Source organism: Laceyella tengchongensis (assembly GCF_900182735.1).
GTDB classification, from domain to species: Bacteria; Bacillota; Bacilli; order Thermoactinomycetales; family Thermoactinomycetaceae; genus Laceyella; species Laceyella tengchongensis.
On the sequence record NZ_FXTU01000013.1, the window covers coordinates 1 to 49,295 of the forward strand.

Below are 49,295 nucleotides of genomic sequence, written 5' to 3' on the forward strand. Positions count from 1 at the left end.
GTCTTTAAGCTTCTGTTCTCCAACCGCATAAACTGTTCCGCCAACTGTGTCGGTAAGAAACTGATCGTGATCCCCTGTTCCTCCATGTAACGGTTTAATCCCGCCACATCCAGTCGCAGTTCTTCCGGAATCACATGCAGGGTAGCCCCGGCCAGCAGGTATGGATACACTTCCCACACCGATGCATCAAAACCAAAGCCCGCGTATTTCGTTGCCCGATCCGCTTCTGTCACCCCGAATTCGCGGATGTGCCACGTGGCCAAGTTGAGTACCGCGCGGTGTTCCACCATCACCCCTTTGGGTTGACCGGTCGAACCGGAAGTGTAGATCACATAAGCGAGATCATCGGGTCGCCCTTCCTCCGACAACGCACTTCGGTCTCCTGCCTCCCAATCGATCTGATCTAGCCACAATACCCGGTCAGCCCATTCCTCTGGCACATTCACGCCACGCTCGGCTAACAACAGCTTCGCTTGCGCGTCCGCCAGCATATAGCGTATCCGCTCTTCCGGGTACTCAGCATCGATCGGCAGATAAGCCGCTCCTGCCTTTAACACCCCGAGCGTCCCGACCACCATCGCGAATGATGGGCGCACCATGATACCGATAATCTCTTCCCGCTTCGCCCCCCGGTTTCGAAGCAAGCGGGCCAGTCGATTGGCACGCGCATCCAATTCGCCGTAGGTCAGCGTCTCCTCCCGGTACACCACCGCCGTCCGTTCGGGGGTGCGCGCCGCTTGTTCCGCAATACACTCGTGCAGGGTCCGGTCTCGTGGATACTCCGCTTCCGTCGCGTTAAACGCGTTCAGCAATCGATCCACTTCCGTTTCATCCATCAATGTAAATGCTTGAAGTTCCTTTTCTGTCCCTGAAACTACCTGCTCCAACAACCGTACATAATAGCCAATCCACCGCTCGACCGTCGCCCGGTTAAACAAAGAGGTGTTGTATTCCACGGCGAAATGAAGGGTTTCCTGTTCCTCCGCTTCCCATGTCATGTCAAACATGGACTGCTTCCATTTCCACTCCGTAAACGGCTTCACATCGATCCCCGGCAACGCGAATGGTTCTTTGTCGACATTTTGCAATACAAACACCGTGTCGAACAACGGATTGCGACTGCCGTCTTTTGCGCTGGGGAGTGTTGCTAGCTCTTCCAATGGGTATTCTCCATGCCCATACGCGGACAGGACGTTTTGTTTCACCTCTGCAAGGTATTGGTGGAAGGTACGCTCCGGTGTCGGTTGCGACCTGAGCGGCAACGTATTAACAAACATGCCGAAAATCTGCTCCGCTTCCGCCTGAATGCGGCCGGCAATGGGAAAGCCTACCGCCAGATCGGTTTGCCCCGACAATTTGGCCAGCATCACCTTATATGCCGCAAGCAAAACCATAAACAGCGTGGCCCCTTCTCGTTCACTCACACGTTTCAGTTGATGAGTCAATTGCGCGTCCAAACGGAACCGAACCTTTTCTCCTACAAACTGTTGGAGCTTCGGACGCGGCCGATCAGTCGGCAGTTCCAGAACAGGCCATTCCTCATTAAACTGTTGCGCCCAGTAATCCCGTTGTTTTTGGCAAGCGGGGGTTCGCTTCCATTCCTCTTGCCACACCGCTACATCTTTGTAATGCAGAATGAGCGGAGGTAACGTTTCCCCACGGTACAGCTTGCTCAGCTCGCGGCGCAAAATCCGCTCGATAGAAAAGCCGTCGGAAACAATGTGATGAATGTCAACCACCAACACATGCCGCTCTCTGCCCAAATGGATCAGGCCCGCTCGCAATAGAGGTGCTTGCCGCAAATCAAAGGGGCGGATAAACTGCTCGATCCACGTTGCTGCCTCTGCATCATCCTTTGCCTCACATTGTTCCCAAGGCACTGGCACCGCCGGCTCCACTTTTTGCATCACCTCATCCTCAACCAAATGGAAGGAGGTGCGCAACGATTCATGCCTGTCCACCACAGCCTGTAAGCTTTGGCGCAACCGTTCTACATCCAGCTGGCCCAACAGTTCCAGTACCACGGGGTTATGGTAGGTTACCCCGATATTGCCTCGTTGCTCCATCGCGTACAAACGGCGTTGCACCGAAGTCACTGGATAATACTCCCGCTCCACCACGGGTTGGAGCGAAGCGGTGGTATCGTGATCCGCTTCCCGCACCATTGCCGCCATTTCGCTTAGCGTAGAGCATTCAAAGAGGCGGTATATATGAACATCCATCCCAAATTCGACACGAATGCGTGCTGCCAGCATCATCAGGTGCAATGAATGCCCACCCAACGCGAAAAACTGATCATTTAGTCCAACCCGATCTGCTTGCAACACTTCTTGCCACAGCCCGGCCAGCTTCACCTCGACCGGATCTGACGGCGCTACATACCGACTCTCCGGCGCTTTGTTCGCCACTGGCTCCGGCAACGCTTTCCGGTCCACCTTGCCATTGGGGGTAAGCGGCAACCGCTTTAAACGGACAATATGGGCGGGGATCATGTATTCAGGCAATTCCTGCACCAGATGCTCTCGCAACTCGCCGTCACCCACCGGCTCAGTCTCAACCACATATGCACACAGAACAGACTGGCCTGAGGAATCTGCGCGCGCCACCACAACACCGTCTTCAATGGCGGGGTGCCGCAACAGCACATTGGTGATTTCCCCGGGTTCGATCCGGTATCCGCGGATTTTCACCTGGTCGTCGATCCGCCCTAAGAACTCCAAATTCCCATCGGGCAACCACCGAACCAAATCCCCCGTTTTATACATGCGTTCTCCCGGAGCAAACGGATGGGGGACGAATTTGCTCGAAGTAAGATCGTCGCGCCCCAAATAACCCCGGGCTAAACTGTCTCCGGCTAGGCAAAGTTCTCCCGGCACACCAATGGGTTGTAACTGTCCTTCCTCACTCAGCACAAACGCTTGGTTATTGGCAATCGGCCTACCGATCAAAATCGGCCCCTCCGGCTTCACTTCATAGCAAGTGGCGACAACCGTGTTTTCTGTCGGACCGTAGTTGTTAAACAGCCGGTACGGTTGCCGACGCACCTGCCGCAACCGGTCTCCACCTGTCAAGAGCCTGGTCAAGGTGCGGTTCTCCAAACGCATAAACTGTTCCGCCACCGGTGTCGGCAGAAAGCTGATGCTCACCTTCTCCGCTTCCATGTATCGGTTCAACGCCTCCACATCTAAACGGAGCTCTTCAGGGATGACAATCAGCGTCGCCCCTGCGATCAAATAGGGGAAAATCTCCCATACCGAAGCGTCAAATCCAAATCCGGCGTATTTCGTGGCCCGATCCTGCGCCGTCACCGCAAACCGTCTCACATGCCAACTGGCCAAATTTACTAGTGCTCGGTGTTCAACCATGACTCCTTTCGGCTTGCCAGTCGACCCCGATGTATAAATCACATAAGCCAACTGATCAGGACGCCCCGGTGCATCAGCATCGAAGAGGCTCCCTTCTTCCCAAGCAATGCGATCCAAGAATAGTTTGCGCTCCTTCCAGCCAACAGGAAGGGGGAGACCGGTCTGCGTAAGCAACAGGGAAGCGCCGCTGTCCTGCAACATGTAATCAATTCGCTCCAACGGATAGTGAGGGTCAATGGGCAAAAAGGCGGCCCCTGCTTTCAACACCCCCAAAATGCCAACGATCATCTCCAGTGAAGGCTTTACCAAAACCCCCACGATCCCTTCCCGCTCCACGCCCCGGTCGCGCAAGGCACAAGCCAGTTGGCTCGCCCGCTCGTTCAATTGCCGGTAAGTCAATTTTTCCTCTTTGAATACCACCGCCACTTGATCTGGCGTGCGCTCCGCCTGCCGTTCAAACAAGGCATGGATAGTCTGGTCGTGGGAATAAGGCATCGACGTGTCATTAAAGGTGCGCAACAAAGCCTCTTTTTCGGCATCAGTCAGCAAATCGATCGCATACAATGCCTGCTCGGGATGATAGACAAAGGCTTGAATCACCCGCGCGAAATGATGACCAATGCGCCCAATCCATTCTGAGTCAAAACATCTTCGGTCAAATGCAAAACGCAAAGTTAACGAGTGGCTAATCCAAACCTGAACATGCAATTTAAAAATAGAATCATTAGATATAAGTAAATGTTTATTGTATTCGGAAAATATATTTTGCTGATTATCCATATCATCCACGTCAGACTCAATCACCCACAAAAGATGCTGCATAGTATCCAGAGCGATCCCTGTCCGCTCCTCCAATTCCGACAACAAGACGGCCTCAACCTCTGGATGCCCCATGTTCTTAGCGACCACATCGTAAACCGTCTCCCCTTTGGTGCATTGCACCCGGCGCAATTGGACAGCTAGCTCATCACCACTTTCTTTTCCGCCCAAAGGGGAAACCGAAGCAAACACCACATCATCCGCACGATTGTATTTCTGCAACAAGACTCCCCACATCAAACTGATCAATGTGGGAACCGAGACATTCATTTTATCTGCCAAAGCGCTGATTTCTTTCGTCAACAGGGAATCCAACTGCAAGAAGCCCACACCGTTATGGTCGCCGACCTCATGCCATGGACCTTCCGCGATCCGTTCTGGTACGATCGGAATGCTATCATTATACCCACGCAAATATTCTTTGTAATATGTCCGATCTTTCCGCTCTGGTTGAACCAATTCATTATAGGACATAATTACCCTCCGACATCGGTTTGATGGTAAATTTATATTATTTTCAAATTGCACCTACGAGTTTATCGGAATTTTCAATCCATGTCAACGTTTGATGGATTTATTCGCCGCAACAACAAATGTCCAGATTTAATTTTAAAAAAAGAATAAATGCATTAACTAACAACAAAATAAACTAAGCATTCCGTAAAAGTATTTATACTTATTGCAAATCGAATCATTTGCACCCCTCTTCTCTGAACCACCTCTTTTCTTTTAAAAAAAACATCCCCCACCCGGCCTGATTTTCTATATTTTTCCTATTTTATAATTCTATCTCATCCTTATCCCCCCTCCTAGTAAAATAAAATAGCAAGAGATCGCCGTGATTTGCGAAGCGATCTCTTGTCAATGTCTTTCAAACCATATTGTCACCATGCAAAAAGAAGCGACCCTTGCCACCAGCAAGAGCCGCTCCGTCCGTTCATACCCAGTTTCCATTGCGAAACAGCGGCACCACCCGTCCCTCTACCGTTACAGCATCGATGTCAAGTTCTGCTGTGCCGACCATGAAGTCCACATGAATGACACTTTCATTCAACCCATTGCCCGCTCTTTCTTCCTTGGACATCGTTACACCATCCTCAATGCAAAACGGATAAGCCGCTCCGAGGGCAAAATGGCATGAGGCATTTTCGTCAAACAAGGTGTTTCGGAATACCACGCCCAACTTGGACAGGACCGAATCATGAGGCACCAAGGCGACCTCCCCCAAATGAGCGGCTCCAGCATCCATCTGAAGCAACGCCTGAAGTGAGGCATTCCCCGTCTCCGCTTCTGCCTGCACGACCTGCCCGTTTTCAAAAGTCAGCGTGAAACCGTCGATTACCTGGCCATTGTACACCAACGGCTTACTGTTCCGTACCCGCCCGTTTACTCCGTTACGCACTGGCGCGGTGAACACTTCCTCCGTCGGGATATTGGGAAGAAAGTAGACGCCTTGACTGTTCTTTAACCCCCCGCCCAACCAGCGGTGGTTTTTAGGCAATTCCACTGTGAGCTCTGTTCCAGGCCCCCAGTATTGCAACCGCGTGAATTGTTGATCATTTAACCAAGCCGTGCGCTCTTCCAATCGGTTAGCGTACGCTTGCCAATAAGCTAATGGGTCGCCATGATCCAAACGCGTTGCCAATTTGATACTCTCCCACAGTTTGGCCAGGGCCGCTTCTTCCCCCAACTCCGGAAATACCACATTAGCCCATTCCGCGGTGGGCACCACTCCGATCGTCCAGCTTATTTCCCCACCTTGCGCCAGTTCTTGATATTTTTTCATCGCTTTGCCCATCGCCTTCGTCACGGTGGCGATACGCGACGTTTCCACATCTTTCAACAATTCTGGTTTGGGGGTCAAAATAGAAATGACCGCCGCCCCTCCCTCAATCATCCGGATGAAGTCCTCCACCTTGCCTTCAGGCACGAAAGCAAGCGTTTCCTCCGGCGCCATGCGCAACCGGATACGGTTGATCTCATCATCAGACCAGTCAACCAATACATGCGGCGCGCCGGATTCATAAGCCACCTCAACCAGTTTGCGCACCAGTGGCGCGGCATCGGTTGACGCCCGAATGGCCAGGTTTTGACCCGGTTGCAAGTTGACACCCAGTTGGATCAACAACCTGGCGTAAATGGTCAATTCTTTTGCTTTCAACATTTGTCTCTACCTCATTCCGCCCCCATATATTACGTATCGCAGGGAATAGTGAGCTCATCTGATGGTTTATTTTTAGTTTGTATTATAAAGCGTGACTGCGAGGGCTCACAAGCCAGTGCGCCATGCACCTCCTCTTTGTCACCCGCGCGTTAGCGCCAGATGGCTGGTAGCGCTTGGCAAGGAGGGCGGAAATCGAACCCCTTGGGCAGCTTAGACTACAGATCGCCGAATCCCATCCACTCATCAAACACGACTCAGTTTGTGCGGGATTTTACATGTTCCCGCTGGTAATAACGCATCAATTCCGGTGTCAACGATTGGTTAATCAGACGATTAGCCTCCGCTTCACCCTGCGCTTCAATCAGAGCCACCTTACGGCTCGTTTCCGCTTCAGACAGACGCTGGCGGGCCAATTGCTCTTTATTGGCCGTCTCGCGCAATATGTATTGATGTTCAATATCAGACTCGACAAGCTTCTGCAAACGTTGCCGCATCCGCTCATCAACGCGCAAATCAGTCAAGGCTAATCCTTCCAAACCAATTCCGTCTTTCGCCAATTCCCGTCTCACCTCGGCTTCGATCTCACGGCAGACAGCCTCTCTTTGTGTGGCAAACAGACTGACCACCGAATGCCGAAGCGCCACTGTCTGCATGGCAGCTTGCAACCGACCCCGCAAAATTTGCTGCCGTGCATCTTCCCAATCCTCCTGGTGCAAACGTTGCATCAACCCGGGCAAGTGGGCGGGTTGCAAGTGATAGCTCATGAACACATCGATTTGCACCCGTTGTCCGTCCTTGCTTACCACGGATACGGCTTGCCCCTTTGCAAACGTTGCCATTTCGGTAGAAACGGGATAGGCCGTCACCGATTCCCACGGCCAATGGAGATGCAACCCATCTTCCAGCACTTGCGGCTGAACGCCACTGAAGAAGTTGAATACCACGCCTTGGTAACCAGCATCTACCATTGACAGGCAGCTCCCCAGCAACAAAACAATCAGTATGTAGCAAACCAACACTGCAGCAAATCCGATCCACTGCTTCTTGCGCTTTTTATGTGATTTGACTGGCATCCTTGCGTTTGGTCCCCCCTTTTTTCCGCGGAATCTTCTTTTTTTCAATCGATTCGCACTTCATCAGCAAGTAATTGCCCATCCGCTCATACCACGGATACAAACCGACCAACAATAACCCTCCTAAAAATAGGACCAGAAGTATGGCCACCGTTCTCCCCTTTTCTTTAAAAATATAAAATCCTCACACCATAAAAAAAACAATAAGGACAATGCTCTTTTATTATAAGGGAAACAAGCGTCAGGTCAAATCCCTCTAATAAAAAACTGAAAAAATTTCTGCATCTGTTTCATATTACAAAAAAATGACCTAAACACCAATGAACGAGAATTTTGATAATATATATATTTTATTTCACAAAAAGCTATCTATTACATTTTCAGGGATACTCCCTCGGCCAGAGTCTCCCCATCGTTGGGTCTCATATTTTTCCCTGCACGAACCACACTACCTGTAAACGGACAGCCAAAGGAGGGTCATCAGTGCCGTTGATCGAAGCGAATGGAACAAGGTTGCATTATCATCTGGCGGGGCAAGGTCCCACTCTGGTTTTCATCCATCCTCCCCTCATCACCAGCGCGGTATTTCGCTATCAGATAGCTGAACTCACCACGTCCTTCCGCGTCCTGACATTTGACATTCGGGGCCACGGAGCTAGCACCCCGTCCCCCACTCCGCTAACATATCCATTGATCGTAGAAGATATCAGGCAACTGCTTAACAAACTCGGCATTGAAGAAGCTTATTTATGCGGGTATTCCACCGGTGGAAGCATTGTGCTAGAAGCATTGCTCTCCTATCCGGATCGCTTTGCGGGAGGCATTCTAATCAGCGCCATGTCGGAAGCAAGCACACTGTATCTCAGAGCGGCGATTGGAGCGGCGACCCACTTATGCACACCCATCTGTTTCCGATCCTTGGCCACCATCTTGTCCTGGAGCAATGCCGATACGCCATTGACATTTGCCAATCTCCACCGCGCCGCGCGCCAAGGCGATCCAGAAAACATCCAGCAATATTTCACATTTAGCCAACAGTACAATTGCACCAAGCGACTGATGGAAATTAAGCACCCGATATTACTTCTTTATGGAAGCAAAGATCGTAGATTTCACAAATACACCAAGTTGCTTCAAGACCGGTTGCCTCAAGTGACTACCCAAGAAATCAAGGGCAAACGCCACTAACTTCCCACCAAAGCATGGCGGCAATGCAATCAACTCATCACCGACTGGCTCACAGCAATCACCACAAATACAGCCCCCGCCACCACGGTCTGATGAATCACTCTCATGTCAGCCTTCTTTCGAACATGTGGGCAAGGGGATGACTGGTTCCTTCTTCCAGTACCGCATGTTTTTCCTGGTTTCGAACGATACTATCATCGGATGATGTTTTTAAGGAGGCGTTGTGATGATCTTATCGCTTGAAGAGATGAACATCCTGTCTGAGCGTTTGGAAAAAGAAGAAGCCCGGTTGCACGAAGCCAATATGCGCGAACCAGGCCGCAAAGAAGCGGATCACAGCTTGAATTTGATCAGTAGCTTGCAACACAAGCTGCGTGATGTGGATGCCGACCTGACCGAACAGGAACGCGCCTATATCATTGACTTGTTGCGAGAAGAAGCATTCCATATACACGGATCAGGAACCGGGGTTTATCACTCCATCATCAATAAAATGGAACTCTGAGCTTGGTGCGAGCTTTTTTCAATTCAAACGGAAAGCCCATATCCTTTCGCACAAACATATCCCCCTCCAAAGTGAATGTGGGTCATCAAATGGCGATGCCCGTGCGCCAATCGATTGTGGTGCACGGGCATCCGGTTTTGGGTCACTTAAACCGCAACCTCGTCGCGGCGTGTTCATGTCTCTCTATACGAATCCCTTATCCAAAAGCTTTGTGTTCGGGGCCGTCCATGAACAGATGAAGTACCAAACGTAAAATTTACGTTCTCACATGGTCATCACAGTTGAGGAAATGCACAAACCGGCCCCGTTCATTGTATTCAATCAAATGAATCCCCGCCTCACTGGTGTGAAAATAGTAGTCGTGGTGAACTGGCAAACCTAAAAAACTTTCCAATATCCGCGAAATCATACCTTCATGGGAGACAATCGCAATACGACGATAAGGTTTACTATAATGCTTAATATATGAAAACACATGCTCGGCTCGCGCACGAAATTCAATGCCTGATTCTCCTGTTTCACCCAATTTCACATGCGGGGGGAGGTTCCTGGGAACCGGTGTGTCCGCCTGCAAACGGCCAGCAAGCTTTCCGTTGTTATGCTCTTCCAATTCCGGCAGATAGTTAATTGGACAACCAATCGTCCTGGCCAAAATGGATGCTGTTTCACTCGCTCTTTTTAATGTGCTCCCCCAAATATATTCGGGCGGAAACGCTTCCCTCACCCGCTCGGCCATCTTGTGCGCCTGTTCCACACCTGCCGGGGTCAACGGAAAGTCGCTCCTGCCCTCGTACACCTCCAATGCATCCGCTTCGGATTGTCCATGCCGGATCAACAAAATTTGCATTGCTTCTTCCTCCTTCTAAAGCAGGCACTGTCGCCACGTAACCGGTTTCGTTCCGGCAGTTTGTAGCTCATGCTCTGTTGTCGGTTTCCCCTTGATGTAAATATCCTTTCATCGTTCCCGCGCCTGAAGATGTTACGGCATTAAGCAAGATGGACTAAAGTGAAACTTATGTCACACCATCGGGTCGGTTCACTTGACTTCCATGTGATTCGCCACGGGTTGTCGTGTTTTTAGAACACTACCTCAGTTCATTATAATAAGAACAATCCCACACCATGTCTTTTGATTTCTTTTTCTCAAATGCAGCCACACTCCCCCCGATCGTTCCACACCTTTTGACTAAGATTGGGTCTGATGAAAAATCAGCTTGATTCACCGGACATTCCCAGATCGCCTTTCCAGTGTCATTTTACACTAACATAACCAGTTTAAACTACTTTCTCCCAGGATCCTCTATCAAACGTATTAAAAAGAGAGCAGAACCTCGCTGCTCTCCAAGTTTGCTTCTCTCGCCCTAAGCCATTTACAACGCATTAAGGGTGCTTTGCCTCTTTTGTTATGCTCTTTGCTCATCCAAATCGTGAACGGGGAGAATCTTCACTTCTTGCGGATTGGATTCACTATGGACGCGCACCTTTTCTGCACTTTCATCCACCATCTCAATCCATACCGGCTCGCCACGGTAGGTCACGGCAATTTTCTCCGGCGACTGCAAAATCTCCTTTGCCCGATCGATTTGCATCACGTCACCTCCCTAAAAGAGAATCAATCTCAGATCATTGGTTTGCTCAGTAAAACAATCATCGCTAACTTCGCTCTTAGGTTGTGTCAAAGATGGAGAGTTATGCACAGATGAAACCGGCCGAGACGATGATCCAAAACAAAACGCTCTGAGTGGATGGGCCCTGCACCTTTCTTTATTAAATAAAAAAAATCATTTTTTCGAAAATACCAGTTGTACTATAACAGCTTCTGTGTTAGCATAGAAAACGAAAAGGAAAACTGTTATATAACATAATGGCACCCAGGAGGGGATCCGGTTTGTTGCGAAAAGTATCATGCCCGGAAAGAGTTGAGATCATAGGCCCAGTCACTGATTCCTATGCCGAAGTGCTCACCTTCTCAGCCTTGCAATTCATCGCTGATCTTACACGACGCTTCCGCGATCAACGCGATCGCCTGTTGCATAACAGAAAAGAACGGTCGGTAAAACTAAAGACTGAACTGCCCGATTTTCTGGATGAGACAAGAGCCATTCGGGAAGGAAATTGGTCCATCGCCCCCTTGCCCCAGGATTTGCTTGACCGGCGGGTGGAGATCACCGGTCCTGCTGGCGACCGCAAAATGGTAATCAATGCTCTCAACTCCGGAGCCCAGGGTTTCATGGCCGATTTTGAAGATGCCAACTCACCCACTTGGCACAACACCGTGCAAGGGCAAATTAACTTGCGTGACGCAATTCGAGGGACACTCACCTACATGAGTCCCCAAGGAAAATGGTATAAAGTAAACCCTGATCCTGCTGTGCTTCATGTACGGCCGCGCGGATGGCATCTGGATGAAAAACACGTCCTTGTTGACGGAAAACCGGTTCCGGCCAGCCTGTTTGATTTCGGACTTTATTTCTACCACAATGCAAAGGCCTTGGTGGCCAAAGGATCAGGCCCTTATTTTTACCTCCCAAAAATGGAAAGCCATTTGGAAGCACGTTTGTGGAATGACGTATTTGTTTATGCCCAACAAGTGAAAGGGATTGAACAAGGCACCATCAAAGCGACCGTGTTAATCGAAACGATCTTGGCCGCGTTTGAAATGGATGAAATATTGTACGAATTAAGAGAACATTCAGCCGGATTAAACTGCGGCCGCTGGGATTATATCTTCAGTTACATGAAACACTTGCAGAACCATCGTGCCATTCTGTTGCCTGACCGCTCGCTGGTCACGATGACAACCCCCTTCATGAAAGCTTATACTCAATTGGCAATCCAAACATGCCACAAGCGCAATGCCCCTTGCATTGGCGGAATGGCCGCCCACATTCCGAGCAGGAAAAACCCCGAGGCGACTCAACGGGCATTTGAATTAGTGCGCGCCGATAAAGAGAGGGAAGCCCAAGCCGGGCATGATGGCACATGGGTAGCTCATCCCGGCCTCGTCCAACTGGCCCGGGAAGTGTTTGATCACTGGATGCCAGAACCCAATCAAATCAGCCGAAAGCAAGAAGAAGTGACCATCACGCAAGCCGACTTGTTGCGGGTGCCCACCGGCCCGATTACCGAAAACGGACTGCGAACCAACATCCGTGTCGGCATCCACTATATCGCCGCTTGGTTAAGCGGTTCAGGGGCTGTGGCTATCGACAACCTGATGGAAGATGCAGCCACCGCTGAAATTTCTCGTGCGCAGGTTTGGCAATGGTTGCGCCATCCGGACGCCTCACTGGAGGACGGACGGCCGATCACCAAAGAGTTATATCAGCAATTGTTGCAAGAAGAAGCGACCCGTCTGCGTGAACAGCTGGGATCTTCCCATCGTTTAGACATGGCGATCCCCCTGTTTTCCGAATTGGTGTTGAGTGATGAATTCACAGAGTTTCTGACATTACCCGGCTATGCGTTATTAGATTAACATGATCAGAGAGGATGAATGATGATGAACCATCAACAGGAAATTGCCGCTTTGGAAAAAGATTGGTCCACCAACCCCCGGTGGAAGGGGATCAAACGCCCATACTCCGCCGCGGATGTACTGAAACTTCGCGGTTCTCTTACCATCGAATACACGCTTGCGTCGCGCGGTGCCCGCAAACTGTGGGAAATGCTTCATACGGAGCCCCATATCAAAGCATTGGGGGCACTCACTGGCAACCAAGCAATGCAACAAGTGAAAGCCGGCTTGAAAGCAATCTATTTGAGCGGTTGGCAAGTGGCTGCCGACGCCAACCTAGCTGGACAAATGTACCCCGACCAAAGCTTGTACCCCGCCAACAGCGTGCCCCAAGTGGTCAAACGGATCAATCAGGCACTGCAACGCGCTGATCAGATCGAATGGTCCGAAGAGAAAACCCAGCGGGATTGGTTTGCGCCCATTGTCGCCGATGCGGAAGCGGGTTTCGGAGGGCCGCTGAATGTGTTTGAGTTGATGAAAGCGATGATTGAAGCAGGAGCCTCCGGCGTACATTTTGAAGACCAATTAGCCTCAGAGAAAAAATGCGGCCATCTGGGCGGCAAAGTGCTGATTCCCACTTCGCATGCGATCCGCAATCTCATCTCGGCTCGCCTCGCCGCAGATGTGATGGGCGTGCCTACCATCCTGATCGCCCGCACCGATGCCAACGCCGCAGAGCTGTTGACCAGTGACATTGATCACGCTGACCATCCCTTCCTCACGGGTGATCGAACCCCCGAGGGATTCTTCCGGATTCGCCCTGGGCTAGATACAGCGATTGCCCGCGGATTGGCCTACGCACCTTACGCTGATCTTATCTGGTGTGAGACATCAGAACCTGATCTCGAGGAAGCGCGCCGTTTCGCCGAAGCAATCCACGCCAAATTTCCCGGAAAATTGTTGGCGTACAATTGCTCCCCCTCTTTCAACTGGAAAAAGAAGCTGGATGACAAGACCATCGCCAAGTTCCAAGATGAGCTCGGAAACATGGGCTACAAATTCCAATTCATCACCTTGGCGGGCTTCCACTCTCTCAATTACAGCATGTTCCAACTGGCCAATGAATACGCCTCTCACGGCATGACGGCATATTCTAAACTGCAACAGGCCGAATTTGCCCTTGAAGCGGAAGGATACACCGCCACGCGCCATCAACGTGAAGTGGGAACAGGCTACTTTGATCAAGTCTCCCTCATCATCACCGGTGGCACCTCATCCACCACGGCGTTGAAAAATTCTACCGAACATCAACAGTTCATGTCCTAATGGTCACATAAATCAAGCACCCTTTCGGCATAGCCGGATGGGTGCTTCTCCATTTTTCTTTTGATCAGTTGGCCTGGACACATCCTTCCAACAGCATCAACGTCCCTTCGCCAGCATCCAAGTAGGCTTGAATGCCGATGGGCAATGCCAGGTTCGGCTTGGTGTGTCCAGCTTGAAAGCCAAAATAAGCGGGAACACCTAGTGGCCGGACAATCTCCTCCAACACTTCGCGCAAAGTTAAGCTTCGCTCCGGGTTCGCCGCGTTGCAATCATGAAAGTCGGTGAACAAAATGCCAGCGGCTTGTTCCAACTTTCCAGCCAAACGCAATTGCGTCAACATGCGGTCAATGCGATAGGGCTCTTCTCCCACCTCTTCAATGAACAAAATCTTGCCAGTAGTGTCCAGCTCATAAGGGGTTCCCATCGAAGCCGCCAAAAGGCAAAGATTTCCCCCGACCAGCCTACCTGTCGCCCTTCCTGGCGTGATCGTAAAACAGAGCGTCCGCCCGGTGTCTGGATATTCCCCCAGCGGTTGAGGATCGGAAAGTTGGCGAAACAAAACCGCCCAAGCCATCTCCTCTTCCTCTGAGACATGTTCCAACTCTCCTACCATAGGCCCGTGGAAAGTGATCAGTCCTGCCTTTTTCCAAAGCGCCAAGTGCAGGGACGTAATATCACTGTAACCCACAAAAATTTTCGGATTCTTCCTGATCATGGCATAATCGATCCGGTCAAGGAGGCGCTGTGAGCCATAGCCACCCCTGATGCACATGATCGCCCTCACTTCCGGATCAGCAAACATCTCATTCACATCCCGCGCCCGCACTTCATCTGTTCCCGAAAAATAGCCATGCTGTTCCTGCACGGAGGCTCCTACTTTTACCCGATAACCAAATCTGCGCAATGTTTGTAATGCACGTTCCCGTCTCTCTTCAGGAACCGGGCTGGCAGGAGCGATGACCCCGATCAGATCACCCGGTTTTAATGCTGGTGGTTTCATTGCTTTCCTCCCTATCATCGTCTGGAATAGGACAGCTTAAAACGGCTTCAATCATTCTTCAACAATGTATTCTTGCCACAAGTACACATTCCTCTTGGGCTGGCTGTTAAACCCCTTTCCAGCAGTCTCCCACAGAACACAAGCTAATAGATCAGCTAAGGCTACCTGCAATCTAAACTATCATTGATTTGTGATTTTCCTATGATTGAATGAGTTGCCAAGAAAGGGTTACGATAGGTGTACGCCAATACCATTTCATTGTAAAGGGATGGAGTGCACCAATTCACCGGTTCCTCCATTTCCTTTCCCTTTTTCCCCTCGACCATCCTCATCCCCCATCCAGCTCCCAGCCAGTTCCCCTGACAACACACCTTTCCCTACATATCATTATAGGACAATCCATGCCCCACCCCACCCATGTCCCGGAATGATTCTGGCGTTTTGGGACTTTCCTGCCAGCCGATGGCCGGCTTTTTTCACTGCGATTATAAACTGAATATTAAAACCATTTTAGTGCGGACTTTGACTTGAAGAACTTATACCATCACAAATATGGATCTATACCCTGTTTTTACTAGAGTTTTTTAAAAACAAGGCAGGCACACAAGCAACTTCACTCAATGATCCATATGCTATTCCATATCAACTGATCACATCACAAAGGGGGTTTCTTCATGTCTCGCAGAAGGTCCGCTAAATGCCGTGCTATCAGAAACTTAAAACGTGCCATCAGAGAGTTGAATCGCTCCATCGACGCAATCAGAGATGAGCGCTTTGAAACGGCAGAAAACCGCATTGCAGACGCACTTGTGTTTCAAGGTCGCGCTCTCCGGCAGATCAATCGCGCCGAGAGATTCGACTACTGCTAATCGGTTTTTGCCTGCTTAATGGCAAAGTAACTCCGCCGATGACGCATGAATCGGCGCTCTTTGTCGAGCGCAAAAACAAAGAACCCCGTTACTTCGGGGTTCTTCGTCCGCTTTTTCACGATATCTCATGCATTGAATGATCGGCCGCTATAATCACGGGTTGGCGTTCCAACCGACGAAACATCGCCATGTATATGATACCGCCCAGCCAGGCAAGGAAAGCTAGCACAACAAACATCCATCCATACCCAATCCACGCTGCCAGAGGGATGGCAAAAGGCGCCAATGTTTTGCCAATCGTAAACCGCAAGCTGGCAGCAGCGAAATATTGCCCGCGAATGTGTTCTGGAGCCAATTTGGAGACAAAGCTCTCTTGTAATCCGACTACCAACAGCTCTCCGACTGTAAACAGCACCATGGCCGCCAATGCCACCCACATATTTGTGCTGCTGCCAAAAACCAACATGGAAACCCCGTACAAAAACGCGGAAGAGAGGAAAACCCTTTTCTCCCGCATCCGACTGACCCATCGGCTGACCCAAACAGTAAACAGGGCGATCAATAAACCATTCTCCGCCACCAGCCATCCAAAAAACGTCGTTCCGCCCGCTTCAAGCGACCACTCACCAACATGGAATAAGGTTTGTTTCGGGAATTTCTCCGTCACATAAATGCTCAGCGCCAAATCGAGTTGCATAAACGTTTGGGCCACCAAAATCCCCGCCAAAATAAACAGCATGAAGGTGCGGTCGGACAAAATGACTCGATAATCCTGCAAATGACTGTGCACAAATTGCCGCCAACCGCGTGCGGTGAATCGATTTCCTTTGTGGACCACCGCTCGCCCCGGAATCGTTTCCCTCACATAACGCCGAATGAGCAACGACAACACAAAGGCGGTCAACGCCGCAACCAACAACAAACCAAACCGATAGTGAAAGAAAAAGATGCTTCCCAATAACGGACCAATCACCACAGATAAGTTAATTGCCGTATAAAAAATGGCGAACACTTGGTTGCGATCCTCCTCTTTTACCAAGTCCGCTACCATCGCATGGCTCGCCGGCCAGTAAAGGGAGCCGCAAATCCCGAGCGCCGCAAAACTGATGTAAGTCAAAATGGGGGAAGTATACCATGGAGAATTGGCAAAGGCAAACACCAAGAACGAGATGCCTTGAGCAAGCGCAGATAGCTCCATCATCCGTTTCCTCCCAAATCGGTCGGCGCAATAACCGCCGATCAGATTGGCGATCACCCCCAACAATTGGGAAAAAACCAGCATTCCCCCCGCCCATTCCTTTCCGAACGCTTGCGAGAAATAGACGGACATAAACGGAAAAAACATCCAAAACAACACATTGGTAATCCCTTCGCCAAATAAGCGAATCTTCAAATTCAAATCCCAATCTTTCAAAAACATACCGTAGCCTCCAATGAAATTCAAAGCTGATTCATTTATCAAACAACAACAAAAAACACTGGTAAATATCTTTTACCAGTGTGTGCGCTCTCCATTTCAATTGGACCAGAACAGAATATGATCCATCCTAGCGTAAAGAATTGATGAGGGGATTGTAACACCGCACGCGGTAAAAAATAAAGCCTTCATTATGCTGATATTGGAATTGATCGATTACCATTCCTCGCTTCATCATCACGGTGCATCCCCTTTCTCACTTATTTTTGAAAGCATTTGTTGTTTTATTGGGTCACTATCCGTCCAGATAGAATCCACGTTCGTTTTCATTGTACGAAATTCACAATCAATTGTCAAATCAGTAAGCAGATATCAAATTGTCAACATTCTGCATAAAAAATATAACCTCCCTCCCCCTCTGATTCACTGCTTTATGTATTGTTTTAGAAGGATATGAATAGTCATTGATCATCACTTTCTGTTTTCTTGCCTTTGGTTTATAAATTTTAACCTGGAATATATCCATTCTCTCTTTTGCTTCGTAAACCGGCGGCTGAAATATTCTTCAGTCACGCCGAGATACTTCGCCAATTTTTCGGCCATTTCAGAAGGGGTGGTTTTTCTTTTGCTATTTTCACGCCCCATTGATCCAACACTCCTTTGCCTATGCCAGCTATAAACATCCTACATTTGTTAATTTATACAAATCCTGTTCATACTCCTTTTCACCTAATGAAAAAGACCCGTTCCCTTGTTAAGCGTGATTGGATATTTCCACTGTCACTAGGATGTGTCTAATAAATAGTCCAGCGGCTCCAAAACCATTTTCCCATTCGCTTCACGCGTGACGAGGCGCTCATCGAGAAAAGGTTTTTCCGCCGCTTCTTCCCCACCAACTTGATTTACCAGACACGCCCTAGTAAATGACAGAGCGATTTTGGACAAACTAACAATGGGCCTCGTCTGCTTGCGCCGCTTCTCTCCCACTCACTTCCTTTCAGTCGCCAACACGAGCGGGAAAGCAGCTTGCAACAGCTTGTTCCCCCTCTTCATGCCCATAACCCAAACAAAAGAGAGGTGCAAAACCGTGGAATCCTTTATCACCTATCTCCCTTTCTTCCTTTTCGGCTCCATCTATCTCATGTTGGGATGGCTGGCAATGAAAGGCTGACCCCTTCCCCAAGTCCCTTCTTCCTTGTATATCATTTGCCGTAAATCACTGTTTATCTCTGCAAACAGACCCCACAACAGTAAGCATATTAAAAAGCCACAGTCCCTGGACACCCAAGGGGTTGTGGCTTTTTGCAGTTTTGCTATGCTTTCTTATTCCATATCTCCCTAAATTTTAGGCCTCCCACTACTTACAAATCGCTTTACTTCCGATTTCTCTTCATCTAATCCATCTATAATGTTGGTTAAATTGTAAGCATAGTAATCTTCATTTTCGATTGTTACAGTTAAAAACTCACCCAGAGGTCTCAGCAATTCATAAAAACATGCCTTTGCTTTTTGGCTAAACACTGGGACATATAATCGCCTACATATTTTTTGGACTCAATCAGAGAAATGTTTTAAAAAGAAACGATGCCAGCATGTTACCTGCTCACCTACTGTTCATTACTCCAAACTTCCTTAAACGCTAATCCCGATAATCCATTATTTTTGTAAATCGAAACAAACCAATCCGAAACAAAAATACTACCAGGATCTTCGGGTATTTTAAAAATAATCTCATCTCTAACCAATTCTTCTGCAAATACATATTTTTTAATATCCATGATTCTTCCATTGGTAAACCTTATAACTTCAGAGTTGATTTCATCCAATGCCCTCAAAGTATTCAATGTATTAAATAAAAAACATTTATCCCCTCCCTCTACATCAAGCTCTAAAAATTCACCGTATTGCTCCAATAGATCTTGAAAAATCTCTTTTGCTTTTGGACCAAAAACAGGGGCATTTGGTAGGAAGCCTGGGAAATCACTAGGTGGTCTATCTTTTCTGCTTGCGGGAACATACACCTCCAGTTTTCCCCATCCATTTTTCAACGGGCATCCCAATCGCTTCAAAATATCTAAATCACTCACATTTTTAGTCATGAGAATCTGATATCTAAAGTCGTTATTCAATTGATATATTTTCAATTGTTATACCTCCTTATTATAATGGAAAATTATTCTGTTGTAATTCCCGCTTTATTCTTTGAAGAACTTGGATTAAATCCTCCTGAGTCTGTACACGCTGTAGACGCCGTAACAACTCATTATAGTATTGATCAGTATGGATTTTTGGATGATATGCCTCATTACCAATACCTCTTCTTTGTGGTAACCATACTCCATTTACAGCTGAGTTAATGGGATCATCAAGGTGAGAATAATTTCTGTTTGGGTCTAACATGAACTGATCAAAAATCTGTCGTGCCATGACCGCCGCTGGATTTTCAGATTCATTCCCAGGCACAATATGGTGTGCCGCATACCATGATCTTGGCTTCGCTTCCCCCGCTTGTTTCAATCTGGTGGCAAGTACGCTAGATTGCCCCCGCAAAATTGCTCCGGTATTTGGATCACGGACGAGCCTGTAAACATAATCTTCTATTGCATTCACCATTTTCTTCCCTATCTTTACTTCAGGAATGCGTTCAAGTCCTGCTCCAACTGCATAAGCTAAGGCCTCTTGTCCTCCTAACCGTGAAAGTCCCTGTAACCATGCTCTCGGATTTCTCAGAAAAGCTCTAAACTCTCCCGCCATTCCCAACAAATCACCCGCGGTCAATGCCAGGGCTAAGGCGCTCCATCCCCCAGTAAACAAAGTGCTGAGCGCGAATACCGAACCCATGATCATCAACTGCTCAAACGTGCTTAAACCATCCCACCAATCTCCTATATCTTCAAACACACATGCGATGCAAGTCGGTTCTGAACCAACTTTAGCAAATGAATAAGCGGTACTAACCAATGGAACACACAAGATAAACAAGATTAGCAAAAAAGCGGCCAATTGTTTTTTAACCGCATTGGTACGAATTTTTAATTTTTCGATTTCCGTATAGTCTTGTTTATCTTGCTCAACCAACAAGCGAAAGCCCAGCTCCCGCCGATCACGGTAAAACACCAAAGAATACCAAAACCGCTTCCGCTCACCGATTAAGCTGAAGAATAATACAATAAACTCCATGATTGGTTCGATAATGACTTCTTTTTGCAACAGTGGCAAATGCCGGCGTATGCGGTTTAATTGCACATAATCATAGACAATCGCACCGATGAGCAACAACAGAAAGACGGATTTCGTTTGAAAACCGCTACCTATTGCTTCATGGACTGTATAGACCCAGTCATCAAATTCACCATCAGAGTTCCAAGCAGCGTGATCAAGAAAAACCCACAAAAAACCAATTACAGGGATTACAAGGCTATACGAGCCGAGCTTCTGTTTTAAACGAATACCTAATCCGATCGTGAGCGCAACCAAAGCCGTAGCAACCGCATGGCTGGTCGTCATACGCTCTGATGAAAACTCTTCTGCAAAATATCCTGGGAATAAACTGAAAAAATCCCAATGAAGGTACTGACCTCCACCAAACAAACCGAACAGACCGGAACTGTAGCCGTAATCGTCACCATGAAGCAACCTTCTCATCGCTTCTTCCACAAATTGAAATCCCGCTCCCGTGGCTGCTCCAATTAACGCATAGTCCGTCAGACTAATTGATAAGGATCGCTTAAACAACAATAGGAAAAAAAGTAGCGGCAAGAGTTTGAATACCTCTTCGACGATCGGAGTTGCGACAGCCTCGCTCCACAGATCGTCATTCGAAGCACCTGTTAACATATTTAATCCAGTGATGAACAGGATAGTCAATGGGCTAATCACCCACGCACCTACAAGAAAAAAGCGTGTGTAAGTCTTCCATTGAAACGTTTTGCTCCGCGCTAAAATAAAAAACTGCCACAGGACGTAATAACTCCATAAAAATTGAACAAATATCGGTCTGGCTTCCTCTATAAAAATAAAAGTAAAAATCATCATGAAAAGGGACAACCAGATCCATATTTTGTAGACCGCCTTTAACATCGGATATTTACTCGGCAACTCTGCTAATTGAGCAATCCATTGTTGTAAATTCTTTAGCATAGCTCCTCCTAATGCTATACAATCTTTTACAATTACAATATTAAACGATAATACACTATTATGAAAAAAGAAAATTAAAGTAATAATATCAATAAACCTCTTGTGAATTGTCCGCCATTCTATCAACGAGTCATTTTGTGGCATACTTCAATCCCTACTTTTTTCAACAGGAGGGATTTTATTTACTTCGATTCGAGTGGACTGGCAGTTAATCATATAACAGCAAGGGGATTCAAAGCGCGGATATAAAGCCAAACATCTTTAATCTGTCACTAAAAATAGACAACTTTATATGGGATATTTCTTAGCCAAAAAATAAAAAAACCACAACCCCTGACGTCTCAGGGGCTATGGCTTATGTGCGGTTACGTTCTGACTATACTTCCATGATAATTGGAAGAATCATGGGGCGGCGGCGTGTCCGCTCAAACAAGAATTTGCTAAGTGCATCGCGAATGCTTGTTTTGAGGGAAGCCCACTCGCTCACTTGGTCTTTCATGCATTTTTCCATGGTCATGCTTACAATCCGATTTGCTTCATCCAAGAGCTGTTCAGACTCCCGGACGTACACGAAGCCACGGGAGATAATGTCTGGTCCGGAAAGGATGGCTCCGTTTGTCTTGCTAAGGGTGACAACAACGACTAAGATACCATCTTGCGATAAGAGTTTGCGGTCTCTAAGTACAATGTTTCCAACGTCGCCAACTCCTAAACCATCGATGAGCACTTTTCCTGTTGTAATTTTTGGACCGTATCTTGCTTTACCGCCGGAGATCTCGACCGTATCCCCGTTGTCGCAGATAAAGATGTTTTCGGGACGAACGCCTACTGATTCGGCGAGTTGGGCGTGAGCCCGCAACATGCGGTACTCACCATGAATCGGAATAAAGTATTTGGGTTTGATCAAGCTCAACATCAATTTGAGATCTTCCTGAGAACCATGTCCGGAGACATGCACGTGGGAGGTGGTGCTGTAAACGACGTCGGCACCAATGCGGAACAACTGATCCACTGTGCGTCCAATCAGTTTTTCATTACCGGGAATCGGCGTTGCGGCGATAATCACTGTGTCACCGGGCAAGATTTCAACCTTGCGGTGGGAAGCGTTGGCCATGCGGGTCAGTGCCGACATGGATTCCCCTTGGCTTCCTGTTGAGATCACGGCTACGCGGTTGGCCGGCAAACGGTTGATCTCGTCCGGTTCAATGAGCAGGTCTGATGGGATATGTAGATAACCCAATTCGGATGCGATGTTCACCACGTTCACCATGCTGCGGCCCACGACAGCCAGCTTTCTTCCATAAAGCTGGCAAGCATCCACAACTTGTTGAATCCGGTGAATATTGGATGCGAAAGTTGCCACGATAACCCGTTGTTTCGCCTTCCGAAACACTTCGTTGATGCCTTCTCCAACAGTACGCTCAGATCCAGTAAAGCCAGCCCGTTCAGCGTTGGTACTATCGGATAAAAGACATAAAACACCTTTTCGGCCGATTTCCGCCATCTTATGGATATCCGCCACTTTTTCATTGACTGGGGTCATATCGAATTTAAAATCCCCCGTGTGAACAACATTACCTTCTGGCGTCTCAACACAGACTCCGACCGAGTCGGGAATGCTGTGGTTCGTATTGAAAAATGTCGCCTTCAAGGTGGAACCCAGTTTGATCTCTGAATGGTTGTTGATGATATAGCGCTTGGTGTCGTTTAAGATATGCGCTTCCCGCAATTTATGCTCAACCAGTCCCATCGTCAGCTTTGTCGCATAGATCGGGACGTTCAATTGACGCAAAATGTAAGGAAGTCCTCCGATATGGTCTTCATGTCCATGTGTTAAGATGATCCCACGAACTTTTTCCTTATTCTCAATCAGGTATGTGATGTCTGGAATGACGATGTCGATTCCCAACATGTCCTCTTCTGGAAACATCAAACCCGCATCGATCACCACGATGTCATTCTCATACTGCACCACATACATGTTTTTTCCGATTTCGTCCAACCCACCGAGTGCAAAAATGTGTAATTTGCCTCGCTGGTTTTTGCTCAACAAAGTAACCTCCTACATTTAGTTGTCGTCACCCGTAAACCGCACAATTCTCACTTGTTCTCATTATATACGATCAAAAAATGTGTATGCAACAAATTATTTTGTCGCAATATTGGAATGGTTGTCCGAGAATCCGTCTTCTCCACAAGCAAAAAAGGCTGACCATCATTCTGGTCAGCCTTTTTCTCACGTTTTTGTTCAGTTGGTTTTCAGCACTTTCAACCAGCTTTCCGCTTGTGCTTTTTCCTGTTCATCCATTTCCACCAAAGGCAAGCGCACATTGGGTTCGCACCAGCCTTGTAATGACATGGCGTACTTAAGCGGCACAGGGCTCGATGTCATAAACAAGCCATTGAACACGGGAAGCAACTTTTGATGCAGGGAAAGCGCCAAGGCATGATTTCCCGCAAAAAATGCTTCAATCATCTGTTTCATCTCGCGTCCGACCAAATGGCTGGCTACGCTGACGATTCCCGCGCCTCCCACAGCCAAAATCGGCAATGTCAAGCTATCATCCCCACTGTAGACAGCAACGTCCTCTGGGACTTGCATTACCAACTGTGAAATCTGGTTGAGGTCCCCACTAGCTTCTTTGATGGCGACCACGTTTTCCAACTGGGCCAGACGCGCCATGGTGTCCGCAGTCATGTTCACACTGGTACGTCCCGGCACATTATACAGCATAACAGGCAATCGGGTGGCTTCAGCCACTGTTTTAAAGTGTTGATACAGCCCTTCTTGCGATGGCTTGTTGTAGTAAGGGGCTACCAACATCACCCCATCCACGCCGATCTCCTCTGCTTCTTTGGTCAAGAGAATGGTTTGCTCTGTGTTGTTACTCCCGGTTCCCGCAATGATTTTAGCGCGTCCGTCTGCTTTTTGCTTGGCGAACCGGAACAGCTCCAGTTTCTCCTCATGAGTCAAGGTGGGAGACTCTGCCGTGGTTCCCGCCACCACGATCGCATCGCTACCAGTGTCTATCAAGCGATCAATGCATTCTTCCACCTTACCCCAATCAATGCGATTCTCTTTCGTAAACGGCGTGCACATGGCCGTAATCAACCGACCAAACAGCATGATGGCATTCCTCCATTTGTTTAAGAAAAGTGTATGTTGTGCAAGTCGAATTTTCTATGAAGGGCGCGCACGGCTTTCACCATGTCTTCCCCGCGAACCAATACCCAAATCGTCGTATGCGAATCAGCCGATTGGAGTATTTGAATGTCTTCTTCCGTCAGGGCTTCGGAAATCTTGGCCATCACTCCTGGCACTCCCGCGATGCCCGCCCCGACGACCGACACTTTGGCGCATCCCCCGGTCAACTCCGGATGGAGACCCAATCCGGTCAGCAATTCGGCCGCCCGCTCTGCCATCCCGTCATACACGGTATACGCGATCTCGCTGGGGTTGACACTGATGAAGTCGACGCTGATCCCATGATCTGCCATCGTTTTGAACACTTTAAGCTGTGAATCGTATTGACCTTGTTCCAACCGAATTTTGATCTGCGTCACATCAGCCATCTGGGTAATCCCGATAATGGTCAAATCCCTAACTTCCCCGGCCAGGCGATCGGATTCCGTCGCATTGGTCACCAATGTCCCCGGATGATCCGACATCGTGGATCTTACGCGAATCGGGGTGTTGGTTTGCATCGCAATCTCTACCGCGCGCGGATGAATCACTTTGGCTCCTTGAAAAGCGAGGTTGCACATTTCTGTGTAAGTAACCCTCTCTAGGTAGGAAGCGTCATCCACAATACGGGGGTCTGCTGTCATAATCCCTTCGACATCAGTAAAAATATCTACATAATCAGCGCGCAAGGCCACGCCCAACGCCGTCGCAGTCGTGTCGCTCCCGCCTCGGCCAAGGGTGGTGATTTCACCATCCGTTGTCTGCCCTTGGAAGCCAGCCACTACCACTACCTGATTCCCTTCCAACTCCCGCAGGATTCGCTTGGGGTTAACTGTAAGAATCTGGGCATTGGTATGATGGTCATTCGTGATGATTCCCGCTTGTCCACCAGTCAACACAACATTCTTGATCTCGTGTTTGGTCAACATGCTCGAAATCGTGGTTGCAGAGATGATTTCACCGCAGCTCATCAGCATGTCTTTTTCGCGCGGCGTAATCTGGTCATCGTATTGCTTCGGCAATTGCAACAGCGTATCCGTCGCGTAAGGGTCCCCTTTTCTGCCCATCGCCGACACTACGACAACCAAGCGGTATTCTTCCGCCAAGGCTTTTCTAATATGGTGCAAAACCCGAGCCCGTTGTTCAGGTGTGGCAACGGAGGTTCCGCCAAATTTTTGCACTAAAATCCCCATGACATATCCCTTCTCTTCATCTATCTTGATCGATGAGCGCTTCGGCGATTTGGACGGCGTTGGTGGCCGCACCTTTTAACAAGTTGTCAGACACAACCCACATATTTAAGCCGCGTGGATGCGTCAAATCCCGCCGCAGGCGGCCAATAAATGTTTCCATCCGATCTGTCGCCTGAAGCGGCATCGGATACACTTGCTCTTGAATATCGTCTTGCACAACGACTCCCGGAGCCTCACTCAACAGTTGCCGAACCTCTTCTAAATCATACTCCGACTTTAACTCGACGTACACCGATTCGCTATGGCCGCGCACCACCGGAACGCGTACGCACGTGGCTGTAACGCCGATGCTGTCGTCACCTAAGATTTTTTTGGTTTCATTGACCATTTTCATCTCTTCAAAGGTATATCCGTTTTCCTGTCCCACATCAATCTGAGGAATCACGTTAAACGCGATTTGATAATGTTTATCCAATTTGCCTACCGGCAGGACGGACGGCGTCACCTCTTCACCGTTCAACACAGCTTTGCTTTGCTCTTCCAGCGCGATAGCCGCTTTCCAGCCGGCACCGGATACCGCTTGGTAGGTTGATACGATGATCCGCTCAATGCCATATCGATCCAACAGCGGTTTCAACGCGACAACCATTTGGATCGTCGAGCAGTTCGGGTTTGCGATAATTCCTTGATGCTCTTTGATTTTGTCCGCATTCACCTCAGGCACAATCAGCGGCACTTGGGGATCCATCCGAAAAGCACTGGAGTTGTCAATGACCACCGCGCCCCGTTTCACGGCTTCCGGAGCCAACACTTTGCTCACGTTCCCGCCTGCACTAAAAAGGGCGATCTCCACGCCTTCAAATGCTTCCGGCGTCGCTTCCTGAATCGTGACTTCCTGTCCCTTGAAAGAAATCGTTCCCCCCGCCGAACGCTTTGAAGCGAGCGGACGCAATTCTTTCACCGGAAACTCCCGTTCTTCCAAGTATTTGACCATCTGTTGTCCCACAGCACCCGTTGCGCCCACAACCGCTACTGTATATCCTTGTATTGTCATAAGTATCATTCCCTCCCAAGCAGCACGCTGTTCATTATGACAAATGTCCCCTAAATCCCATTTCTCGTTTAGGGGACAAATAGGCTTATTAATAGCATACTATATTATTTAGCCAAATCCCGATATTTTTCAACTATTAATGGTTGCAGTTGTCTCCCTTCGATCGCGGCGAGACACGTCTCAGGTATCATCTCCATTCGCGCAACCATTGATTTGGGCTTTTTTTCCGGCGCGTCTTGGCCGAAAGGAACGAAATAGATATCTTTTGCCGCGAGTAGGCGGGCGAGGTTCATCGCATTCAATCCTAACGCGTCATTGGTGGAAATGGCAAGCACAACCGGCCGATGATTGCGCATTTGCGCCTTGGCGGCCATCAAAATCGGCCCATCCGTCATGGCGTTGGCCAGCCGCGACAGCGTGTTGCCCGTGCAAGGAGCGATCAGCATGCAGTCCAATGTCTGTTTCGGCCCGAACGGTTCAACTTCCGGCACCGTCATGAGCGGCGTCCGCCCAGTGATATCCTCGATCTTCCGCCGCCAATCTTCCGCCGTTCCAAACCGGCTATCTACTGTCGCGACGGTGTGAGAAATGATCGGGATCACCTCCGCCCCTAAGGAGACCAGTCGTTTCATCTGCGGCAACACTTCATCATGTGTGCAATGCGACCCTGTCAAACCAAAGCCGATGGTGTACCCTTGGAAGTTCATCAAACGTTCCCCTCCTTTTGAAGTTCCATCGGTTTCAACAACTGCGTAATGGTTCGAGCCAAAATCCGGCCCGCCGTTTTAGGTGCGACGATCCCCGGCAAGCTGGGGGCCAAGATCGCTTTAATGCCCCTTTTCTCGGCAAAGGCGTAATCGACTCCACCCGGCTTGGAAGCCAAATCGATGATCACCACGTCGTGCGGGCAATGTCTGAGCGTCTGGGCTGTAATGATCGGCGCCGGGATCGTGTTGAATATCAAATCCGCCTCTTTCACATGTTGGTTAAGCTCCCGGGTGTCAAACGCCTTGAACCCCATTTCAAACGCGCGCGCGTGATGGGCAGAACTGCGAACCCCCACTCTTACATCGGCACCGATGGCATGCAGGACGCGAGCCAATGAAAGGCCGCATCGTCCCATCCCCAACACTAAGCAGATCGATCCGTGTAGTGTAATATCCGTGTTCTGAATAGCCATCATCAAAGCGCCCTCTACCGTGGGGATTGAATTGTAGATCGCCACGTCGTCCCGTTGCATCAATTCAATCAGCTCAATCCCATACCTTGCGCACAAATCCTTCAAATACGGCTTGGCGATTCCCGCAAATACGATGCAATGCGCCGGCAGTGAAGAGAGGTGCTCTTCCGTGAGGATGAGCGTGTCAGAAGTGAACACACTGCTTACATGTCCGTGTTCATCGGTTCCCACAATCGGCAAAACAAGCACATCTGCTTTGCTTAACACTTCGGTCGACAATTCTTTGAGAGAAGCCCCGCTGAATGGGCTTTGTAGATTGTCATAACCGATGAGGCTGACGCGGGCATTCATCTGAATGCAGCTTTTGATCACTTCCAACTGCCTTGCATCACCACCGAGGAAGACCACATGCTTGCCAGTCAGCATTTGCTCACGACCCCTTTCCCAGGGAAAATAATTGATTGAATAAGGGCGCATGCCAAAGTTCTATCCTTGCTTGCATCATATGTCACAGGTGGAATAGGGGTTACCTTTTTTCTGAGTGGGTGTCCACAATGACGATTTCCGGACCGATTTTTTTGATCATCGCCCAAGATAAAGCCAGATGCCGGGCGTTTTTCTTAAGCCACGTGCCTCTCGCCGTTTCCAGCAAAATGCCTTCGATTTTTCCCGTCATCGGATTAAATTCCATATCAGCCGCCGCAAAACTGCCCAGTTTTTCCCCATTGCTCACATCCACGCATTCTTTGACGGCAAATTCACTCCATCTCATCATTCGCCCTCCTCATTTGGGGTGCTGTTATTGAATGTATGGTTTACTTGTGGACATATGACTGAAAAACGAAAGAAACCCGGGGAGTATCCCGGGTCTACGTCAACCAATGCGTGTTTGGCGGCATATTCGTTTCGCTTTTTGCATAGCGACGATGAGTGTGTCCAATCGTTTGGAAAGCGGTAACACATGCTCCGCAGACAGCCGTGAGGGTTCACCCTCCACGGACTGGTGCAGCTGCGAGCGAAGGCGTTCCATTTCTTGTTCCAGATGGCTCAGCGACTCTTCGGTCATGCAGATCCCCTCTTCCTTATCTGCCCGTATGACCAAATCCGCCTGATCCGCGCGCGGTATCGTCCAATTGTTCCACCACTTGGATTTCCACTTGCGGAACCGACATGAACACCAATTGAGCAATCCGTTCTCCACGTCGGACCACAAATGCCTCATCTCCCAGATTAAGCATGATCACTCCGATTTCTCCGCGGTAATCGGCATCGATGGTGCCAGGCGTATTTAACACCGTAATCCCATGCTTTAAAGCCAAACCACTGCGCGGGCGCACTTGCGCTTCAAGTCCATTCGGCATTGAAATCGCAATGCCGGTTTTGATTAATTTCCACTTACCCGGTTCGATGAGCACTTCTCCATGTATCGCCGCATGCAAATCAAAACCGCTGGAGCCTGTGGACATTTTCACTGGAAGAGGCAAATCTTCGTTTCCTGGTAATTGAATTAGTTTGACATCAATCAACTTAGTTCCTCCTAAAGGCAGCCGGCACCTTGGCGTCTGGGGATATTAGGGCGAGCGACATGGGGGAAGCGATCATTTCCCGAGCCAAGTCATTCACATCGTCCAGCGTGATGTTCTCCACGCTTTCCACGATTTCATCCAATGAGAGGTGACGGCCCAAAAGTAATTCATTTCGACCTAATCGGCTCATGCGGTTGTTGGTGCTTTCGAGTCCCAGCATGAGGTTGCTTTTCAACTGCTCTTTGGCCTTAACCAACTCCGCATGGGAGATGCCCTTGTCTTTCACTTGCATCAAGATGTGCTGGACGCAATCGACCACTTCTTCTTCCTGTCCATGTTTAGTCCCCGCGTAAATGGCGAAAATTCCCATGTCCCGGTGGGCTGAATGGTATGAGTAGACAGAATAGGCCAATCCGCGCTCTTCGCGTATTTCTTGGAACAAGCGCGAGCTCATGTTGCCCCCTAAGACATTGTTAAGCAACACCAGTGTGTAAATCCGCGAGTCTTTGACAGCGAGACCGGGCAAACCGATGCACAAATGCGTTTGCTCCGTCGGTTTTTCCTTCACTTTTGTGCCTGGGGTAAAGACCGGGAGATGATCTGTTCGCGCTAAGGTCTGGCCTTGGTACCCGCTGAAAACCTCTTCCAGCTGTTCGAGATAATCATCTGGCAAGTTGCCCGCCAAAGCCACCACCACTTGTTGCGGCGTATAGTATTGCTCACGGTAGCGCACCAAATCTTGCCGGGTAAAACTCTCAACTGTCTCCACACTTCCCAAAACGGGATACCCTAGCGCGTGATGCCCAAGAGATGCCTCGGATAAAAGATCATGCACCAAATCGTCCGGTGTATCTTCCACCATCCGGATTTCTTCGATGATCACCTTTTTTTCCTTTTCAATCTCCTCATCGGCAAACACCGATTCAAAAAACATATCCGCCAGGACATCAAGTGCTGTTGGGAAATGTTGATCCAGCACTTTGGCGTAATAACAAGTAATCTCTTTGGATGTGAACGCGTTTACCTGGCCCCCGATTTCATCAAACGCTTCCGCCAACTGACGGGCCGACCGCTTTTTGGTTCCCTTGAACAGCATGTGCTCAATGAAGTGGGAGATGCCGTTATTTTGCGGTGTCTCACGCTCGGAGCCCGTTCCGACCCAAATCCCAAAAGCGATCGAGCGGACATGGGGAATCTTCTCAGCAACTATGCGCACACCATTTGGAAGCGTATGTTTAACGATCACACAGGATCCTCCTTCTCATAAAAAACAATATCCCTACTATATCAAAACTCTCTTGTTCACTCAATCGTCTCCAGCCGTTCCGATGAGAGCAACTGCCCAACTGGCAACCATCGGCACCCCTTCTCCTTCATTGTGCGCAAAATCAGCGGTAATGCCTCCACCGTCCGATCCGTGGGATGGGTCAACAGCAAGTGGCCGGGGCCCATAGCCTCCTTCACCTTGTTCACCATCATTGCGGGGGAAACCGACTTGCGCCAGTCAACTGTATCTACGGTCCATAATACAGTATGCATTCCGTGAGCCGCAGCAACGGCCACCACCCGTTGGTTGAAATCGCCTGCGGGCGGGCCAAACCAGCGGCTCTTGACGCCAAGCGTTTTTTCAATCAGCTGATTCGTTTTGCTAATTTCTTCATTCATTCGCTCTGGGGTCAATTGACTCATCATCGGATGGGAATAAGCGTGGTTGCCTATTTCATGCCCATCTTTCACTATCCTCCGAGCCATGTCTGGATTTTGTTTAAGCCATGATCCGTCCAAAAAAAACGTCGCTTTCACGTTTTCCTGCCGCAATATTTGCAACATTTTTGGCAAATGTTCGGTTCCCCAAGCTACATTTACCATCAACGAGACGGCCTTCTTTTGCTCATTCCCCCGGTAAATAGGATGGGCGCCCAGTTCTTCCATGGGTACAGCTGGCTTGACTTGGCGGTACACCCAGCGGATGGGGAGATTCCGTTTCTGCTTTTTGGTCTCTTTGATGGTGGCTTCAATATCCACTTCTCTCCCGTTTAATCCGGGAATGAGCTTCCACACCCGATCAACCCGCGCATCAATTGGCGGAATGGCCCGTTTGGGGGCTTCTGCTTGGATTTGCTTGCGCAACAACTCATCTTCATCCGCATGTGCCCATACCGGGATATCCTTCCCTTGCTTCACAGCAGTCACATAAGCTTCCATGAACGGTGTATCTGCCATGAAAAACAGCAGCAAAACGATAAGGATAAAGGCCGTTAATCTGGCTGGGAAGAACAAGGTGTCCACCTCCTTTATTCCTACCTTATGCGGGTGGACAATTCCCTATTCTGCTGAAGTCTATAGGCGTAAAAAAAGAGGCAGATCGCTCTGTCTCTTTTTGCCTCTCTTGTTTCACTTGCTATGTTTTTTCTGCTCGGTGTTCTTATCCTCTTGTTTGAGAAGCACTTTGCGCGAGAGATTAATCCGACCTTGATCATCGATTTCCGTCACTTTGACCTTGATGGAATCACCGACATTAACCACATCTTGCACTTTGGCGACACGGTTTACATCAAGCTGTGAAATGTGGACTAACCCTTCCTTGCCTGGGAACAGCTCCACAAAGGCTCCGTATTTTTCTACTCGCTTCACTGTGCCAACGTAAATCTCGCCGACAACTACTTCACGAACCAAATCCTCAATAATCTTCTTGGCCCGTTCGTTTTGGCTCGTTTCCGGGGAAGCGATATAAATGCGGCCGTCTTGCTCGATGTCGATCTTCACGCCGGTTTCTTCGATGATCTTGTTGATCACGCGCCCGCTCGGCCCGATGACGTCACGGATTTTGTCGGGGTGAATGCGCATGGTCAGGATTTTTGGAGCGTATGGGGACAACTCTTTGTTCGGCTCGCTGATGGTCGCCTCCATGTTGTCCAAAAGGATCATCCGCGCTTTTTTGGCTTGTTCCAGCGCCCGTTCGAGAATCGAGCGGTCAATGCCGGAGATTTTGATGTCCATTTGCAACGCAGTCACGCCGCGGCGCGTTCCAGCCACCTTGAAGTCCATGTCGCCCAAATGATCTTCCATGCCTTGAATATCGGTCAACACGACCACTTTGTTGTCTTCTTTCACCAATCCCATTGCGATACCGGCGACTGGCGCTTTGATCGGCACCCCTGCATGCATCAAAGCCAAAGTGGAAGCGCAAATGCTGGCTTGCGAAGTGGACCCGTTGGATTCCAACACTTCGGATACGAGGCGAATGGTGTATGGGAACTCGTCTTCGGATGGAATCACTTGTTCCAATGCCCGTTCACCCAGGGCTCCATGGCCAATCTCGCGGCGTCCCGGCGCACGGATCGGTCTCGCTTCCCCTACGCTAAACGGCGGGAAATTGTAATGGTGCATGAAACGCTTTGACTCCTCCAGATCCAAGCCGTCCAAAATCTGCACATCACCCAAGGCCCCCAAGGTACAAACGCTAAGCACTTGGGTTTGACCCCGCCGGAACAGACCGGAACCATGTGTGCGCGGCAAAATGCCAATCTCGCTGGAAAGCGGACGAATTTCCTCCGGATTGCGACCGTCTGGCCGTTTGCCTTCTTCGACGATCAGGCGGCGCACTTCTTCCTTCACAATCTTGTCCAACACAGCGTTGATATCTTTTTCATGTTCGGCGAATGCCTCTTCGCCCAATTCTTCCAACATCTGTTCAAGGGTTTGCTTTTTCACTTGATCAATGGCATCCTGACGGGCCTGCTTTTCCGTCACTTGCACGGCGGCAAGCAAGGAGTCGGTGGCCAAAGCGCGCACCCGCGCGTCAATCTGCTCGTCTACCTGGTACAGCTGGACTTCCATTTTCGGTTTGCCCACTTGCGCCACGATCTCTTCTTGGAAGGCCACAATCTTCTTGATTACCTTATGACCGAGGAGGATCGCTTCCAAGATCGTTTCTTCCGGAATCTGTTTTGATCCCGCTTCCACCATGTTGATGCCTTCTTTTGTTCCCGCCACAACCAGGTGTAGGTCGGATCGCTCTTGTTGCTCAACCGTCGGATTGATAACCAGTTTGCCATCGACACGCCCTACGATTACGCCGCCGATCGGCCCCCGGAATGGGATGTCAGAGATGGACAGTGCGGTGGATGCACCGATGAGTGCCGCGATCTCTGAGGAACAATCTTGATCGACGGACATCACAATCGTGACCACTTGCACTTCATGCCGGAACCCCTCATCAAACAACGGGCGAATGGGTCTATCGATCAAACGGCTGGCCAAAATGGCTTTATCGCTCGGGCGGCCTTCTCGCTTGATAAACCCGCCCGGGATTTTGCCCACAGCATACAAGCGCTCTTCATAATTGACTGTCAATGGAAAAAAGTCCGTATCACGTGGTTCTTTGGAAGCGACCACCGTCGCCATCACGACTGTATCTCCATAACGAACCATGACGGAACCGTTAGCTAACCCAGCAAATTTCCCAATTTCAAGTACGAGTTTGCGTCCTGCTAATTCCGTTTCAAATAGTGCTGATTCCATAGTACAAGTATTTCCCCCTCTCAAGAAAAACACACACAAACATTCCATACTTCTTCATATGTACAGTATGTTCCTTCTCTTAACTTTTTAAAAGGAAGGTAAGATAAAAAGCGGGGCAAAAATGCCCCGCTTGTGTTCTTATCGACGCAGACCAAGCTTTTCAATGAGTTCGCGATAACGGGTGATGTCTTTGTTCTTCAAATAGTTGAGCAGGTTACGACGCTGACCAACCATTTTCAGAAGACCACGGCGGGAATGATGATCTTTCTTGTGGTCTTTCAAGTGAGCGTTCAGCTCATTGATACGATGAGTCAGAATGGCGATTTGCACTTCCGGGGAACCCGTATCGCCTTCGTGTTTTTTAAATTGGTTGATGATATCTCTTTTTACTTCATTGGTTAATGCCATGTCTCATATCCTCCTTATTCTAATCCCCCTTAACCCAGACCACCGTCGAGGCCTCGGCCATCCGAGCTAGGGTTGTCGTGGCATGTTTGCCACCGGAATAGTATAGCATAACATAGTGTGTTGCACAAGAAGCGGGCGCTTATTTCGCGTAGATTTGCAACCACTCTTCCGCATGTTGTTTATCTTGGCTGATTTGCTTGATCAGTTCATCGACGCCTGAGAATTTTTTCTCTTCGCGAATGAACGACAAGCATGAAACCCGTAACACTTTTCCGTACAAATTCGCATGTTTGTCAAGCAAATGCACTTCCAGCATTTCCTGCGGCGTCGGATCAGAAAAAGTAGGGCGCACTCCGATATTCATCAGGCCGTGGGCTGGCTCCCCGTCCACAGTCACGCCGACGACGTAAACCCCGCGGCGCGGAATGAGGTATGGGGCGGTCAGCCGCAAATTGGCGGTCGGAAAGCCCATCTGCCGCCCCCGCTTGTCGCCGTCCACCACCACGCCTTCAAAGGAATAAGGCCGTCCCAAAATGCGAGTAACCAATGTCATATCCCCATCAGCCAGCGCTTGGCGCAATCGGGTGCTACTGACCGGCCCTTCCCCCAGATCAATTTGATTTACCACGCGTGTAACGAACCGGCCCTGTGCCAGGTTGGCCAAGTCAGTCGCCGTACCGGTTGCCTTGCGGCCAAAAGTGAAGTTGAAGCCAGTCACAACCCCTTTGACCCCCAACGGCAACAACACTTCCTCTACAAACGCTTCTTTGGACAGCGCCGCAAAGGTCAAATCGAATTTCATTACAATCGCCCGTTCCACACCCAACTTGGCAAACTGCTTCAACTTTTCGTCAAGTGGCGTCAAATAGCGGGTGATGTGAGCCTGCCCCAACACATCCCGCGGATGGGGGTCGAACGTCATCACCGCGGGGCGGGCATGAAGCTCTTTCGCCAACTGGATGGCTTCACCAATCACCGCTTGGTGACCGCGATGCACCCCGTCAAAGTAACCGATCGCCAGCACCCATTCAGCCTCAGGCGTTTGCGGAATAAAAGGGTAAGTCATATGAATGATTTCCATCAGCGTTCCACATCCCGAAATACTTTTTCCGGCTTGGCCCGTCCAGCCGAGCCCATGCGGTACAAGGCCAAAAAAGCCCCTGTGTCCGCATACACCCGAAATAATTGTCCCGCTTCCACTCCGCTTTCGTCAAGAGTCAGCCAGCCGCCGTCCAACACTTTTTTCGCATCGACCCCGTTGACGGTCACCGCTGGGAAATGAGTCAATCCACCGTCGATCGGTGTTAAAACGCTTTTCCATTCCGCTGGCCCGCCCAACGCTTCCAACTCGGCGATAGTGTAACAATCTTCCAAGCGGAAAGGTCCACTCTGAACCCGGATCAAAGAGGCCATATGCGCCGGATATCCCAAGGCTTTGCCCAAATCCACACACAACGTCCGCACATACGTCCCTTTGGAGCAAAGTACTTCAAAATGGATAACCGGATATCTGCCCTCTTCCAGTTCCAATAACTTTAGCTCATGGATGGTCACCTTCCGGCTGGGGCGCTCCACCACTTTTCCTTCCCGGGCCAACTGATACAATCGTTTGCCCTCGATTTTCACGGCAGAATACATAGGCGGCACCTGCTCAATCTCACCCACAAAGCGCTGAATGACTGATTCAACCCCTTCTCGTGTGATGTCAGGTACCGCCTCCACTTGTTCTGTCACCTGCCCGGTTTGATCCTCCGTATCCGTCGCGACGCCAAGCCTAAGCGAGCCGCGGTAACGTTTCGGCAACGCTTGCACATACTCCACCACGCGAGTCGCCTGCCCTAAGCAAATGGGCAACACTCCCTCCACCTCTGGGTCCAATGTGCCGGTGTGCCCCACCCGCTTTTGCTTGGCCAAGCGACGTATGGCTGCCACCATGTCGTGCGAAGTACGGCCGCGTGGTTTGAATACCGGCAAAATCCCATGCATTGTCATCTTGCTTCACTCCTAAGTTGCGAACGGATCTCCGCCAACACGCTCGCTTCCGCTTCCGCGATGGTGCCCTGCACGGTGCAACCCGCCGCCCGGGCATGGCCGCCGCCGCCAAACTGCTTGGCCACTCTCCCCACATCGACAATCTCGCGCGAACGCAGACTGACTTTGACCGTCTGGGGTTGCTCCTCTCTAAACAAGATTCCCACATCAACCCCTAAAATATTGCGGGCGTAGTTGACGATGCCATCCAAATCATCATGGGACGCATTTGCAATATCGGCCTTGGCCAACTTCATCCACGCGACCAATCCGTCATCCGTTTGCTGGAGTGTCCCTAGCGCCGCCTTTAATAAACGCAATTGGGGCAGTGTCACCGTCTCAAGCACTTGATCGGCAATCTGGTGGAATGAGATGCCCATCTCCACCAATTTGGCCGCTTGCCGCAACACCTTCGGAGATGTGTTGGAATATCGGAAACCGCCGGTGTCGGTCAACAATCCCGTGTAAATATGGGTTGCCAGCTTCTCATTCCACCCCACGCGGCTTTGGTCGATCCAATCATAGAGTATCTCCGCCGTTGCCGCCGCTTGCGGCTGGACGATGTTCATCGTTCCAAACGAATCATTGGTGGCGTGATGATCGATATTGACCACGGAAGCACCAGGGGCGATCAATTCGCAGCAAGCCCCCATCCGAGCCCGATCAGCGCAGTCCAAAGCCACCACCCGCTCAAAGGTTTCGCTGACTTCATGGACTTGCTTCACTTCGTCCGCTCCCGGAAGAAAAGCGAACTTCTTAGGCAATGGGGACTCGTTAACCATAACCACCTGTTTTCCCATTGCCTGTAACATCGTTCCCATGGCAAGCGTAGAGCTGATCGCGTCTCCATCCGGGTGGATGTGAGACACGACCAGCACACGATCCGCTTCTTCAATCCATTGTTCCAAAGGTTGAATCCAGTTCATCTTACTCTTTCTCCTGTGTATTGACTTCAGTCAACAAACGGGAAATATGCTCTCCCCGGTCCAGCGAATTGTCTATGACAAAAACGAGCTCTGGAACATGGCGCAATTTGATGCGGCGGCCGACTTCAGAGCGAATGTATCCTTTTGCTTTCTCCAAACCGGACAAGGTTTGCGATTTTTGATCGGCGCTTCCCATCACACTGATGTAAACTTTGGCCACTTGCAAATCACCGCTCATCTCCACCGCCGTCACCGTTACAAAGCCGATGCGTGGATCTTTGATTTCTTGCTGGATGATCTGGCTCAATTCTTTCTTCACTTGCTCTCCAACACGGCTAACACGAATGCGCGCCATGGTCTACCCCTCCTACTTGCACATGTATTCACATAAAGGTGATAGAGGTATAAGTCACTTCCAACCCATCCGTATTTTCCAACACGGTGAGGGCCTGTCGCAACTCCTGTTCCACAACCTTCGCATGACTGCCCACACCGACGACGGCCAAGGCGGTAAGCTGCCGGTTGTCTTGATAACCCACTTCCGCAACGGACAAATTGAACTTGTTGCGCAGTTTCGCCTGCGCGCTTTGAATCACACGCCGTTTGTCCTTTAAGGAAGCAGAGACGGGCACGCGCCCCTCCACTTCCAACAATCCGATGTGCACGTTATGTCCGCTCCACTTCTTCAATCACATAAACTTCGATGACATCTCCTTCTTTGATGTCATTGTAGTTTTGCACCGTCAAGCCGCATTCATACCCTTGTGCCACTTCTTTGGCATCGTCTTTGAAACGCTTGAGGGTGTCCAGCTTGCCTTCATGCACAACCACGCCGTCGCGGATGAGGCGGATGTGCCCGTCGCGCACCACTTTACCTTCTGTGACGTAACACCCAGCAATGGTACCCACTTTGGACACTTTGAAGATTTGACGCACTTCAGCGGTACCCACCACACGCTCTTCAAATTCAGGGTCTAACAACCCTTTCATCGCGGCTTCGATCTCTTCGATCACGTTGTAAATGATGCGGTGCAAGCGGATATCCACTTTTTCCTGCTCCGCCATCGCTCTGGCGTTTGGTTCTGGACGCACGTTAAACCCGATCACGATGGCGTTGGACGCAGAAGCGAGGATGATGTCGGATTCCGTAATTGCCCCGGCACCCTGATGGATGATCTTGACTCGTGCGCCTTCTACGTCGATTTTTTCCAGAGAACCCCGCAACGCTTCTGCCGAGCCTTGTACGTCAGCTTTGATGATCACGTTCAAGTCTTTCACTTCCCCTTGTTGGATCTGCTTGAACAGATCGTCCAAGGATACGCGGCTGTTCGCGCCAAGCTCTTCTTCACGTTGCTTTTGCAGGCGCTTGTCTGCAATTGCCCGGCCTTTCTTCTCATCCTCAAACACCATAAATTGATCACCGGCGTTGGGCACGTCAGGCAAACCGAGAATTTCCACCGGCGTCGATGGCGGAGCCACTTTCACCCGACGTCCGCGGTCATTGACCATTGCGCGGATTTTGCCAAAGAAGTTGCCCGCGACAACCCCATCGCCCACTTTCAACGTTCCGTTTTGTACCAATACGGTCGCGACCGGCCCACGGCCTTTATCCAGCTCGGCTTCGATTACGACGCCACGCGCCCGTTTGTTGGGATTCGCCTTGTATTCTTGCACTTCTGCTACCAGAAGAATCATTTCCAACAGCTCATCAATGCCTGTTCCCGCCAACGCTGACACGGGAACGAAAATCGTGTCGCCACCCCATTCTTCTGGTACCAGACCATGCTCTGTCAATTGTTGCTTGACGCGGTCGGGATTAGAGTCTGGTTTATCGATCTTGTTGACCGCCACGATGATCGGCACTTCCGCCGCCTTAGCGTGGTTGATCGCCTCAATCGTCTGTGGCATGACACCGTCATCTGCGGCGACAACCAAAATAGTGATGTCAGTCACTTGCGCCCCGCGTGCGCGCATGGTTGTAAACGCGGCGTGGCCAGGAGTGTCAAGGAAAGTGATTTTCTTGCCCGATACCTCCACTTGGTACGCGCCGATATGCTGGGTGATACCACCCGCTTCCCCAGCGGTCACATTGGTGTGGCGGATTTTATCAAGCAAGGTCGTTTTACCGTGGTCAACATGCCCCATGATCGTAACTACAGGAGGACGTTCAACCAAATCCTCTGGAGCATCTTCTTCCACTTGCTCCTCGAAATTGCTTTCATCCACTTCCTCAACGTACTGGACTTTCACATCAAACTCGTCCCCGATGACAACCATGGTCTCCACATCGATTTCTTGGTTGATCGTGGCCATGACCCCATGCATGAGCAACTTCTTGATGACGGCAGAAGCCTCACGGCGCAGGAGCTTGGCGAAGTCCCCAACAGAAAGCGGGCCGGACACGGTGATTTCTTTTGGTAACACGGGTGCCTGTTTTTCGCGTTGTTCAGACCCGCGGCGGTCTCCCTTGCGGCGATTGTTACGGCCGCCTTTGCCGCCCGATCCAGACGAAGCGTGCCCTTTTCCGCCATTAGATTTGTTAAACTTCCCTTTGCGATTGTTGTCCGACTTTTTGCCACCAAAGGCATTTCCGGCATTGGACGTGCCGGCCGATTGCGCGTCATTAGCCCCGTCATTGGCTGGGCGTTTATTTTGATTTCTTGGTGATTGTTGGTTTGGCCGATTGTTTTGACGAGCCCCCCGGTTTTGCCCTTGGTTCTTTTGAGCATTCGGGTTTTGCTTCGGCTTCTTTTCTCCCTGCGGCTTCTCTTCTTTACTGTTAGAAGACTTTTTTACATCGTTTATATACTGTTCCACTTTTTGGATCATTCCTTCGTTCATCACGCTCATATGGTTATTTAATTTCATATCCATACGTTCTAAAATGTTAAGCACTTCCTTGCTGCTCATCTTCATCTGTTTGGCGTACTCATATACTCGGATTTTGGCCAATCCATTCACCCCCGTCAGTTACTCGAAAGCTTACGGAACGAACGGGCAAATCCCTCATCGAGTATAGCGATCACCACCCGTTCTTCTTTGCCGATTGCAGCTCCAAGCTCCCCCCGGGTACCATATCGAATCAACGGCACGCCATAGGAAGAGCATTTGTCCGTCACTTTCTTTTCCACATTCTTCGCGGCGTCCGTGGCCAGGAAAACCAGCCGCGCCTTACCCGATCGGATCTCTTGAATGACTAGCTCTTCACCTGAAACCACTTTTCTCGCCCTCATAGCGAGACCCAACAACTGTAGCATCTTATTCATTCAGGTCCATCCCTTTTACCACTTCGCGCAGTTCGTCGTAAATTTCGGATGGAACTTGTGCTTTAAGGGCCCGGTCCAGCGCTTTTTTCTTTTGCGCCATGTCGATGTATTCCAACTTGGCACACAAGTACGCTCCGCGCCCCGATTTTTTCCCGCTCGGATCAATGATGATCTCGTTGTCGGGTGTACGAACAATACGAATTAAGTGCTTTTTTGGGAACATTTCCTGAGACGCCACGCATTTGCGCATGGGAACCTTCCGTTGCTTCATCGTTCAAGCAACCTCCCCATTTTATAACATTTCATCCGCTTCATGTGCGGGTTCGGCTTCCTCCGCTACCTGCTCAACCAGCATCGGCTCTTGTTCAATGGGTTCGCCGGCCTCTTGCGCTTCGGATTCGCTCTTGATGTCGATTTTCCAGTTGGTCAGTTTGGCAGCGAGGCGAGCGTTTTGCCCTTCTTTGCCGATGGCCAGCGACAACTGGTGATCCGGCACGATCACGCGCGCCATCTTTTCTTCCTCATACACGGTGACACTGATCACTTTGGACGGGCTGAGCGCATTAGCAATCCACTCTCCGATGTCTTCTGACCAGCGAACAATGTCGATTTTTTCCCCTTTTAATTCATTTACAACCGTTTGCACGCGTTGTCCGCGATGGCCCACACATGCTCCCACGGGATCGACATCCTCATTGCGCGAAGAAACGGCCACTTTAGAACGTTGTCCGGCTTCGCGGGCGATGGCGCGAATTTCGACCACGCCTTCGTAGATTTCTGGCACTTCCAACTCAAACAATCTTTTCAACAAACCAGGGTGGGTGCGAGAAAGGAAAATCTGCGGGCCTTTCGTCGATTTTTCTACCTTGGTAATGTAAGTTTTTACGCGATCTCCATGTTTAAAGCGTTCACCCGGAATCACTTCTGCATGTGGCAAAAGAGCTTCCACTCTACCCAGATCCACATAGTAGTGGCGGTTGTCGGCGCGTTGCACGATCCCGGTGATGATATCCTCTTCACGGTCAATGAAGTCTTTGTAGATCGCCGTGCGCTCCGCCTCGCGGATGCGTTGCGTCACCACTTGTTTGGCAGTTTGCGCCGCAATACGGCCAAAATCAGCCGGAGTCACTTCAATCTCGACGATATCGTCTAATTGGTAGTTCGGGTCCAATTCACGCGCAGCTGCCAAGCTGATTTCCAAGCGCGTGTCCAACACGTCCTCAACCACTGTTTTGCGCGCGAACACGCGCACTTCTCCGTTATGGCGGTTAATGTCGACCCGCACGTTTTGTGCAGAGTGAAAGTTGCGCTTATAACCGGAGATCAAGGCTGCTTCGATTGCTTCGATCAATATGTCCTTGCTAATCCCTTTTTCTTTCTCTAATTGACCGAGGGCTTCGATGAACTCAGCATTCATCGGCCAACATCCTCCCTTCGTTTTTAAAAAACGATCGCTAAACGGGCTTTCGCCACTTTTTCCCGTGGGATGTGCACCGTTTTCTTTTTCTCCTCTACCGTCAAAGAGACGCTGTCAACCTCTTTCAATACGCCTTCGAACACCTTTTGCCCGTCAATCGGCTCATAGGTTGTCACGTGCACATGTTTGCCGATAGCTTTGTGGAAATCGTTTTCTTTTTTTAGTGGTCTTTCAGCCCCAGGAGAAGAGACTTCCAGTATGTAAGCGCCTGGAATGGGATCAGTCTCGTCAAGCACTTCGCTCAGTCGCTCACTGACGCGGCTGCAATCGTCCAAGTCCACTGGTTTTTCTTCGCGGTCAATAAATACGCGCAAAAACCAGTTTGTCCCTTCCTTTTTATACTCAATGTCGACTAATTCCAGTCCTTCTGCCTCTATGATCGGAAGTGCGATCTTCTCCACAACCTCTGACACTTGTCGGCTCAAGGCCAACCCTCCTTATTTTGAGCCAATTCGATATCACCCCTAGCAAAACGGAAAGAGTGGGTCAGCACCCACTCTTTATTGCCAACAGATGTATCTACACTAAGTATAGCCAACGTGATTATAACACAATCAGCAAAATGCATGCAATTGCCTTTCACGGAAAAGCATAGGGTGCAGGCTTCGTTATCCTTTATCATGCACAAAAAAAAGATTTACATGAAATTGATGTGCTAATCCAGATTTACATGTTAAAATTCAATAGGATTATAAAAATATACAATATTATCCTTTATTCCACTAAACAGGCAATGTGCTGAAACCATGGGGAATTTTGTTGTTTCCAGCATGGTTCCAAGCGGTTTTTGTGATTTATTTTTTAATCTGGTTGTAACTAGATAGGGAGTGGTTCGATGAGTCGCACACAAGCGAGCATCTATGTATTGATGGGCGCATCATCCTACGGTGTGGTGTCCACGATCACCAAACTAGCCTACCAACACGGGTTCGCCACGGGAGAAATCACGGGTAGCCAAGTGTTTTTTGGTTGTCTCTTTCTGTGGCTGGTTGCCTTGCCAGCCTGCGCCAAAACGAAGCGGCTTTCTCGCAAAAGCCTGCTGTCTCTAATTATGTGTGGGATGGTGTCCGGTTTGACGGGAATCTTCTATTATCTATCCCTCAAGGCGCTGTCCGCCTCCTTTGCCATCATCCTCATGTTCCAATTCACTTGGATCGGTCTCCTGTTGGAATGGATGCGCACGCGGGTGAGACCCCGCTGGAATCACTGGTTGGCCACAGCTATCATCTTGAGCGGGTCGTTGCTAGCCAGTGCTTCCCAACTCAACGGCACCTCGCTTCATGCGAAGGGGATTTTCTTCGGTTTGCTGTCCGCTTTGACTTATGCGCTGTTCATTTATTTCAGCAATTTCGTCGCAACCGACGTCAATCCGATGATTCGTAGCGCCAGCTTTGTAACCGGCGGATTGTTTACTAACCTACTTATCTTCTCCCCCGCTTTTCTCATCGAGGGGAAGCTATTTGACGGCTTGTGGTTCTGGGGTCTTTTGCTCGGTTTGTTCGGCTCTGTCATCCCTACCATATTGTTTATGAAGGGCATCCCTCACATTGGCTCCGGGCTCGCCTCCATCTTGGGTTCCGTCGAATTGCCAGCGGTCATCGTCGTAGCGGCATTCTTTTTGCATGAACAGCCCACTATGCTTCAATGGGCCGGGGTGTTGCTGATCCTGCTCGGCATCTTGATATCCGAGGCTCCAAACATCATCGGGAGGCGATCGATTTCTGCCAAACAATCGTGATTTTCCGCCGCTCTCGAAAGGGTGACAAAACCGTTCGCAGATCGAATTTTGTTCCCCTTTCGAGTATAATAGTAAAAAAGAGGTAAGGGGGCTTTCTATGTCCAAGCAACAAAACAGCAAGCAACTGCCACATCGTTCGGAAGTGCCGGTGGAATACACTTGGCGTTTGGAAGATATTTTCGCAACCGACGATCTTTGGAACGAAGAGTTTGACAAGGTGAAAGCCTTGATACCCAAAGCCGCAGATTTCAAAGGGACATTGGGCGATTCAGCCGAATCCTTGTTGCGCGCGCTCAAGTTCAGGGATGAATTGCACATGCGCCTTGAACAATTGTATACATACGCCCACATGCGGTATGACCAAGACACCGCCAATTCCTTCTATCAAGCGCTTGATGCACGGGCAAAAAGCTTGTTCGCAGAAGCGGGAAGCGCGCTCTCTTTTATGACACCAGAACTCCTTTCCATCAGCGAAGACAAAATCAAAGCGTTTCTCGCGGAAAACAGTGAACTCCGCGTGTACAGCCACGCGTTGGAAAAGCTGAACAAAAAACGCCCGCATGTATTATCCGAAAAAGAGGAAGCCATTTTGGCCCAAGCGGCTGATGTATTGGGCGCTTCCGCTACGACCTTTGGCATGTTAAACAACGCCGATCTCACATTCCCAACGATCGTGGATGAAGACGGCACGCCTGTACAAATCACACACGGCCGCTACATCAAACTGATGGAATCGAGCGACCGGCGGGTGCGGAAAGAAGCATTTGAAGGCTTGTACCATACGTATGACAAATTTAAAAACACCTTCGCCAGCACCCTGAGTGGAGTAGTCAAGAAAAACAGCTTCTACGCCAAGGTTCGCGGATACGATTCAGCCCGTCACGCCGCCCTGAGCAACAATCACATACCGGAAACCGTGTATGACCAGCTCGTCAACACAGTAAATGAGCATTTGCCGCTTTTGCACCGCTATCTGGAAATCCGCAAACGGGCATTGGGATATGAAGAACTGCACATGTATGACATCTACAACCCACTGGTGCCAGACGCGAAGATGAAAATCACCTATCCCGAAGCACAGCAAAAGTTGCTGGAAGGCCTGGCCGTCATGGGGGATGAATATATCTCCATCCTGAAAGAAGCGTATGAAAATCGCTGGGTAGACGTGATGGAAAACAAGGGCAAACGCAGCGGCGCGTACTCCTCTGGCTCTTATAGCACCAACCCTTACATCCTGATGAACTGGCAAGACACCGTCGACAACCTGTTCACTTTGGCCCACGAATTCGGGCATTCCGTACACAGTTACTACAGCCGCAAAAATCAACCTTATATCTATGGCGATTACACCATCTTCGTCGCTGAAGTCGCTTCAACCTGCAACGAGGCTCTGTTGAATGACTACTTGATGAAACACACCACCGACAAGCAACAAAAACTTTATCTTCTCAACCATTATCTCGACTCTTTCCGTGGCACCGTGTTTAGACAAACGATGTTCGCCGAGTTCGAGCATACCATCTACCAAAAGGCGCAAGCCGGCGAGGCGTTAACACCTGATCTGCTCACTTCGCTGTACTATGCACTCAATCAGAAATACCATGGCGAAGCGATGATCAGTGATAAGGAAATCGGCCTAGAATGGGCCCGCATTCCCCATTTTTATTACAATTATTACGTATACCAATACGCCACCGGGTTCAGCGCGGCCACAGCACTGTCCAAACAGATTTTGACTGAGGGCAAACGCGCCGTTGACCGCTACACAGAGTTCCTCAAAGCGGGCAACTCTGACTACCCGATCGAAGTGCTGAAGAAAGCAGGTGTCGACATGACGACTGCTGAACCGATTCGGTTGGCGTTGAAGGACTTCGAAGAGAAACTGAATGAGCTGGAGCAACTCCTCTTTGCTTGAGCGAGATGAAAACCGAACCGGCCCGGCGCATGTTGATAGCGCCGGGCCGGTTCATTTCCCCCTCATTTTTCAAACAGTGGCAAATACTCGCCGTATCCCTCTTTAACCAACTCGTCCTTCGGTATAAAGCGCAGGGCCGCGGAGTTAATGCAATAGCGGAGGCCATTCGGTCCGGGGCCGTCGTCAAACACATGTCCCAAATGCGAATCCCCGTCTTTGCTTCTGACTTCCGTACGAATCATCCCATGGCTTGTGTCTAGCTTTTCGACGATTCTGTCTGGCTCCACCGGTTTAGTAAAACTGGGCCAGCCACATCCAGAGTCAAACTTGTCCATGGAGGTGAACAATGGTTCGCCCGATACGATATCCACATACAGCCCTTCTTCGTCATGATCCCAAAATTCATTTTGAAACGGAGGCTCAGTCCCATTTTCTTGCGTAACTCGATATTGCAGGGGCGTTAAGCGCGCCTTTAATTCTTCAGGACTAAAAGGCTTTTTTTTATCCATGGCATGTACCTCCCCAAGGCAGTTTTCCGTTTCTTATTATCTTAACCTTTTGCAACCATCCGTTGCATTCCCCCCAAAAAAACATTTCCCCCTCACAGAGTTTTTCACAGGACGAGTTGGGCTAATGGATCGAGCAATTCCCTCTCCATCAGCAACAATTAATTTATATTTCACAAAAACATTTATTATTGTGATAATTATATTATTGACCTTCGCAAACAAAGGAGCTGAAGTACGAAATGACCACCCCGCTCACCAAGCACCCCAAGCGCATCCCGGTCTGGCGGACGCTACTCATCACTCTCCTCCTGCTCGTCCTGTTGTCGGCCGGAACCGTCAGTCTCTTCGTGCTCCATCTGCTCCCCCAGACAACCGGGGAAGTGAAGTTACCTGGACTGAGAGCTCCTGTACAAGTGACACGCGATTCACAGGGAGTGCCGCATATCAAAGCGCAAAACGAGCATGACCTGTACATGGCCCAAGGCTATGTCACCGCGCAAGACCGTCTCTTTCAAATGGACATGTCCCGGCGTTTAGCATCCGGTCAATTGAGTGAAGTGGTGGGAAAGTCGGCATTAGACAAGGATAAGTTTTTCCGAACGCTGGGATTGCGCCGGGCAGCCGAACGCTCTTACGAAGCTTACTCCGATGAAGCCAAACGCATCTTGTCCGCTTACGCCAAAGGAGTGAATGCATATATCAATGAAGCCAAACGGAATCACCGATTGCCACTGGAATTCACCCTTGCCGGTTATAAACCGCGTCCTTGGACACCGGTCGATTCCCTAATCATCGGCAAATATATGGCGTATGACTTGGGCGGCAAATGGAAGGGGCAAGCGTTTCGCTACCTGATGCTGATGCAATATCCACAGGCAAAAGCACTAGATTTGTTTCCGCCAGAAACGGACCGCACGATCCCCAGCGGTCAGTTGGCCGTCCCATCAAAACGCGCGCTCTCCCAATTGACCACCAATTTGGCCAAAGCCCCTTTCCCGGCAGCGTACAACGGCAGTAACAACTGGGTCATCTCCGGTAGCAAAACGGCGACAGGCAAACCCCTGTTAGCCAACGACCCGCATCTGGGGCTTCATCTGCCATCCATCTGGTACCAAACCACATTAAGCGAACCGCACAGACAGGTGAGTGGCGTTGTTTTCGCCGGAGTTCCCGGCGTAATCTTGGGACACAATGAGGCTATCGCTTGGGGCGTCACCAACTTGGCCCCGGATGTGGAAGATCTCTACATCGAGAAACGCCATCCACACAACCCCGATCTCTTTCTGTACAAAGGCAACTGGGAACAGGCGAAAATCATCACAGAAACCATCCCTGTGAAAGGGCAACAGCCTGTGCGGCACACGGTGCGGATCACCCGTCACGGCCCCATCGTCTCCGAATGGGCTGATCCTAAGCAAAACTTGCCAGCTGACACGGCCTTTGCCCTGCGCTGGACCGCTTTGGAACCGACAACCGAATTTGAAGCAACCTTGCGAATCAACCGAGCGCATAATTGGGAAGAATTCAAAAAAGCACTGACCTATTTTGAAGTACCGGCCCAAAACTTCGTCTTCGCCGGTTCGGACGGCACCATCGCATACCGGGCCAATGGCAAAATTCCAGTGCGCAAAGGGAACCGAGCTTTGCCCGTCCCCGGATGGACCGATGAATATGAATGGAATCGCTTCATCCCTTGGGAGGAGTTGCCGACGATCGTCAACCCATCCAGCGGATACATCGCCACGGCCAACCACCGGGTGTTTTCGCACGAATATCCTCACCATATCGCCAGCACGTGGTCTCCCCCATATCGAACCCAACGGATCCATGAAGTATTGGCTAACAAAGACAAGCTGACGACAACGGACATGAAGCGCCTACAAAGCGACGAAAAAAACCTGCAAGCGGCCCGAATGGCACCCTTGCTCTTGCAGCAACTAGACTTTAAGCGATTATCCGCCACCGAGAAAAGTGCCGCCCACCTGATGGAAAAGTGGAACCACTATGACACCGCCGACGCAGCGGCACCATTTATTTACCACCTATGGATGGAAGAAATCAAACAACAATTGTACCGATCGCTTCATCCGAAACTGGCAGAACTGTTTGATGAAAAAGACATCGTCGCCGACACCTTGCTTTCCCAAGCCGCACGCGGTGAAGAAAGTGACTGGGTGACTCAGGCAGGGGGAATCAAAAAACTGTGCACCGAAGCACTCCAACGCGCCGTGAAGCGAGCCAGCAACTTGCAGGGAGCTGATCCTACTGCTTGGCGGTGGGGCGAATTCCACCAAATCACATTTACCCATCCACTCAGTGTAAAAAAGCCGCTCAACCTCCTATTCGATTCTGCCGGCTATCCGGTAGGTGGAAGCGAACATACCGTCCGGGCCATGGGTTGGAGCAAACAAACTGGCACAGTCGATCATGGCGCCCCTTGGCGTACTGTTGTCGATGTTGGCAACTTAAGCCAAGCCGAGCATCTGTTGGGCCCTGGACAATCGGGGCAACTGGGCAGCGACTGGTATGATGACCAAACGGAAAACTGGACGATGAACCGTTACTACCGCACCACCATCCAAGCCCCGGCCACCTCTGACCATCAGTTGCGACTCGTTCCGTAATATTCAAACATAACTAGCGGAGCATATTCAGCCACCCGTTTTTTCGTTGGACAAATTAAAAACTGCCAATCCGATTTGGATTGGCAGTTGCTTGCATTCCCTGAAAACTAAAGAGTGAGTGTCACGTGACCTGCGTTGAAGGGCTTAGTGCGTTTCGCACTTCGTCCTTCACGTCCCGCGAGCTTCGCTCGTCGGGGATTCCGTTTGTTTGCTCTAGAAAGAGCTCCTTAGAAAGGAGGTGATCCATCCCCACCTTCCGGTAGGGATACCTTGTTACGACTTCACCCCAATCATCTGCCCCACCTTCGGCGGCTGGTTCCGTAAAGGTTACCTCACCGACTTCGGGTGTTGCAAACTCTCGTGGTGTGACGGGCGGTGTGTACAAGGCCCGGGAACGTATTCACCGCGGCATGCTGA

At 49.9% G+C, this 49,295-nt stretch carries 44 protein-coding genes and 1 rRNA gene; 8 read left to right on the top strand and 37 right to left on the bottom strand.

What is annotated here, in order from left to right:
• From QQZ12_RS16225 to QQZ12_RS16240, 4 genes are all read right to left on the bottom strand, one after another.
• Nucleotides 1-4,658, bottom strand: a 4,658-nt coding sequence (locus QQZ12_RS16225) for a non-ribosomal peptide synthetase (protein WP_284724662.1), incomplete at its 3' end; no start/stop codon positions are given.
• Between the two features lie 463 nt (nt 4,659-5,121).
• Nucleotides 5,122-6,348 (bottom strand): aminopeptidase, encoded by a 1,227-nt coding sequence (locus tag QQZ12_RS16230; RefSeq protein WP_102992644.1) that lies wholly within the window; start codon nt 6,346-6,348, stop codon nt 5,122-5,124.
• Between the two features lie 254 nt (nt 6,349-6,602).
• The gene (locus QQZ12_RS16235; RefSeq protein ID WP_102992645.1) at nt 6,603-7,421 is read right to left on the bottom strand and encodes a prohibitin family protein; all 819 of its coding nucleotides are present in this window, start codon (nt 7,419-7,421) and stop codon (nt 6,603-6,605) included.
• Nucleotides 7,402-7,533: a hypothetical protein gene (locus QQZ12_RS16240; protein WP_262983030.1), complete on the bottom strand. Its 132-nt coding sequence runs from the start codon at nt 7,531-7,533 to the stop codon at nt 7,402-7,404. The genes QQZ12_RS16235 and QQZ12_RS16240 overlap by 20 nt, the downstream gene beginning before the upstream one ends.
• 371 nt (nt 7,534-7,904) lie before the next feature.
• Between QQZ12_RS16240 and QQZ12_RS16245 the strand changes: the two genes are divergently transcribed.
• Both QQZ12_RS16245 and QQZ12_RS16250 read left to right on the top strand, forming a co-directional pair.
• A complete protein-coding gene (locus QQZ12_RS16245) occupies nt 7,905-8,609 on the top strand; it encodes an alpha/beta fold hydrolase (protein WP_284724663.1) in 705 nt (234 codons plus the stop codon).
• A gap of 226 nt (nt 8,610-8,835) precedes the next feature.
• Nucleotides 8,836-9,114 (top strand): hypothetical protein, encoded by a 279-nt coding sequence (locus tag QQZ12_RS16250; protein ID WP_102992647.1) that lies wholly within the window; start codon nt 8,836-8,838, stop codon nt 9,112-9,114.
• 256 nt (nt 9,115-9,370) lie between these two features.
• On the opposite strand, the gene QQZ12_RS16255 is transcribed toward QQZ12_RS16250, so the two are convergent.
• Complete coding sequence (locus QQZ12_RS16255; protein WP_102992648.1) at nt 9,371-9,961, bottom strand: histidine phosphatase family protein; 591 nt, start codon at nt 9,959-9,961, stop codon at nt 9,371-9,373.
• Between the two features lie 556 nt (nt 9,962-10,517).
• Complete coding sequence (locus QQZ12_RS16260) at nt 10,518-10,703, bottom strand: H-type small acid-soluble spore protein (RefSeq protein WP_022738954.1); 186 nt, start codon at nt 10,701-10,703, stop codon at nt 10,518-10,520.
• 275 nt (nt 10,704-10,978) lie between these two features.
• Between QQZ12_RS16260 and aceB the strand changes: the two genes are divergently transcribed.
• Together aceB and aceA are read left to right on the top strand one after the other, a co-directional pair.
• Nucleotides 10,979-12,592 (top strand): malate synthase A, encoded by a 1,614-nt coding sequence (gene aceB, locus QQZ12_RS16265; protein ID WP_102992649.1) that lies wholly within the window; start codon nt 10,979-10,981, stop codon nt 12,590-12,592.
• A gap of 24 nt (nt 12,593-12,616) precedes the next feature.
• Nucleotides 12,617-13,897, top strand: a complete 1,281-nt coding sequence (aceA, locus tag QQZ12_RS16270) for an isocitrate lyase (RefSeq protein WP_102992650.1) — start codon at nt 12,617-12,619, stop codon at nt 13,895-13,897.
• A gap of 64 nt (nt 13,898-13,961) precedes the next feature.
• Here the strand turns inward: aceA and QQZ12_RS16275 are convergent, their stop codons facing one another.
• A complete protein-coding gene (locus QQZ12_RS16275) occupies nt 13,962-14,897 on the bottom strand; it encodes a S66 peptidase family protein (protein WP_102992651.1) in 936 nt (311 codons plus the stop codon).
• Nucleotides 14,898-15,571: 674 nt separating this feature from the next.
• Here QQZ12_RS16275 and QQZ12_RS16280 point away from each other — a divergent pair.
• Nucleotides 15,572-15,766, top strand: coding sequence for a hypothetical protein (locus QQZ12_RS16280; RefSeq protein ID WP_102992652.1), 195 nt, complete (start codon nt 15,572-15,574; stop codon nt 15,764-15,766).
• A gap of 115 nt (nt 15,767-15,881) precedes the next feature.
• On the opposite strand, the gene QQZ12_RS16285 is transcribed toward QQZ12_RS16280, so the two are convergent.
• From QQZ12_RS16285 to rimP, 28 genes are all read right to left on the bottom strand, one after another.
• The gene (locus tag QQZ12_RS16285; RefSeq protein ID WP_102992653.1) at nt 15,882-17,186 is read right to left on the bottom strand and encodes an MDR family MFS transporter; all 1,305 of its coding nucleotides are present in this window, start codon (nt 17,184-17,186) and stop codon (nt 15,882-15,884) included.
• Nucleotides 17,187-17,654: 468 nt separating this feature from the next.
• Entirely contained in the window at nt 17,655-17,828 is a 174-nt protein-coding gene (locus tag QQZ12_RS16290; protein WP_189318840.1) for a hypothetical protein, read from the bottom strand.
• Nucleotides 17,829-17,966: 138 nt separating this feature from the next.
• Complete coding sequence (locus QQZ12_RS16295; protein ID WP_102992654.1) at nt 17,967-18,170, bottom strand: hypothetical protein; 204 nt, start codon at nt 18,168-18,170, stop codon at nt 17,967-17,969.
• Nucleotides 18,171-18,790: 620 nt separating this feature from the next.
• Complete coding sequence (locus tag QQZ12_RS16300) at nt 18,791-19,327, bottom strand: imm11 family protein (protein ID WP_102992656.1); 537 nt, start codon at nt 19,325-19,327, stop codon at nt 18,791-18,793.
• 16 nt (nt 19,328-19,343) lie between these two features.
• Nucleotides 19,344-21,467, bottom strand: coding sequence for an AHH domain-containing protein (locus QQZ12_RS16305; RefSeq protein ID WP_102992657.1), 2,124 nt, complete (start codon nt 21,465-21,467; stop codon nt 19,344-19,346).
• Nucleotides 21,468-21,699: 232 nt separating this feature from the next.
• Nucleotides 21,700-23,376 carry a ribonuclease J gene (locus QQZ12_RS16310; RefSeq protein ID WP_102992658.1) on the bottom strand — a complete coding sequence of 559 codons (1,677 nt, stop codon included), beginning with the start codon at nt 23,374-23,376 and terminating at the stop codon, nt 21,700-21,702.
• A 195-nt stretch (nt 23,377-23,571) separates the two neighbouring features.
• Complete coding sequence (gene dapA / locus QQZ12_RS16315; RefSeq protein WP_102992659.1) at nt 23,572-24,453, bottom strand: 4-hydroxy-tetrahydrodipicolinate synthase; 882 nt, start codon at nt 24,451-24,453, stop codon at nt 23,572-23,574.
• 17 nt (nt 24,454-24,470) lie between these two features.
• Nucleotides 24,471-25,700 (bottom strand): aspartate kinase, encoded by a 1,230-nt coding sequence (dapG, locus tag QQZ12_RS16320; protein WP_022738968.1) that lies wholly within the window; start codon nt 25,698-25,700, stop codon nt 24,471-24,473.
• Between the two features lie 16 nt (nt 25,701-25,716).
• The gene (locus tag QQZ12_RS16325) at nt 25,717-26,754 is read right to left on the bottom strand and encodes an aspartate-semialdehyde dehydrogenase (RefSeq protein WP_102992660.1); all 1,038 of its coding nucleotides are present in this window, start codon (nt 26,752-26,754) and stop codon (nt 25,717-25,719) included.
• A gap of 104 nt (nt 26,755-26,858) precedes the next feature.
• On the bottom strand, nt 26,859-27,461 hold the full coding sequence (locus QQZ12_RS16330) for a dipicolinate synthase subunit B (protein ID WP_284724664.1): 603 nt from the start codon (nt 27,459-27,461) through the stop codon (nt 26,859-26,861).
• A complete protein-coding gene (gene dpsA, locus QQZ12_RS16335) occupies nt 27,461-28,360 on the bottom strand; it encodes a dipicolinate synthase subunit DpsA (RefSeq protein WP_102992662.1) in 900 nt (299 codons plus the stop codon). The genes QQZ12_RS16330 and dpsA overlap by 1 nt, the downstream gene beginning before the upstream one ends.
• Before the next feature lie 100 nt (nt 28,361-28,460).
• A complete protein-coding gene (locus QQZ12_RS16340; protein ID WP_284724665.1) occupies nt 28,461-28,706 on the bottom strand; it encodes a YlmC/YmxH family sporulation protein in 246 nt (81 codons plus the stop codon).
• A gap of 102 nt (nt 28,707-28,808) precedes the next feature.
• Nucleotides 28,809-29,000, bottom strand: coding sequence for an aspartyl-phosphate phosphatase Spo0E family protein (locus QQZ12_RS16345; protein ID WP_102992664.1), 192 nt, complete (start codon nt 28,998-29,000; stop codon nt 28,809-28,811).
• A 16-nt stretch (nt 29,001-29,016) separates the two neighbouring features.
• Nucleotides 29,017-29,460 (bottom strand): dUTP diphosphatase, encoded by a 444-nt coding sequence (gene dut / locus QQZ12_RS16350; RefSeq protein ID WP_022738976.1) that lies wholly within the window; start codon nt 29,458-29,460, stop codon nt 29,017-29,019.
• Between the two features lies 1 nt (nt 29,461).
• The gene (locus QQZ12_RS16355; RefSeq protein ID WP_022738978.1) at nt 29,462-30,706 is read right to left on the bottom strand and encodes a M16 family metallopeptidase; all 1,245 of its coding nucleotides are present in this window, start codon (nt 30,704-30,706) and stop codon (nt 29,462-29,464) included.
• A 56-nt stretch (nt 30,707-30,762) separates the two neighbouring features.
• On the bottom strand, nt 30,763-31,740 hold the full coding sequence (locus QQZ12_RS16360) for a polysaccharide deacetylase family protein (protein ID WP_223247943.1): 978 nt from the start codon (nt 31,738-31,740) through the stop codon (nt 30,763-30,765).
• Nucleotides 31,741-31,854: 114 nt separating this feature from the next.
• Nucleotides 31,855-33,984 (bottom strand): polyribonucleotide nucleotidyltransferase, encoded by a 2,130-nt coding sequence (pnp, locus tag QQZ12_RS16365; protein WP_284724666.1) that lies wholly within the window; start codon nt 33,982-33,984, stop codon nt 31,855-31,857.
• A 138-nt stretch (nt 33,985-34,122) separates the two neighbouring features.
• Nucleotides 34,123-34,392 carry a 30S ribosomal protein S15 gene (gene rpsO, locus QQZ12_RS16370; protein ID WP_022738982.1) on the bottom strand — a complete coding sequence of 90 codons (270 nt, stop codon included), beginning with the start codon at nt 34,390-34,392 and terminating at the stop codon, nt 34,123-34,125.
• Nucleotides 34,393-34,531: 139 nt separating this feature from the next.
• Nucleotides 34,532-35,473, bottom strand: a complete 942-nt coding sequence (locus tag QQZ12_RS16375; RefSeq protein WP_284724667.1) for a bifunctional riboflavin kinase/FAD synthetase — start codon at nt 35,471-35,473, stop codon at nt 34,532-34,534.
• Complete coding sequence (gene truB / locus QQZ12_RS16380) at nt 35,473-36,384, bottom strand: tRNA pseudouridine(55) synthase TruB (protein WP_284724668.1); 912 nt, start codon at nt 36,382-36,384, stop codon at nt 35,473-35,475. The genes QQZ12_RS16375 and truB overlap by 1 nt, the downstream gene beginning before the upstream one ends.
• A complete protein-coding gene (locus tag QQZ12_RS16385; RefSeq protein WP_102992669.1) occupies nt 36,381-37,349 on the bottom strand; it encodes a DHH family phosphoesterase in 969 nt (322 codons plus the stop codon). Before QQZ12_RS16385 ends, truB begins: the two co-directional genes overlap by 4 nt.
• A 1-nt stretch (nt 37,350) precedes the next feature.
• Nucleotides 37,351-37,704 carry a 30S ribosome-binding factor RbfA gene (gene rbfA, locus QQZ12_RS16390; RefSeq protein WP_102992670.1) on the bottom strand — a complete coding sequence of 118 codons (354 nt, stop codon included), beginning with the start codon at nt 37,702-37,704 and terminating at the stop codon, nt 37,351-37,353.
• 28 nt (nt 37,705-37,732) lie between these two features.
• A complete protein-coding gene (locus tag QQZ12_RS16395) occupies nt 37,733-38,014 on the bottom strand; it encodes a DUF503 domain-containing protein (RefSeq protein ID WP_022738988.1) in 282 nt (93 codons plus the stop codon).
• Nucleotide 38,015: 1 nt separating this feature from the next.
• Nucleotides 38,016-40,265, bottom strand: coding sequence for a translation initiation factor IF-2 (gene infB, locus QQZ12_RS16400; RefSeq protein WP_431606319.1), 2,250 nt, complete (start codon nt 40,263-40,265; stop codon nt 38,016-38,018).
• Nucleotides 40,266-40,315: 50 nt separating this feature from the next.
• On the bottom strand, nt 40,316-40,615 hold the full coding sequence (locus tag QQZ12_RS16405) for a YlxQ family RNA-binding protein (protein ID WP_022738991.1): 300 nt from the start codon (nt 40,613-40,615) through the stop codon (nt 40,316-40,318).
• Entirely contained in the window at nt 40,608-40,886 is a 279-nt protein-coding gene (rnpM, locus tag QQZ12_RS16410; protein WP_022738992.1) for an RNase P modulator RnpM, read from the bottom strand. The genes QQZ12_RS16405 and rnpM overlap by 8 nt, the downstream gene beginning before the upstream one ends.
• Before the next feature lie 21 nt (nt 40,887-40,907).
• Nucleotides 40,908-42,032, bottom strand: coding sequence for a transcription termination factor NusA (gene nusA, locus QQZ12_RS16415; protein WP_102992672.1), 1,125 nt, complete (start codon nt 42,030-42,032; stop codon nt 40,908-40,910).
• A 23-nt stretch (nt 42,033-42,055) separates the two neighbouring features.
• Nucleotides 42,056-42,517 carry a ribosome maturation factor RimP gene (rimP, locus tag QQZ12_RS16420; RefSeq protein ID WP_102992673.1) on the bottom strand — a complete coding sequence of 154 codons (462 nt, stop codon included), beginning with the start codon at nt 42,515-42,517 and terminating at the stop codon, nt 42,056-42,058.
• A 410-nt stretch (nt 42,518-42,927) separates the two neighbouring features.
• Here rimP and QQZ12_RS16425 point away from each other — a divergent pair, with 410 nt between their 5' ends.
• A complete protein-coding gene (locus QQZ12_RS16425) occupies nt 42,928-43,830 on the top strand; it encodes an EamA family transporter (protein WP_284724669.1) in 903 nt (300 codons plus the stop codon).
• A 97-nt stretch (nt 43,831-43,927) separates the two neighbouring features.
• On the top strand, nt 43,928-45,745 hold the full coding sequence (pepF, locus tag QQZ12_RS16430; protein ID WP_102992675.1) for an oligoendopeptidase F: 1,818 nt from the start codon (nt 43,928-43,930) through the stop codon (nt 45,743-45,745).
• A gap of 62 nt (nt 45,746-45,807) precedes the next feature.
• Here pepF and msrB read toward each other — a convergent pair whose 3' ends face one another.
• Nucleotides 45,808-46,254 carry a peptide-methionine (R)-S-oxide reductase MsrB gene (msrB, locus tag QQZ12_RS16435; protein WP_102992676.1) on the bottom strand — a complete coding sequence of 149 codons (447 nt, stop codon included), beginning with the start codon at nt 46,252-46,254 and terminating at the stop codon, nt 45,808-45,810.
• Between the two features lie 239 nt (nt 46,255-46,493).
• Here msrB and QQZ12_RS16440 point away from each other — a divergent pair, with 239 nt between their 5' ends.
• The gene (locus QQZ12_RS16440; protein WP_284724670.1) at nt 46,494-48,878 is read left to right on the top strand and encodes a penicillin acylase family protein; all 2,385 of its coding nucleotides are present in this window, start codon (nt 46,494-46,496) and stop codon (nt 48,876-48,878) included.
• A gap of 231 nt (nt 48,879-49,109) precedes the next feature.
• Here the strand turns inward: QQZ12_RS16440 and QQZ12_RS16445 are convergent.
• Nucleotides 49,110-49,295, bottom strand: a 16S ribosomal RNA gene (locus QQZ12_RS16445); the annotation flags it as partial.

What these genes read in the sequence shown, in the direction of transcription:
- QQZ12_RS16255 (WP_102992648.1), bottom strand. Translation starts at nt 9,961, where the DNA reads ATGCAAATTTTGTTGATCCGGCATGGACAATCCGAAGCGGATGCATTG.
- nusA (WP_102992672.1), bottom strand. Translation starts at nt 42,032, where the DNA reads ATGAATGCTGAGTTCATCGAAGCCCTCGGTCAATTAGAGAAAGAAAAA.
- QQZ12_RS16340 (WP_284724665.1), bottom strand. Translation starts at nt 28,706, where the DNA reads ATGAGATGGAGTGAATTTGCCGTCAAAGAATGCGTGGATGTGAGCAAT.
- QQZ12_RS16345 (WP_102992664.1), bottom strand. Translation starts at nt 29,000, where the DNA reads ATGACCGAAGAGTCGCTGAGCCATCTGGAACAAGAAATGGAACGCCTT.
- infB (WP_431606319.1), bottom strand. Translation starts at nt 40,265, where the DNA reads ATGAAGATGAGCAGCAAGGAAGTGCTTAACATTTTAGAACGTATGGAT.
- QQZ12_RS16290 (WP_189318840.1), bottom strand. Translation starts at nt 17,828, where the DNA reads ATGGGGCGTGAAAATAGCAAAAGAAAAACCACCCCTTCTGAAATGGCC.
- pepF (WP_102992675.1), top strand. Translation starts at nt 43,928, where the DNA reads ATGTCCAAGCAACAAAACAGCAAGCAACTGCCACATCGTTCGGAAGTG.
- truB (WP_284724668.1), bottom strand. Translation starts at nt 36,384, where the DNA reads ATGACAATGCATGGGATTTTGCCGGTATTCAAACCACGCGGCCGTACT.
- QQZ12_RS16325 (WP_102992660.1), bottom strand. Translation starts at nt 26,754, where the DNA reads ATGACAATACAAGGATATACAGTAGCGGTTGTGGGCGCAACGGGTGCT.
- QQZ12_RS16285 (WP_102992653.1), bottom strand. Translation starts at nt 17,186, where the DNA reads ATGTTTTTGAAAGATTGGGATTTGAATTTGAAGATTCGCTTATTTGGC.
- dapG (WP_022738968.1), bottom strand. Translation starts at nt 25,700, where the DNA reads ATGGGGATTTTAGTGCAAAAATTTGGCGGAACCTCCGTTGCCACACCT.
- QQZ12_RS16260 (WP_022738954.1), bottom strand. Translation starts at nt 10,703, where the DNA reads ATGCAAATCGATCGGGCAAAGGAGATTTTGCAGTCGCCGGAGAAAATT.
- dpsA (WP_102992662.1), bottom strand. Translation starts at nt 28,360, where the DNA reads ATGCTGACTGGCAAGCATGTGGTCTTCCTCGGTGGTGATGCAAGGCAG.
- QQZ12_RS16425 (WP_284724669.1), top strand. Translation starts at nt 42,928, where the DNA reads ATGAGTCGCACACAAGCGAGCATCTATGTATTGATGGGCGCATCATCC.
- QQZ12_RS16235 (WP_102992645.1), bottom strand. Translation starts at nt 7,421, where the DNA reads ATGCCAGTCAAATCACATAAAAAGCGCAAGAAGCAGTGGATCGGATTT.
- QQZ12_RS16250 (WP_102992647.1), top strand. Translation starts at nt 8,836, where the DNA reads ATGATCTTATCGCTTGAAGAGATGAACATCCTGTCTGAGCGTTTGGAA.
- QQZ12_RS16385 (WP_102992669.1), bottom strand. Translation starts at nt 37,349, where the DNA reads ATGAACTGGATTCAACCTTTGGAACAATGGATTGAAGAAGCGGATCGT.
- QQZ12_RS16230 (WP_102992644.1), bottom strand. Translation starts at nt 6,348, where the DNA reads ATGTTGAAAGCAAAAGAATTGACCATTTACGCCAGGTTGTTGATCCAA.
- QQZ12_RS16440 (WP_284724670.1), top strand. Translation starts at nt 46,494, where the DNA reads ATGACCACCCCGCTCACCAAGCACCCCAAGCGCATCCCGGTCTGGCGG.
- QQZ12_RS16375 (WP_284724667.1), bottom strand. Translation starts at nt 35,473, where the DNA reads ATGGAAATCATTCATATGACTTACCCTTTTATTCCGCAAACGCCTGAG.
- rbfA (WP_102992670.1), bottom strand. Translation starts at nt 37,704, where the DNA reads ATGGCGCGCATTCGTGTTAGCCGTGTTGGAGAGCAAGTGAAGAAAGAA.
- aceA (WP_102992650.1), top strand. Translation starts at nt 12,617, where the DNA reads ATGAACCATCAACAGGAAATTGCCGCTTTGGAAAAAGATTGGTCCACC.
- pnp (WP_284724666.1), bottom strand. Translation starts at nt 33,984, where the DNA reads ATGGAATCAGCACTATTTGAAACGGAATTAGCAGGACGCAAACTCGTA.
- rnpM (WP_022738992.1), bottom strand. Translation starts at nt 40,886, where the DNA reads ATGAAGCAACGGAAGGTTCCCATGCGCAAATGCGTGGCGTCTCAGGAA.
- aceB (WP_102992649.1), top strand. Translation starts at nt 10,979, where the DNA reads ATGGCACCCAGGAGGGGATCCGGTTTGTTGCGAAAAGTATCATGCCCG.
- QQZ12_RS16275 (WP_102992651.1), bottom strand. Translation starts at nt 14,897, where the DNA reads ATGAAACCACCAGCATTAAAACCGGGTGATCTGATCGGGGTCATCGCT.
- QQZ12_RS16305 (WP_102992657.1), bottom strand. Translation starts at nt 21,467, where the DNA reads ATGCCACAAAATGACTCGTTGATAGAATGGCGGACAATTCACAAGAGG.
- rpsO (WP_022738982.1), bottom strand. Translation starts at nt 34,392, where the DNA reads ATGGCATTAACCAATGAAGTAAAAAGAGATATCATCAACCAATTTAAA.
- QQZ12_RS16280 (WP_102992652.1), top strand. Translation starts at nt 15,572, where the DNA reads ATGTCTCGCAGAAGGTCCGCTAAATGCCGTGCTATCAGAAACTTAAAA.
- QQZ12_RS16330 (WP_284724664.1), bottom strand. Translation starts at nt 27,461, where the DNA reads ATGAACTTCCAAGGGTACACCATCGGCTTTGGTTTGACAGGGTCGCAT.
- QQZ12_RS16405 (WP_022738991.1), bottom strand. Translation starts at nt 40,615, where the DNA reads ATGAATAAGATGCTACAGTTGTTGGGTCTCGCTATGAGGGCGAGAAAA.
- msrB (WP_102992676.1), bottom strand. Translation starts at nt 46,254, where the DNA reads ATGGATAAAAAAAAGCCTTTTAGTCCTGAAGAATTAAAGGCGCGCTTA.